Source organism: Streptomyces xylophagus (assembly GCF_000716435.1).
Classification (GTDB): domain Bacteria; phylum Actinomycetota; class Actinomycetes; order Streptomycetales; family Streptomycetaceae; genus Streptomyces; species Streptomyces xylophagus.
The window spans coordinates 112,624-167,016 of record NZ_JNWO01000023.1; the positions used below are offsets into that span (position 1 = coordinate 112,624).

At 68.5% G+C, this 54,393-nt stretch carries 58 protein-coding genes, 4 tRNA genes and 1 pseudogene (1 of these 63 only partly in view); 35 read left to right on the forward strand and 28 right to left on the reverse strand.

Features of this window, described 5'->3' with window-relative positions:
- From OO70_RS39170 to OO70_RS39205, 8 genes are all read left to right on the forward strand, one after another.
- Positions 1-531, forward strand: partial view of an NADH-quinone oxidoreductase subunit 5 family protein gene (locus OO70_RS39170; protein WP_043682702.1) — the 3' portion only. 1,464 nt of this gene lie to the left of the window's left edge; the window shows 531 of its 1,995 coding nt (coding positions 1,465-1,995); its start codon lies beyond the left edge, outside the window; its stop codon occupies positions 529-531.
- A 6-nt stretch (positions 532-537) separates the two neighbouring features.
- Positions 538-2,112: a complex I subunit 4 family protein gene (locus OO70_RS39175; protein WP_043682705.1), complete on the forward strand. Its 1,575-nt coding sequence runs from the start codon at positions 538-540 to the stop codon at positions 2,110-2,112.
- Complete coding sequence (locus OO70_RS39180; protein ID WP_043682707.1) at positions 2,109-3,632, forward strand: NADH-quinone oxidoreductase subunit N; 1,524 nt, start codon at positions 2,109-2,111, stop codon at positions 3,630-3,632. The genes OO70_RS39175 and OO70_RS39180 overlap by 4 nt, the downstream gene beginning before the upstream one ends.
- A gap of 189 nt (positions 3,633-3,821) precedes the next feature.
- A complete protein-coding gene (htpX, locus tag OO70_RS39185; protein ID WP_043682714.1) occupies positions 3,822-4,685 on the forward strand; it encodes a zinc metalloprotease HtpX in 864 nt (287 codons plus the stop codon).
- On the forward strand, positions 4,682-5,074 hold the full coding sequence (locus OO70_RS39190; protein WP_043682718.1) for a YccF domain-containing protein: 393 nt from the start codon (positions 4,682-4,684) through the stop codon (positions 5,072-5,074). The genes htpX and OO70_RS39190 overlap by 4 nt, the downstream gene beginning before the upstream one ends.
- Before the next feature lie 12 nt (positions 5,075-5,086).
- Positions 5,087-6,244 (forward strand): barstar family protein, encoded by a 1,158-nt coding sequence (locus OO70_RS39195; RefSeq protein ID WP_043682721.1) that lies wholly within the window; start codon positions 5,087-5,089, stop codon positions 6,242-6,244.
- A gap of 119 nt (positions 6,245-6,363) precedes the next feature.
- Positions 6,364-6,930, forward strand: coding sequence for an SMI1/KNR4 family protein (locus tag OO70_RS39200; protein WP_043682724.1), 567 nt, complete (start codon positions 6,364-6,366; stop codon positions 6,928-6,930).
- A gap of 202 nt (positions 6,931-7,132) precedes the next feature.
- Positions 7,133-7,399 (forward strand): GlsB/YeaQ/YmgE family stress response membrane protein, encoded by a 267-nt coding sequence (locus tag OO70_RS39205; RefSeq protein WP_043682727.1) that lies wholly within the window; start codon positions 7,133-7,135, stop codon positions 7,397-7,399.
- A gap of 128 nt (positions 7,400-7,527) precedes the next feature.
- On the opposite strand, the gene OO70_RS39210 is transcribed toward OO70_RS39205, so the two are convergent.
- Complete coding sequence (locus OO70_RS39210) at positions 7,528-8,016, reverse strand: YajQ family cyclic di-GMP-binding protein (RefSeq protein ID WP_043682730.1); 489 nt, start codon at positions 8,014-8,016, stop codon at positions 7,528-7,530.
- A gap of 234 nt (positions 8,017-8,250) precedes the next feature.
- Between OO70_RS39210 and OO70_RS39215 the strand changes: the two genes are divergently transcribed.
- The 3 genes from OO70_RS39215 to OO70_RS39225 all read left to right on the forward strand — a co-directional run bounded on the left by OO70_RS39215 (position 8,251) and on the right by OO70_RS39225 (position 9,665).
- Positions 8,251-8,332: transfer RNA gene (locus tag OO70_RS39215), tRNA-Tyr, on the forward strand.
- 251 nt (positions 8,333-8,583) lie between these two features.
- Complete coding sequence (locus OO70_RS39220; RefSeq protein WP_051742026.1) at positions 8,584-9,405, forward strand: polysaccharide lyase family 7 protein; 822 nt, start codon at positions 8,584-8,586, stop codon at positions 9,403-9,405.
- A 47-nt stretch (positions 9,406-9,452) separates the two neighbouring features.
- Positions 9,453-9,665 carry a hypothetical protein gene (locus OO70_RS39225; protein ID WP_043682733.1) on the forward strand — a complete coding sequence of 71 codons (213 nt, stop codon included), beginning with the start codon at positions 9,453-9,455 and terminating at the stop codon, positions 9,663-9,665.
- 70 nt (positions 9,666-9,735) lie between these two features.
- On the opposite strand, the gene OO70_RS39230 is transcribed toward OO70_RS39225, so the two are convergent.
- Positions 9,736-10,392 (reverse strand): NAD(P)H-binding protein, encoded by a 657-nt coding sequence (locus OO70_RS39230; protein WP_043682880.1) that lies wholly within the window; start codon positions 10,390-10,392, stop codon positions 9,736-9,738.
- A 143-nt stretch (positions 10,393-10,535) separates the two neighbouring features.
- Positions 10,536-11,813, reverse strand: coding sequence for an amidohydrolase family protein (locus OO70_RS39235; RefSeq protein WP_043682736.1), 1,278 nt, complete (start codon positions 11,811-11,813; stop codon positions 10,536-10,538).
- 268 nt (positions 11,814-12,081) lie between these two features.
- Between OO70_RS39235 and OO70_RS39240 the strand changes: the two genes are divergently transcribed.
- From OO70_RS39240 to OO70_RS39275, 8 genes are all read left to right on the forward strand, one after another.
- Positions 12,082-12,154 (forward strand) — tRNA-Thr (locus tag OO70_RS39240).
- Between the two features lie 46 nt (positions 12,155-12,200).
- A tRNA-Met gene (locus OO70_RS39245) sits at positions 12,201-12,273 on the forward strand.
- 88 nt (positions 12,274-12,361) lie between these two features.
- Positions 12,362-12,526 carry a 50S ribosomal protein L33 gene (rpmG, locus tag OO70_RS39250; RefSeq protein WP_003948671.1) on the forward strand — a complete coding sequence of 55 codons (165 nt, stop codon included), beginning with the start codon at positions 12,362-12,364 and terminating at the stop codon, positions 12,524-12,526.
- A gap of 91 nt (positions 12,527-12,617) precedes the next feature.
- Positions 12,618-13,070 carry a MaoC family dehydratase N-terminal domain-containing protein gene (locus OO70_RS39255; RefSeq protein WP_043682739.1) on the forward strand — a complete coding sequence of 151 codons (453 nt, stop codon included), beginning with the start codon at positions 12,618-12,620 and terminating at the stop codon, positions 13,068-13,070.
- 1 nt (position 13,071) lies between these two features.
- Positions 13,072-13,500, forward strand: coding sequence for a MaoC family dehydratase (locus OO70_RS39260; RefSeq protein WP_043682742.1), 429 nt, complete (start codon positions 13,072-13,074; stop codon positions 13,498-13,500).
- A gap of 204 nt (positions 13,501-13,704) precedes the next feature.
- On the forward strand, positions 13,705-14,277 hold the full coding sequence (locus tag OO70_RS39265; protein ID WP_043682744.1) for a TetR/AcrR family transcriptional regulator: 573 nt from the start codon (positions 13,705-13,707) through the stop codon (positions 14,275-14,277).
- Positions 14,278-14,371: 94 nt separating this feature from the next.
- On the forward strand, positions 14,372-15,844 hold the full coding sequence (locus tag OO70_RS39270) for a DHA2 family efflux MFS transporter permease subunit (protein ID WP_043682746.1): 1,473 nt from the start codon (positions 14,372-14,374) through the stop codon (positions 15,842-15,844).
- A gap of 364 nt (positions 15,845-16,208) precedes the next feature.
- Positions 16,209-17,264: a UDP-N-acetylmuramate dehydrogenase gene (locus OO70_RS39275; protein ID WP_043682748.1), complete on the forward strand. Its 1,056-nt coding sequence runs from the start codon at positions 16,209-16,211 to the stop codon at positions 17,262-17,264.
- Between the two features lie 19 nt (positions 17,265-17,283).
- On the opposite strand, the gene OO70_RS39280 is transcribed toward OO70_RS39275, so the two are convergent.
- Entirely contained in the window at positions 17,284-17,916 is a 633-nt protein-coding gene (locus OO70_RS39280; RefSeq protein ID WP_043682750.1) for an NAD(P)-dependent oxidoreductase, read from the reverse strand.
- A 124-nt stretch (positions 17,917-18,040) separates the two neighbouring features.
- On the opposite strand from OO70_RS39280, the gene OO70_RS39285 reads away from it, so the two are divergent.
- Positions 18,041-18,679 (forward strand): TetR/AcrR family transcriptional regulator, encoded by a 639-nt coding sequence (locus OO70_RS39285; protein WP_051742028.1) that lies wholly within the window; start codon positions 18,041-18,043, stop codon positions 18,677-18,679.
- Between the two features lie 30 nt (positions 18,680-18,709).
- Complete coding sequence (locus OO70_RS39290; RefSeq protein WP_043682753.1) at positions 18,710-19,375, forward strand: hypothetical protein; 666 nt, start codon at positions 18,710-18,712, stop codon at positions 19,373-19,375.
- On the opposite strand, the gene OO70_RS39295 is transcribed toward OO70_RS39290, so the two are convergent.
- Together OO70_RS39295 and OO70_RS39300 are read right to left on the reverse strand one after the other, a co-directional pair.
- Positions 19,356-20,396, reverse strand: coding sequence for an adenosine deaminase (locus tag OO70_RS39295; RefSeq protein WP_043682759.1), 1,041 nt, complete (start codon positions 20,394-20,396; stop codon positions 19,356-19,358). The two genes, OO70_RS39290 and OO70_RS39295, sit on opposite strands and share 20 nt — an antisense overlap.
- Before the next feature lie 130 nt (positions 20,397-20,526).
- A complete protein-coding gene (locus tag OO70_RS39300) occupies positions 20,527-21,753 on the reverse strand; it encodes a pyridoxal phosphate-dependent aminotransferase (RefSeq protein ID WP_043682761.1) in 1,227 nt (408 codons plus the stop codon).
- Positions 21,754-22,013: 260 nt separating this feature from the next.
- Here OO70_RS39300 and OO70_RS39305 point away from each other — a divergent pair.
- From OO70_RS39305 to OO70_RS39350, 10 genes are all read left to right on the forward strand, one after another.
- A tRNA-Trp gene (locus tag OO70_RS39305) sits at positions 22,014-22,086 on the forward strand.
- Positions 22,087-22,199: 113 nt separating this feature from the next.
- Positions 22,200-22,487, forward strand: coding sequence for a preprotein translocase subunit SecE (gene secE / locus OO70_RS39310; protein WP_043682763.1), 288 nt, complete (start codon positions 22,200-22,202; stop codon positions 22,485-22,487).
- Between the two features lie 78 nt (positions 22,488-22,565).
- Complete coding sequence (nusG, locus tag OO70_RS39315) at positions 22,566-23,414, forward strand: transcription termination/antitermination protein NusG (RefSeq protein WP_043682766.1); 849 nt, start codon at positions 22,566-22,568, stop codon at positions 23,412-23,414.
- A 203-nt stretch (positions 23,415-23,617) separates the two neighbouring features.
- Entirely contained in the window at positions 23,618-24,052 is a 435-nt protein-coding gene (gene rplK, locus OO70_RS39320; RefSeq protein ID WP_019072313.1) for a 50S ribosomal protein L11, read from the forward strand.
- A gap of 77 nt (positions 24,053-24,129) precedes the next feature.
- Entirely contained in the window at positions 24,130-24,855 is a 726-nt protein-coding gene (gene rplA / locus OO70_RS39325) for a 50S ribosomal protein L1 (protein ID WP_043682768.1), read from the forward strand.
- 158 nt (positions 24,856-25,013) lie between these two features.
- A complete protein-coding gene (locus OO70_RS39330; protein WP_043682771.1) occupies positions 25,014-25,955 on the forward strand; it encodes a hypothetical protein in 942 nt (313 codons plus the stop codon).
- A gap of 281 nt (positions 25,956-26,236) precedes the next feature.
- Positions 26,237-26,767 carry a 50S ribosomal protein L10 gene (gene rplJ / locus OO70_RS39335; RefSeq protein ID WP_043682774.1) on the forward strand — a complete coding sequence of 177 codons (531 nt, stop codon included), beginning with the start codon at positions 26,237-26,239 and terminating at the stop codon, positions 26,765-26,767.
- A gap of 123 nt (positions 26,768-26,890) precedes the next feature.
- The gene (rplL, locus tag OO70_RS39340) at positions 26,891-27,274 is read left to right on the forward strand and encodes a 50S ribosomal protein L7/L12 (RefSeq protein ID WP_106971837.1); all 384 of its coding nucleotides are present in this window, start codon (positions 26,891-26,893) and stop codon (positions 27,272-27,274) included.
- A 570-nt stretch (positions 27,275-27,844) separates the two neighbouring features.
- Positions 27,845-31,330, forward strand: a complete 3,486-nt coding sequence (gene rpoB / locus OO70_RS39345) for a DNA-directed RNA polymerase subunit beta (protein ID WP_043682780.1) — start codon at positions 27,845-27,847, stop codon at positions 31,328-31,330.
- A 94-nt stretch (positions 31,331-31,424) separates the two neighbouring features.
- Entirely contained in the window at positions 31,425-35,324 is a 3,900-nt protein-coding gene (locus OO70_RS39350) for a DNA-directed RNA polymerase subunit beta' (RefSeq protein WP_043682785.1), read from the forward strand.
- A gap of 66 nt (positions 35,325-35,390) precedes the next feature.
- Here OO70_RS39350 and OO70_RS39355 read toward each other — a convergent pair whose 3' ends face one another.
- The 14 genes from OO70_RS39355 to OO70_RS39420 form a co-directional block, all read right to left on the reverse strand.
- On the reverse strand, positions 35,391-35,654 hold the full coding sequence (locus tag OO70_RS39355; protein ID WP_043682787.1) for a hypothetical protein: 264 nt from the start codon (positions 35,652-35,654) through the stop codon (positions 35,391-35,393).
- The gene (locus OO70_RS39360; protein WP_043682790.1) at positions 35,641-35,868 is read right to left on the reverse strand and encodes a hypothetical protein; all 228 of its coding nucleotides are present in this window, start codon (positions 35,866-35,868) and stop codon (positions 35,641-35,643) included. Before OO70_RS39360 ends, OO70_RS39355 begins: the two co-directional genes overlap by 14 nt.
- A gap of 24 nt (positions 35,869-35,892) precedes the next feature.
- On the reverse strand, positions 35,893-36,768 hold the full coding sequence (locus OO70_RS39365; protein WP_043682793.1) for a peptidoglycan-binding protein: 876 nt from the start codon (positions 36,766-36,768) through the stop codon (positions 35,893-35,895).
- A gap of 116 nt (positions 36,769-36,884) precedes the next feature.
- A complete protein-coding gene (locus OO70_RS39370) occupies positions 36,885-37,319 on the reverse strand; it encodes a hypothetical protein (protein ID WP_051742030.1) in 435 nt (144 codons plus the stop codon).
- A gap of 15 nt (positions 37,320-37,334) precedes the next feature.
- Entirely contained in the window at positions 37,335-38,030 is a 696-nt protein-coding gene (locus OO70_RS39375) for a hypothetical protein (RefSeq protein WP_043682796.1), read from the reverse strand.
- Positions 38,030-39,163: a hypothetical protein gene (locus OO70_RS39380; protein WP_043682799.1), complete on the reverse strand. Its 1,134-nt coding sequence runs from the start codon at positions 39,161-39,163 to the stop codon at positions 38,030-38,032. Before OO70_RS39380 ends, OO70_RS39375 begins: the two co-directional genes overlap by 1 nt.
- On the reverse strand, positions 39,160-40,269 hold the full coding sequence (locus OO70_RS51440; RefSeq protein ID WP_051742032.1) for a hypothetical protein: 1,110 nt from the start codon (positions 40,267-40,269) through the stop codon (positions 39,160-39,162). Before OO70_RS51440 ends, OO70_RS39380 begins: the two co-directional genes overlap by 4 nt.
- A 23-nt stretch (positions 40,270-40,292) precedes the next feature.
- Positions 40,293-41,483, reverse strand: coding sequence for a hypothetical protein (locus tag OO70_RS39390; protein ID WP_043682803.1), 1,191 nt, complete (start codon positions 41,481-41,483; stop codon positions 40,293-40,295).
- A gap of 16 nt (positions 41,484-41,499) precedes the next feature.
- Positions 41,500-42,720, reverse strand: a complete 1,221-nt coding sequence (locus OO70_RS39395) for a hypothetical protein (protein WP_043682806.1) — start codon at positions 42,718-42,720, stop codon at positions 41,500-41,502.
- A gap of 55 nt (positions 42,721-42,775) precedes the next feature.
- A complete protein-coding gene (locus tag OO70_RS39400) occupies positions 42,776-43,696 on the reverse strand; it encodes a phage distal tail protein (RefSeq protein ID WP_043682809.1) in 921 nt (306 codons plus the stop codon).
- A gap of 151 nt (positions 43,697-43,847) precedes the next feature.
- Entirely contained in the window at positions 43,848-45,122 is a 1,275-nt protein-coding gene (locus tag OO70_RS39405) for a hypothetical protein (RefSeq protein WP_043682812.1), read from the reverse strand.
- A complete protein-coding gene (locus OO70_RS39410) occupies positions 45,119-46,315 on the reverse strand; it encodes a phage tail protein (RefSeq protein ID WP_043682816.1) in 1,197 nt (398 codons plus the stop codon). Before OO70_RS39410 ends, OO70_RS39405 begins: the two co-directional genes overlap by 4 nt.
- Positions 46,316-46,551: 236 nt before the next feature.
- The gene (locus OO70_RS39415; protein WP_043682819.1) at positions 46,552-47,331 is read right to left on the reverse strand and encodes a coiled-coil domain-containing protein; all 780 of its coding nucleotides are present in this window, start codon (positions 47,329-47,331) and stop codon (positions 46,552-46,554) included.
- Between the two features lie 95 nt (positions 47,332-47,426).
- Entirely contained in the window at positions 47,427-47,858 is a 432-nt protein-coding gene (locus OO70_RS39420) for a DUF3592 domain-containing protein (RefSeq protein WP_043682821.1), read from the reverse strand.
- 49 nt (positions 47,859-47,907) lie between these two features.
- On the opposite strand from OO70_RS39420, the pseudogene OO70_RS54085 reads away from it, so the two are divergent.
- Positions 47,908-47,985, forward strand: a pseudogene (locus tag OO70_RS54085) (IS5/IS1182 family transposase); the annotation flags it as partial.
- 12 nt (positions 47,986-47,997) lie between these two features.
- Positions 47,998-48,357: a hypothetical protein gene (locus tag OO70_RS55555; protein ID WP_199827498.1), complete on the forward strand. Its 360-nt coding sequence runs from the start codon at positions 47,998-48,000 to the stop codon at positions 48,355-48,357.
- 24 nt (positions 48,358-48,381) lie between these two features.
- On the opposite strand, the gene OO70_RS39430 is transcribed toward OO70_RS55555, so the two are convergent.
- Genes OO70_RS39430 through OO70_RS39440 form a run of 3 tightly spaced genes read right to left on the reverse strand, consistent with a single transcriptional unit; the run spans position 48,382 to position 50,148 of the window.
- Positions 48,382-49,074, reverse strand: coding sequence for a hypothetical protein (locus OO70_RS39430; protein ID WP_234337040.1), 693 nt, complete (start codon positions 49,072-49,074; stop codon positions 48,382-48,384).
- 10 nt (positions 49,075-49,084) lie between these two features.
- On the reverse strand, positions 49,085-49,285 hold the full coding sequence (locus OO70_RS39435) for a DUF397 domain-containing protein (RefSeq protein ID WP_043682828.1): 201 nt from the start codon (positions 49,283-49,285) through the stop codon (positions 49,085-49,087).
- A gap of 11 nt (positions 49,286-49,296) precedes the next feature.
- A complete protein-coding gene (locus OO70_RS39440; protein WP_043682831.1) occupies positions 49,297-50,148 on the reverse strand; it encodes a helix-turn-helix domain-containing protein in 852 nt (283 codons plus the stop codon).
- Between the two features lie 160 nt (positions 50,149-50,308).
- Between OO70_RS39440 and OO70_RS39445 the strand changes: the two genes are divergently transcribed.
- Positions 50,309-50,740 (forward strand): ATP-binding protein, encoded by a 432-nt coding sequence (locus OO70_RS39445; protein WP_051742035.1) that lies wholly within the window; start codon positions 50,309-50,311, stop codon positions 50,738-50,740.
- A 21-nt stretch (positions 50,741-50,761) separates the two neighbouring features.
- On the opposite strand, the gene OO70_RS39450 is transcribed toward OO70_RS39445, so the two are convergent.
- On the reverse strand, positions 50,762-50,968 hold the full coding sequence (locus OO70_RS39450) for a hypothetical protein (RefSeq protein ID WP_043682832.1): 207 nt from the start codon (positions 50,966-50,968) through the stop codon (positions 50,762-50,764).
- Between the two features lie 351 nt (positions 50,969-51,319).
- Between OO70_RS39450 and OO70_RS39455 the strand changes: the two genes are divergently transcribed.
- On the forward strand, positions 51,320-52,138 hold the full coding sequence (locus OO70_RS39455) for a hypothetical protein (RefSeq protein WP_043682834.1): 819 nt from the start codon (positions 51,320-51,322) through the stop codon (positions 52,136-52,138).
- Between the two features lie 116 nt (positions 52,139-52,254).
- Here OO70_RS39455 and OO70_RS39460 read toward each other — a convergent pair whose 3' ends face one another.
- The 4 genes from OO70_RS39460 to OO70_RS39475 form a co-directional block, all read right to left on the reverse strand.
- Complete coding sequence (locus OO70_RS39460) at positions 52,255-52,611, reverse strand: hypothetical protein (protein WP_043682893.1); 357 nt, start codon at positions 52,609-52,611, stop codon at positions 52,255-52,257.
- Positions 52,612-52,676: 65 nt separating this feature from the next.
- Positions 52,677-52,967, reverse strand: coding sequence for a hypothetical protein (locus tag OO70_RS39465; protein ID WP_043682835.1), 291 nt, complete (start codon positions 52,965-52,967; stop codon positions 52,677-52,679).
- A gap of 88 nt (positions 52,968-53,055) precedes the next feature.
- Positions 53,056-53,655: a phage tail tube protein gene (locus OO70_RS39470; protein ID WP_043682836.1), complete on the reverse strand. Its 600-nt coding sequence runs from the start codon at positions 53,653-53,655 to the stop codon at positions 53,056-53,058.
- A gap of 157 nt (positions 53,656-53,812) precedes the next feature.
- Entirely contained in the window at positions 53,813-54,226 is a 414-nt protein-coding gene (locus OO70_RS39475) for a hypothetical protein (protein ID WP_043682841.1), read from the reverse strand.
- Between the last annotated feature and the right edge of the window lie 167 nt (positions 54,227-54,393).

The window sequence follows — 54,393 nt, forward strand, 5'->3', positions numbered from 1 at the left end:
GACGGCCGCGACCTGACCCCGACGCTCACCACATCGGTGCTGGGCACGGGCGTCGCTCTGGTCGGCGGCATCCTCACCTACGGCGCTTGGCGGCACACCACCGCGCTCGCGGCCCGCGCACCGATGGGTGCGGTCGCGGCCCACCCGGAGGGCGACGCCGGACTCGTCGAGGCCGAGGCCATCGCGAGCCACACCGCCGCCTACGGAGACGTGGCCTCGGCACCCGACCCGGCGGACCCGGGCCGCCTCCTGCTCGGCCCGCTGCACCGCCACGCGGCCTCCGGCTTCCACCTCGACGCCGTGTACGCGGTGCTGTTCGTCCGCCCGGTGATGGCGGCGGCGAGTCTCGTCCGGTTCCTCGACCGCGAGGTCGTCGACACCTACGTAAGCGGCGCGGGCACCCTGCCCCGCCTGCTCGGAGCCGCCGTACGGCGCGCCCAGACCGGCAATATGCAGACCTATGTGAGCGCGCTGCTCGCCGGCACCGTCGTCCTGACGGTCGCCGTCCTCCTCGTCGCCACGGGAGCGTGAGCAGGCGTGATCGATATCAACGAGTCCGTGATGCAGGTCCTTCTGGCATTCGTCGTCGTCGGCCCGCTCCTCGGCGCCGTCGCCGCCCTGCTGCCCGCCCCGCCCGGGCTGAAGGGGAAGTCGCCCGAGCAGGCCGTACTAAGGCACGGCGTCACCGTGACCGGCGTGATCCTCATCGCCGCGATCGTCCTCGCGCTCGGCTTCGACCACGACCATCCGTCGAAGATGCAGGCCACGACCGACATCAGCTGGATCCCCGCACTCGACGTGCGCATCCACCTCGGCATCGACGGCATCTCCCTCCCCCTCCTGGTCCTGACCGCGCTGCTGACCTTCCTCTGCGCGCTCTACTCCTACTTCAAGATGCCTACGGGCCCGTCCCCGAAGGCATTCGTCGCCCTGATCCTCGTCCTGGAGTCCGGCACCCTCGCCACCTTCGCCGTCCTCGACCTGATCCTCTTCTTCCTCGCCTTCGAGACCGTCCTCATCCCGATGTACTTCCTCATCGCCCGCTGGGGCGGCGCCCAACGGACCCGGGCCGCCTGGAAGTTCATCCTCTTCGCACTGCTCGGTTCCGTCGTCATGCTGCTCGGCCTGCTCCTGATCGGAATCAAGGCGGGCACATTCGACATGGTGGCACTCGCCACTGACAACGGCCGGTCGCTGACCACATCCGTGCAGGTCATCGCCGTTCTGGCGATCGGGATCGGGCTCGCGGTGAAGACGCCGATGTGGCCGCTGCACAGCTGGCTGCCCGACGCCCACACCGCCGCCCCGACCGTCGGCTCGGTCCTGCTGGCCGGCGTCCTGCTGAAGATGGGCACGTACGGGTTCGTCCGCATCCTGCTGCCGATCGCCCCCGACGGCATGCACACCTTCGCGCCCTACCTTGCCGCCTTCGCCGTCGTCGGGATCATCTACGGCTCCCTGGCCTGCCTCGCCCTCGCCAGACAGGGCGCGAAGGGCGATCTCAAGCGCCTCATCGCCTACTCCTCCGTCGGCCACATGGGCTTCGTCCTGCTCGGCATCTCGACGATGACCCCGACCGGCGTGAACGGCGCGCTGTTCGCCAACATCGCCCACGGCCTCATCACCGGCCTCCTCTTCTTCCTCGTCGGCGCCCTCAAGGACCGCACGGGCACCACCGACCTGGACACCCTCGCCGAAGGGACCGGCGCAGCCCTCTACGGCAAGGCCCCGCGCCTCGGCGGCCTGCTCGCCTTCGCCGCCGTCGCCTCGCTCGGACTGCCCGGACTCGCCGGATTCTGGGGCGAGATGCTGGCCCTGTTCGGCGCGTTCAAGCCCGCCGCCGACCTCAGCCGCCCCGCGTTCCTCACCTTCATGGCGATCGCGGCCTTCGGCACCCTGCTGACCGCCGCGTACATGCTCGCCGTGGTCCGCCGCGTCTGCATGGGCGCCGTGGCGCAGGAGACGCCGAAGCTCGCCGACGTCCAGACGTACGAGTTCGCGGCCTGGACCCCGCTCGTCGCCCTCACCGTCGCCGCCGGCCTGTGGCCGAAGGCACTCCTCGGCCTGACCGACCCGGCCGTGCAGCAGCTCCTCGCAGGAGGCACCCGATGAGCGCCCTGGCCCAGCCTCTCGCGGAGTCGATGGTCCAGTCCGTCGACTGGCTCGCGATCGCACCGCCCACGATCACGGCGGTCGTCGGCCTGGTGGTCCTCGTCGCCGACCTGTTCCTCCAGGAGGCCCGAAAAGCCCTCCTCGGCTGGGTGTCGGTCGCGGGCCTGGCCGCCTCAGCGCTCATGCTGCTGCCCCTCCTGGACGGCGACCGGGCCACCTTCTGCCTCACCGGCGACGCGACCGCCTGCAGCTATACGGCGGACCACTTCACCCTGGTCATCCAGTTCCTGGTCCTCGGCGGCGCCCTCGTGGCTGCCCTTCTGTCGATCACCACCCTGAAGGACGCCGACAAGGGACTCCCCGAAGGGGAGTACTGGTTCCTGCTGCTGTCCTCCGCCGCGGGCGCCGCCCTCCTGCCCGCCTCCCGCGACCTCGCGACCCTGATCGTCGCCCTGGAGGTCGCCTCCCTGCCCGCCTTCGCCCTCGTAGGCATCCGGCACGGCGACAAGAAGTCCGCCGAAGCGGCCCTCAAGTTCTTCCTGTCCTCGGTCACCGCGACCGCGGTCAGCCTGATGGGCGTCAGCTTCGTGTACGCCACCACGGGCACCCTGTACCTCACGCAGATCGCCGACCGCATCCAGCACGTGGACGGTCAGTTCCACACCCTCGCCCAGACCGGCGTCGTCCTCACCCTCATCGGCTTCGCCTTCAAGACGGCAGCCGTCCCCTTCCACTTCTGGGTACCGGACACCTACGTAGGAGCACCCCTCCCGATCGCCGCCTACTTGTCGGTCGTCGGCAAGGCGGTCGGCTTCTCCGGCCTGATCCTCGTCACCGTCGTCGCCTTCCCGTCGTACGCCGACGTATGGGGCCCGGCACTCGCCGCACTGGCCGCCCTCACCATGACGGTCGGCAACCTGGGCGCCCTGCGCCAACAGGCCACGCGCGCGTACAGCGCGGTACGACTGCTCGCCTGGTCCTCCGTCGGCCAGGCCGGCTACCTCCTCGTACCGATCGCCGCCGCCGCGTACTCCAAGGACGCCCAGAAGTCGATCGGCTCCACCGTCGCCTACGCCCTCATGTACGCGGCCGTGAACCTCGGCGCCTTCGCGGTGGCCGCCCTGGTGGGCCGTAGCAGAGCCCTCAACCGCATCAGCGACTATCGCGGCCTGTACGCGTCGAACCCCCTGGCCGCTCTGCTCCTGGCCTTCTTCCTGCTGTGCCTCGCCGGGCTGCCGCCGGGTGTCATCGGGCTCTTCGCGAAGGTCACCGTGTTCTCGGCGGCCGTCGACGCGGGTCTGGGCTGGCTGGCTGTCGTCATGGCCGTCAACGTGGTGATCGCGCTCTTCTACTACCTCCAGTGGACGGCCCTGCTGTTCCGCGTCCCCGAGGGCGAACACGACAAGCACCGCGTCCCCGCCCCCCTCACCGCAGCGCTCGCCCTGACCGGCGCCCTCGGAATCGCCCTCTCCGGAGCACCCCAACTGGTCCTGCGCTTCGCCGACACCGGACTCTTCTGAGCCACCGGCACATACCGCTGTCCTCACCCGGACGGCCCACCCCCGGCGCCGTACGCACAAGGGAACTAGAGCCCCCCGCCTGGCGTTGACCAGTACGGGAGGGTCCACTGGACGTGGCACCACGACACCAGTGGCATCAGAGATCAGCAAGCAAAGGGTTCCCCTGCTGCACGATTTGGAGGGCGTACCGTGCACCGCCGGCACAACGGGCTCAGGACCGCAGTTCTCCTCGGGGGACTGTCCGCACTCATCATCGTCATCGGCAGCTTCTTCGGCCGCACGGGCCTCGTCGTAGCCGTCGTGATCGCGTTGGGCACGAACGCGTACGCGTACTGGAACAGCGACAAACTGGCGCTACGCGCGATGCGCGCCCGCCCGGTGAGCGAGTTCGAGGCCCCGGCCCTGTACCGGATGGTCCGCGACCTCTCCACCCAGGCCCGCCAGCCCATGCCGCGCCTGTACATCTCGCCCACGGAGGCCCCCAACGCGTTCGCGACGGGCCGCAACCCGCGCAACGCCGCCGTGTGCTGCACGGAAGGCATCCTGCGCATCCTGGACGAGCGCGAGTTGCGCGGAGTCATCGGCCACGAACTCAGCCACGTCTACAACCGCGACATCCTGATCTCGTCGGTCGCCGGCGCCCTCGCCTCGGTGATCATGTTCCTGGTCAACTTCGCCTGGCTGATCCCGATCGGCCGCTCGAACGACGACGACGGCCCCGGCATCCTGGGCATGCTGATGATCATGATCCTGGGGCCCCTCGCGGCCAGCCTCATCCAGTTGGCCATCAGCCGCTCCAGGGAGTACGAGGCCGACGCGTCCGGTGCCCAGCTCACCGGAGACCCCCTCGCCCTCGCGAGCGCGCTGCGCAAGCTCGACGCCGGCACCAAGCAGCTTCCGCTGCCCCCGGAGCCCCGCATCGAGACCGCGAGCCACATGATGATCGCGAACCCCTTCCGCCCGGGCCAGGGACTCTCCAAGATGTTCTCGACACACCCGCCGATGGCGGAGCGCATCGCCCGGCTCGAGAAGATGGCAGGTCGCCCTCAGTGAAAACCATCCTGAACGTCATTTGGCTCGTCCTGAGCGGCTTCTGGCTGTTCCTCGGGTACCTCTTCGCGGGCGCGCTGCTGTGCATCACCATCATCGGCATCCCGTTCGGCATCGCCGCGTTCCGTATCGGTGTCTACGCCCTGTGGCCCTTCGGGTACACGACGGTCGAGCGCCGTGACGCGGGCGCGCCCTCCTGCGTCGGCAACGTCCTGTGGCTGATCCTCGCGGGCTGGTGGCTGGCCCTCGCGCACATCGTCACCGGCATCGCCATGTGCATCACGATCATCGGCATCCCGTTCGGCATCGCCAACTTCAAGCTGATCCCGGTCTCGCTGTTCCCCCTGGGCCGCGAAATCGTGCCCACGGACCAGCCGTTCGCCACCCGCTGACGGCGGGCAGTGGTGGGGGCGCCGAAGTACGTCCTGCTGTCGTACGACGAAGGGGCCGAGTCCACCGGCGAGCACGGCTACGAGCAGACCTGGGCCCTGTGCGAGGACGCCGATGACCTCTTCGCCGACCCGCCCCCACCCGTGCGGGAGACGTACGAACTGCTCGGCTGCGCACCCGAGGGCGAACTCCGCACGGCCCTCGCACGCGCGCGTGCCGACGGTTCGGCGCCGCTGGGCCGCCTCACCCTGGAGCCGCTCGGCAAGGCCGGCGGGGGAGAGGGCGAGTGGTGGCTGGAGGAGGTACGCGTCGTCGCCGACCGCCCTTGCGCGCGTGACCTGTCGTTGAGGGACGTCACCGTCGAGGGCGTACCGTCGGACGACAACCTCTACGACTACCCGCAGTGCCCGCCACTCTCCCCGGGCTACCGGTTGCTGGGCCCGGACGGCGAACCATGGGGCGGCTGCCGGGACTTGGCCCACGTCCAGGAGGACCGCCCCGATCCGCTGGAGCCTCCCCTGCGCCTGTTGGGCTGCTCCCCGCGCGGTGCGCTACGTGCGGCGCTGGACGGCGGGGAAGAGGATCTCGGCCACGCCAAGGTGGTCCGTATCGATTCGTCCGGTCGGCCCGTGCAGCCCGCCGTCGAGGGCGAGTTACGGGCCTGGATCCCGTCCGCGCGCGGCCCGGGCCTGGTCGACCTCACCCTCGACCCATGGTCGGAACGACCGCCTCTCGCGGCCCGCCAGGTATGGGACCTGTGGGGTGAGGGCCGCCCCGCCGAGCCCGGCCGCTGGGCATGTTGCGCCGCCGACGGCCGACGGTTCTGGTTGGACACGGCCCTGGAGAACCACGCCCACACCACCCCGGACCGGCCGCCGGCCACCACCTACCACCTCGACGGCAGACACATCACCGACCCGCCCGGCTTCTTCTGCGCCCTCGGCGAGGCGGTCAACGGCCCCGCCGGATACTTCGGTTGGGGCCTGGATGCCCTGAACGACTGCCTGCGCGGCCGCTGGGGAGCCACCGCGCCCTTCACTCTCGTCTGGCACGACGCCGCCGTCGCCCGCACCAGCCTCGGCGTCACCCCGCACACCGGCCGGCGCCCACCGACGTTCGAGGAACTGCTCGCCTTCCTCGCCGAAAGGCATGTCGACGTCCGCCTGGCCTGACTGCTCGTCACCGCACCCCGCCCGCCACCCCACCAGGCCTACTGCCTGCAGTTTTTCCACAACCGCCGGGTTGTCCACAGGCCGGCCCGATTGTCAGTGGCGCGCGGCACCATGAAGCCATGACCGAGAACGAGCAGCGACTGCTGGCACGAGTGGCGACCGAAGCCCGCAACACCCGCCCATGGGGCTGGACTTCACTCCCCGCCCCCGTGGACGAGTCCACAGTGACCCGAGCCGAGGCCGCCCTCGGCTTCAGCCTGCCTCCGCTGCTCGCAGCGCTCTACTCACGCATCGGGGACGGCGGATTCGGCCCTGAGTACGGCCTGTTGCCCCTGCTCGACAACCCACCCGCCGGCGAGCCCGCCGCCGTTACGCAGTATCTCGCCAACCGCGCGAGCGGACGCGAGGACCCCGACTGGCCCTGGCCCGAGGGCGTCCTGCCGATATCCCACTGGGGCTGCGCGATGTACGCGTGCGTGGACTGTCGAACCCCGCAGGCCACGGTGCTGCTCTACGAGCCGAACGCCGACGAGGCGGACAACGCCTGGTACGTGGACGCGCCCAGCCTCGCCGAGTGGCTCCAGGGCTGGCTCGGCGGCACAGGTTGGTACGCGGACTGTGAAGGCGGCGCCGAGCCGAAGCCGTGGACCGACTTCCGTATACGCACGACGGCACAGGCGTCCTGAGCGCTCCCCGGCGCGAACGGCCTCCCCGGCGCCGGCTCGCGGATGCCTGCAACCACCACACGCATCCGCGGCGTCCTGTTCATCGACACGGCGGAACATGCAGCGACAGGCCGTGCGCAAGGACCTACGAACACAGCCTGTCCGGGCGGAATTCACAGCTCCGGTTCAGTGCAAGCACAGCGTGAAAGGGCAGGTTCGCGGCATGGGCATCATCAGCTGGATCATCCTGGGACTGTTGGCCGGAGCCATCGCCAAATTCCTGCTGCCGGGCCGCGACCCGGGCGGCTTCATCGGTACGACCATCATCGGCATCGCGGGGGCGTTCATCGGCGGCTGGATATCGGCCCGTTGGCTGGACCACCCCGTCGCCAAGAACTTCTACGACGGCGCCACCTGGGCCTCCGCGATAGGCGGCGCGCTCGTTCTCCTGATCGTCATCCGCATCCTGTTCGGCAACTCGCGCAACTAGCCAGGACCTCTCGGGCCGGACAGGTCCTGGCGCGCCCCCGTGCCGCAGCCAGCAGGCGAGAAGGGTGGGCACCGACGGGTGCCCACCCTTCCTCGTATCCGCGCGCGGCGGACGCGCGGAGCGCCGTTCTACCGGTAGTTCACGAACTGCAGGGCGAAGTCGAAGTCCTTGCCCTTGAGCAGGGCCTGCACGGCCTGCAGGTCGTCGCGGCTCTTCGAGCTGACCCGCAGCTCGTCGCCCTGCACCTGGGCCTTCACGCCCTTGGGACCCTCGTCACGAATGATCTTCGCCACCTTCTTCGCGTTGTCCTGGGAGATGCCCTCCTCGATCGACGCGAAGATCTTGTACTCCTTGCCGGAGAGCTGAGGCTCACCGGCGTCCAGCGCCTTCAGCGAGATGCCGCGCTTGATCAGCTTGGACTGGAAGACGTCGAGGATCGCCTTGACCCGCTCCTCGGAGTTCGCCTCCATGAGGATCTTCTCGGCGGACCACGAGATCGAGGCACCCACGCCCTTGAAGTCGTAGCGCTGCGAGATCTCCTTGGCGGCCTGGTTGAGGGCGTTGTCGACCTCCTGCCGCTCGACCTTCGAGACGATGTCGAAACTGGAGTCGGCCATGTCCTGTGGCTCCTTGTATCCGGGTGCGTATCGATGCGTGTCACTGCGTATCGGCGTGCGTGGGGACAGCCGCCGAGCCCGGTGTAGGCCCCGGGCCGCATCCGCATAAGCCTAGCCACCCCCTCCCCTCCGAGCGCCGATCTATCGGGTGGCGAAGCACCCCTGTGCATCGGGTATCGTTTACGTCGTTGCCACGGAGCGCCGCCGAAAAGCGGTTCGAGAGGCAGCGTCCCCGGCGGTGTGCCCGAGTGGCCAAAGGGAGCAGACTGTAAATCTGCCGGCTTAGCCTACCCAGGTTCGAACCCTGGCGCCGCCACGTGATCGAAAGGGTCTGCGATCAGCAGTAATGCTGATCGCAGACCCTTTCGCCGTTTCCGGGCACTCCCGAGGCATCCCACGGCCCATCCCAAGGCCCCCGCCCGCCCTGCCGCCAACCTTGACGTGCCCGTGCCACAGCCCTACTGTCGCGACATCGCGTTCATGTTGAAACACAAAGTTCATCTACGTGAACACATGTGAACGCTCATCGCCAACCGAGTCCAACGAGCAGACAGGAAGGCACCCCCCATGCGCATGCGTACGCTGCTCACCTCCCTGGCCACCGTCACCGCCGTCACCGGTGGGCTGGCCCTCGCCGCTCCGGCCGCGTCGGGCAGTACCAACGGCAGCAACACCACCCACGTCGTCGCCTCGCCCCTGGCGGATCCGACCGTCGCGCCCGGCGGGAACTTCGACCTGGGCGTGTGGCAGCTCCAGGAGCCGGTGGGTTCCCCCGGCTCGCCCACGACGATCTCGTCGGCCCGGCTCCAGGGGGCCAACGGGTTCCAGGACTCGTACTTCTACACGGACACCCGCGACGGCGCGATGACCTTCTGGGCGCCGGAGAAGGGCGTCACCACCCCGAACTCGAACTACGCCCGCTCCGAACTGCGGGAGATGAACCGCAGCGGTAGCGCCGCCGACTGGTCGCTCAGCGGAACGCACACGATGAAGGCGACGCTACGGGTCGTGTCCGTCACCTCGAACGTCTGCGTCGGCCAGATCCACCTCGGCACCGGAGGCACGTCCACCAAGCCGCTGCTGGAGCTGTACTACCGGTCGAGCGGCGACATCGTCCTCGGCACGGAGAACTCGCCCTCCGGAGGCCAGACCCTGCACACCGTCGGCAACGTGGCGGTCGGCAAGACGTGGAGCTACACCATCGGCGTCTCGGGCGGAAACACCATCAATCTGACGGTCAACGGGAGCACCACGCACTACGCCATACCGTCGTCGTTCAACGCCTACAAGCAGTACTTCAAGGCCGGTTCGTACAACCAGTCGTCCTCCGACAGCACCACCAAGGGCGCCCGGGTCGCCTTCTACGGGCTCACCGTCTCCCACAGCTGAGCGAGCCTCGACAGCCGACGCGGCCTGCGGCGGGGCAGACTGATCCCATGTCGTCACGCCGCAGAAACTGCCCCGAGTGCCGTCGCGAAATCGCCGTCGTGGCCGGACGGTTCGCGCGACACGACCCGCCCGGCGCGCGGGAGAGCGGGGAACTCGTGTCGTGCCCCGGGTCCCGTCGCCAGGCGGAACTCGGGGCGGCGCAGCCCGCGTTGGACGGATACGCGGTGCCGGAGTTCCCCGGCCAGATGCCCCTGTTCTAGGCGGTGGCAGCAGGCAGTGGCAGTAGGACGTTCCAGGCAGTGGCAGTAGGTCAACGCCCGGCGCGGAACCTCAGTTCCCCGCCACCGACTTCACCGCCACCGACACCGGCGCGGGCCCGCCGATCAGTTCGAGTGTCAGGCCGGCCGTCGCCGGCGTCTCCACCAACTCCGCGAGTACGGCGGCCACATCGTCGCGCGGGATCGCGCCACGGCCGGTGTGGGCCTCCAGCCGGACGAGACCGGTGCCGGCGTCGTTCGTGAGCGAACCGGGGCGCAGGATCGTCCAGTCCAGGGCGCCGAGACCGCGTACATACGCGTCCGCCTCGCCCTTGGCCCGCAGATACACGTCGAACACACCGTCCCCGGAGTGCGCCGGGTCCGCGCCCATCGAGGACACGACGACATGGCGCCGTACGCCCGCCAGGACCGCCGCGTCGGCGAACAGCACCGCCGAACCCCGGTCCACCGTGTCCTTGCGGGCCGTGCCGCTGTTCGGGCCCGCGCCCGCCGCGAAGACCGCCGCGTCCGCGCCCCGCAGCAGAGCCGCGACCTCCTCTACCGAGGCCGACTCCAGGTCGAGCACGAGCGGTTCGGCACCGGCCGCCCGTAGATCCTCGCTCTGTTCGGCGTTGCGGATGATGCCCGCGACCTCGTCACCGCGCGCGGCGAGCAGACGCTCCAGCCGCAGCGCGATCTGACCATGACCTCCAGCGATGACAATGCGCATGCCTTCGACCGTACGCCCGGACGGCCGCACGCGCCGCATGACTTCAGCCGCGTCCCAGCAGCACGCACCCACGGCGCACGCGCCGGGCGCGCGGACACGAGCCCCAGCGCCTCAGGCGTACGCCCCGGCGCAGGAACGGCGGCTCACGACAACTCGCCCCGTCCCTGCCGCGGCAGCCCCAACTCCGAGCCCGCCGCCGTGTTGCAGTACTCCCGTACCGCGCTCGTCCGTGCCACCACGCGCCCCCGGTGCACCACGATCCGGCTGTACGCCAGCGAGAGCGCACCCGCGAGCCGGTCGCCGCGCACCGCGAGCAGTTCGGCCGGAAATCCCGCCTCGACCCGTACCTCGGGCAGGCCGAGCGCCGCGCGTGCCGACGAACTCACCGTGTCGTACGCGTCCTCGGGCCGCATCCCGTGACGCGAGGCCAGCAGGTAGGCCGCCTCCAAGGGGTCCCCGCGGCCCACGGGGTTGGACACATCGCGGAGGGCGCCGCTGCCCGACGCCACCTGGACACCGGCGGAGCGCAGCAGTCGTACGGGAGCCGTGCCCCGGCGGTCGACGCCGCCGCAGCCGCCCTGCGGCAGGCACACCACCGTCACGCCGGCCGCCGCGAGTTGGTCCGCGATCCGCGTGACCGTGTCCGCAGGCAGCCGTCCCAGGCCGCCGCACGGGCCGAGCGTCACCCCGGGGCGCATCCCGCCCGCGACCGCCGCCAGCCGGGCGAGGCGGGTCGGGTCGGCTGCGTCCGTGTGCAGGTCCACCGGGCAGCCGTGCTCGGACGCGACCTCCAGGACCGCCTCCACGTACCCCGTCGGATCGGGGTCCAAATCTGGACAACCACCCACTACGGAGGCACCCATTTTCAGCGCGTCCCGAAGCATCGCGAGCCCGTCCGCCCCCGCCACCCCGGTCAGCAGCCGAGGCATCGCCACCGCCGACAACTCCGCCAGCCCCCGCAGCGCCCGCCGCGCCTGCAGTACGGCGGCCAACGCGCCCAGACCCTGAACGTCCCCCACGCGCACGTGTGCCCGCTGCGCGGTTGCCCCGTGCCCGAGTTGCAGAAGCGCGGCCTCCGTGGCGCGGCGCTGGACGTCGTCGGGGTCGTAGGAGACCGGTCCGCCCTTCTCGGCCGAGAGGGCGGTGTCACTGTGCGTGTGCGGCTCCGCCGGGGCCGGGAGGAGGAGGTAGCCGCTGAGGTCCACACGCGACCCGCACGCGCGCGTGGCGTCCGCCGCCAGGCTGCCGGCCGTGCCCACCGCCTCGATGCGCCCGCCGCCCAGCCGTACGTCCACGGTCCTGCCGTCGGTGAGCCGGGCTCCGCACAACAGGAGCGCGGCCGGGTCGACCGGTCCCGACGAGCCTGAGGAACCCGACGGACCAGACGACGAGTGGGACGGCTGGGGCTGGCTGTCGGGCATCGCGCTCCAGGGTCTCAGGGCTTCGCGGGCTCGGGGCTTCGGGGCTCAGTACTGGGGCTGCGCAAAGGGGCGCAAGATCACGCAGAGTGAGTCGAGCCTAGGGCGGTGATCCGCTCGCGGCGGGGAGGAGCGCAATAGTCGTACCGGTGTGGTCCGCCGTGCGGGAGGGGCTGGAGAGGCCTCTGGGAGGGCCGCGGAAGCGGCTGCGGCGGTGCCACGAAACGGATTTGGGTGAACGGCGGCGGAGCGTGTAATGTCTTCATCGCTCGCCCCAATAGCTCAGTCGGTAGAGCGTCTCCATGGTAAGGAGAAGGTCTACGGTTCGATTCCGTATTGGGGCTCTGGTGTGAGAGGTTCCTACCGCAAGGTGGGAACCGATCCCATCACAGCGGTGTAGCTCAGTCGGTAGAGCAAGCGGCTCATAATCGCTGTGTCACCGGTTCAAGTCCGGTCACCGCTACTGACAGTAGCCGATTGTGGGGTCGGTCCTTCGATCGGCTACTCTGTTATGCGTTCATAGTCCCATCCGTTCGTCAAGGAGCACTCCTGTGGCTGCCACCGACGTCCGCCCGAAGATCACGCTGGCCTGCGTGGAGTGCAAGGAGCGGAACTACATCACCAAGAAGAACCGGCGTAACAACCCGGACCGACTGGAGATGAAGAAGCACTGCCCGCGTTGCAATGCGCACACCGCGCATCGCGAAACGCGATAAGTATCAGGCTCGTACACGAGGCCGTCCCCGCACGTTGGGGGCGGCCTCGTGTCGTTTATCAGAAGAAGTAAGCATCAGGAGGTGCCGAGGCATGGCGCTCGACCAGTCCTTCGTGGGGCGGTCCTACCCGCCCACCGACCCCTATGAGGTGGGCCGGGAGAAGATCCGTGAGTTCGCGGAAGCGGTGGGGGACGCCAACCCGGCATACACGGACCCGGAGGCGGCCAAGGCGCTCGGCCACCCCGATGTGATCGCCCCGCCGACCTTCGTCTTCTCCATCACCTTCAAGGCCGCGGGACAGGTCGTCCAGGACCCGCAACTCGGCCTCGACTACAGCCGGGTCGTCCACGGCGACCAGAAGTTCGTCTACGTCCGCCCTGTGCGCGCCGGTGACCGCCTCACCGTCACCTCCACGATCGAGGCGATCAAGTCCATGGCGGGCAACGACATCCTGGACATCCGCGGCGAGGTCCACGACGAGGCGGGCGAGCACGTCGTGACCGCCCTGACCAAGCTCGTGGCCCGCGCGGCGGAGGAGAGCTGACATGACGGCGAAGATCGCCTACGACGACATCGAGGTCGGCACCGAGCTGCCGGCCCAGACCTTCCCCGTGACGCGGGCCGCCCTCGTCCAGTACGCGGGTGCCTCCGGGGACTTCAACCCGATCCACTGGAACGAGAAGTTCGCCAAGGACGTCGGCCTCCCGGACGTCATCGCGCACGGCATGTTCACCATGGCCGAGGCGATCCGCGTCGTCACCGACTGGGCCGGCGACCCGGGCGCGGTCGTCGAGTACGGCGTCCGCTTCACCAAGCCCGTCGTCGTCCCGAACGACGACCAGGGCGCGACCGTCGAGGTCAGCGCCAAGGTCGCGGCCAAGCTCGACGACAACACGGTCCGCGTCGACCTCGTGGCGACCAGCTCCGGGCAGAAGGTGCTGGGGATGTCACGAGCGGTCGTACGACTCGCGTGAACTGACGTAAGGGGTGTCCGCCATTGCGGGCGCCCCTTACGCGTAGGTCGGTCGCGCCGATTCGGTCACCGGCAGTGACGCCGTCCGGTATCGGAGCTGTCCCGCCTGTGCGTCGCATCACACGCGAAACGCCGCGCTACTCGCTGGAAGCCCGCCGCGCGCTTCCCCTTGACCTAGTTAGTGATTGAGTACTAACTTTCTCGCATGGTCAGGATGAGCGCAGAGGAGAGGCGCGAGAGCGTCATCCGCGCGGCGATCACCGAGTTCGCGCAGCGGGGGTACTACGGCACCTCCACCGAGGCGATCGCCAAGCGGGTCGGTGTCTCGCAGCCGTATCTCTTCCGGCTTTTCCCGGGCAAGAAGGCGATCTTCGCGGCGGCCTCGCTCAGGTGTGTCGAGGACGTGCGCCGGGTCGTGGAGGAGTCGTCCAAGGGGCTGGAGGGCGAAGAGGCCGTGCATGCCATGGCCGACGCCTACGTGCGGCTCATCACGGAGCATCCCGAGAAGCTTCTGATGCAGATGCAGACGTACATCACGGTGGCCGCCGCCGAGGCGGAGGGTGACCACGAGTTCGGCGAGGCCGTGCGCAAGGGCTGGATGAGGCTCTGGGACATCGTGCATGTGTCCATGGGGGCGGATGTGAACGAGACCGCGACCTTCATGGCACACGGAATGCTGATCAACACCCTTGTGGCCATGGGTTTCCCGCCCGAGCACAGGGTCTGGGAGGGGATGTACCCCGAGGCCCGTGTCACCGGTCGGCTGGAGAAGTCGTAGTGGTTGGCAAGGGGCGGATTCTGTGCCTCTTCATGAGCGTCAAAGTTAGTCATCGATAACTAATCATTGATAGCGATCACCCACTGGGGGAGCGATGTCAGAACAGACCGCACCGCGCGGGGGCATGGTCTGGGCCCTCGTCATCACCAGCGTCGCCGGATTCATGGCGGCCCTCGACAACCTCGTCGTCACCACCGCCCTGCCGTCCATCCGCAAGGACCTCGGGGGAGCGCTGGGCGACCTGGAATGGACCGTGAGCGCCTACACGCTCACCTTCGCCGTCCTGCTGATGTTCGGCGCGGCGCTCGGCGACCGGTTCGGCCGCCGCCGGCTCTTCCTCGTCGGCATCACCATATTCACCGGCGCCTCGGCCGCCGCGGCCATGGCGCCCGGAATCGATTCCCTGATCGCCGCCCGCGCGGTCCAGGGTGTCGGAGCGGCGATCATGATGCCGCTGACACTGACCCTGCTGACGGCGGCCGTACCCGCCGCCAAGCGCGGGATGGCGTTCGGCATCTGGGGCGCCGTGAACGGACTCGCCGTCGCCTCCGGACCGCTGATCGGCGGCAGCCTCACCGAGCACATCTCCTGGCACTGGATCTTCTGGCTGAACGTCCCGCTCGGCCTGGCCCTGCTGCCGCTCGCCCGCCTCCGCCTGTCCGAGTCGCACGGCACCGGCGCCCCGCTCGACATCCCCGGCACCCTGCTCGCCAGCGGCGGCCTCTTCGGCATCGTCTACGGCCTGGTCCGCGGGCCCGCCGACGGGTGGACCAGCTCGCTCGTCCTCACCGGGCTGTTCGCGGGGAGCGCGCTGTTCGCAGGCTTCATCCTCTACAGCGTCAACGCCAAGAACCCCATGCTCCCGATGCGCCTGTTCCGCTCCCGCGCCTTCTCCGGGATCAACGCGGCGAGCCTGCTGATGTTCCTCGGGATGTTCGGTTCGATCTTCCTGCTCAGCCAGTACATGCAGGGCGTCCTCGGCTACTCGCCCACCGAGGCGGGCCTGCGGATGCTCCCCTGGACCGGCATGCCGATGCTCGTCGCCCCCATCGCCGGCATCCTCTCCGACCGCATCGGCGGCCGCCCGGTCGTCGCCGCCGGCCTCTTCCTGCAGGCGGCAGGCCTCGGCTACATGTCCTACGTCGTCACCACCGATGTCTCCTACGCCGCTCAGCTGCCCGGCCTGATCCTCAGCGGCATCGGCATGGCCCTGTTCTTCGCGCCGGCCTCCAACCTGGTCATGTCCAGCGTCCGCCCGCAGGAACAGGGCATCGCCTCCGGCGCCAACAACGCGCTCCGTGAGGTCGGCGGCGCCCTCGGTATCGCCATCATGGCGTCCATCTTCTCGGCCCAGGGCGGCTACCAGACCGCCCAGACCTTCGTCGACGGCCTCAAGCCCGCACTGGTCACCGGCGCGGCGGTGGTCGCCCTCGCCGGGGTCGCGACGCTCCTGATCCCGACGAGGCGCCGGGCGGCGGAGCTCGCGGCGGTGGCCGAGTCGACGGGGGATGCGGAGTCCTCCGGAGGTTCCGAGTCGGACTCGGTGCTGGAGGCTGCGAGCCGCTGAGCCGAACATGCGGCGCGCACGCGTGGGGTCCCGCCATCGTTGGTGGGGCCCCACGCGCGTGTGCGGCTTCGTCAGTGGTGGACGTCCGCTCGGGGTGGACGTCGATCGAGCGGGGCGGGCGGGGTGGTGCGGCGCGAGATGGGCCATGGCGGGCGTTCGATGTCGAGAGCACGGGCGGCGCCCACCGAGTGTGCGTTGTGGGGTACGCGTCCGGCACGGAGCACGCGTCCGGCGCAGGGCGCCGCCTACCGCGCGTGGGGTACGGATACGCGCGGCGCCGGTTACCGCGCCCCGCGCCGTAAGACCACCGCACCGCACCCCGCCCCGCCCGGCGTTGTCAGTCCCGTCTCGTAGTCTTGGCCCCGTGCAGGAACTCCACGACGCTCCCCTCGCCCCGCTCACCACCTTCCGGTTGGGTGGGCCCGCCGCCCGGCTGATCACCGCGAGCACCGATGCCGAGGTGATCGAGGCTGTGCGGGAGGCCGATGACGCCGGGACGGCGTTGTTGGTGATCGGGGGCGGGTCGAACCTGGTCATCGGGGACAAGGGGTTCGAGGGCACCGCCCTGCGGATCGCCACGCGCGGCTGCGAACTCGACGGCACGCGGCTGGAGTTGGCGGCCGGTGAGGTGTGGACCGATGCCGTCGCCCGGACCGTGGAGGCCGGGCTCGCCGGGATCGAGTGCCTCGCCGGGATTCCCGGATCGGCGGGCGCGACGCCGATCCAGAACGTGGGGGCGTACGGCCAGGAGGTCTCCACCACCATCACCGAGGTGCTCGCCTACGACCGCACGACCCGCGAGACGGTCACCCTCACCAACGAGGAGTGCGCCTTCTCGTACCGGCACAGCCGCTTCAAGGCCGACCCCGAGCGCTATGTCGTGCTGCGTGTCCGGTTCGAGCTGGAGGACGCGGACGGGCTGTCGGCGCCGGTCAAGTACGCCGAGACGGCCCGTGTCCTCGGTGTCGAGCCCGGTGACCGGGTGCCGCTGGCGAAGGCCCGTGAGACCGTGCTCGCGCTGCGTGCCGGCAAGGGCATGGTCCTGGACCCCGAGGACCACGACACCTGGTCGGCCGGTTCCTTCTTCACCAACCCGATCCTCACCGACGAGCAGTTCACCGCCTTCCACGCGCGCGTGCGGGAGCGTCTCGGCGAGGGCACGGAGCCGCCCGCGTACCCGGCGGGGGAGGGCCACACCAAGACCTCCGCCGCCTGGCTGATCGACAAGGCGGGCTTCACCAAGGGGTACGGCAGCGGGCCCGCCCGCATCTCCACCAAGCACACCCTCGCCCTCACCAACCGCGGCGAGGCGACCACCGAGGACCTGCTCACCCTGGCGCGCGAAGTCGTCGCCGGCGTCCACGACACCTTCGGGGTCACCCTGGTCAACGAGCCGGTGACGGTCGGCGTCAGCCTCTGACGGCGCACTCCGGAGGGGCTCAATAGGCCACCCCCACCCCCTGCTTCACCGTCCGGGGATCGTCGGTCATCGCCAGCATCGCGTGGGCGACATCGGCCCGCGCGATGAACCGGCCCTTCTCGGGGAAGCCGCCCACGACCGTGCGGTACGTGCCGGTCACCGGGTTGTTCTGCAGGCGTGGCGGGCGGACCGATGTCCAGTCGGTCGCGCTGCGCGCCAGTTCCGCCTCCATCTCCCGCAGGTCGGCGTACACGTCCTTCAGGAGCGCCGAGATCAGCCCGCGCGCGGTGCGGTCGAGGAGCCCGGCGCCCTCCGCGTCCGGGCCGACCGGACCGGCGCTCACCACCAGCACCCGGCGCACCCCCTCCGCCTCCATGGCGGCCAGAACCGTCCGCGTGAGCCGGGTCGCGACCCCCGCGTCCTTGCGGCTGCGGGCACCGAGCCCGGAAAGGACCGCGTCCCGGCCCGCGACCGCGGGACGCAACGCCTCCGGGTCGGTGAGGTCCGCGCGGAACACCTCCAGACCCTCGCCCCGCACGGTCAGCCGCGCCGGATCGCGTACGACCGCTGTGACCTGATGGCCCGAGGCCAGCGCCTGGCGGACGATCTCCTGGCCGATGCCTCCTGTGGCACCGAAGACAGTGAGTTCCATGGCCTACTCCTACGCCTCTCGCGGGGTGGGTGAGCGTTTACTCACCCCTTCCTCCCTCTAGAGTGAGTAAGTACTCACCCACCCGTCAAGCCCGAACGGACCGCTCATGGAATCCTTGGGCCCCATGCAGCAGAAACAGGCCGCGGAGCCCGCCGCGCAGAAACCCGCCCGGGTCCGCATCCTCGACGCCGCCCACGAGTTGATGCTCACCGTCGGCCTGTCCAGGGCGACCACCAAGGAGATCGCCAAGGCGGCCGGCTGCTCCGAGGCCGCGCTCTACAAGTACTTCGCGAGCAAGGAGGAGCTGTTCATCCATGTCCTCGCGGAACGGCTGCCCCAGCTGACCCCGCTGCTGCGCAGCCTCGCCGCCGAGCCCGGCCGGCACTCGCTGGAGGACAACCTCACCGAGATCGCCCGCCAGGCGGCCCTCTTCTACGAGCAGAGCTTCCCGATCGCGGCCTCCCTGTATGCCGAGACCCAGCTCAAGCGACGCCACGACGAGGCGCTGCGGCAGCTCGGCTCCGGCCCCCACAAGCCGATCGAGGGCCTGGACGCCTATCTCCGCGCCGAACAGACCGCCGGCCGCGTTCGCCCCGACGTCGACACCTTCGCCGCCGCGTCCCTCCTCCTGGGCGCCTGCGCACAGCGCGTGTTCGCCTACGAGGCGACGGAGACCGGCGTACGCCCGCCCGTGGACGAGTTCGCGCCACGCATCGCCCGGACGCTGCTGGGCGGAATCTCCGTTGCCGAGGACCCCTCCTGACCGGGACCCTTGCCGTATGAGGCACCCCGAATGGAGCTGAGACTCCGGCAGTTCAGACCCAGGACCGGCCCCCACGAACACCGCGTCGTCCAGCCCGGGCAACCCCTGCGCCACACCTCACTGCGCGACCCGGCGTCGTACGGAATGCTCATGGGGGACCACGACGGGCTGAGCCGGCTGGCCGGGCTGTTCTCGTTCGCCGCGTACTCCCGGCACACCATCGTGCACATTCCGCTGCGCGAGAGCGTGCCGCCCGACGAGGGGTGCGGGGAACTGGTCGATCTGGTGCTGGCCCGTCCGGAGACGGGGCTGCGGCCCTCCAAGTGGCCCGAACTGAGGCGGGCGTTGGGGCGTGGCACACCGCTCACCGTCCGCACGGACGAGGCCCGTACCGAGCGGCACGCGCGCGCGTGGCGGGAGCGGCCGTACGACCGCGGGCTGTTGCGGCACACCACCCACGCGCGCACGTACTTCCTCATCGGCGGCCGTGATGTCCTCGCCAGTGCGGCGACGGCGTTCTCCTACGCGGCCGGCTGGGGGCCGCGGGAGAAGAGGGTCGTCAAGGGGCAGGCGGCGTGCGTGACCTGCCTGCACCACGAACTGGTGCCTCCCAGGGACGGCCTGCGCCACCCCGAGATCGCGATCTGTTTCAAGCCGTATCCGCCCTACGCGCACTTCAAGCGACCGGGGCGCTGAGCCAGTCGTCGATGCCGGACAGCAGCTTCGTCTTCATGTCCTCCGGGGCCGCCGAACCCCGTACCGACTGCCGGGCCAGTTCGGCCAGTTCGCGGTCCGAGAAGGCGTGGTAGCGGCGGGCGATCTCGTACTGGGCCGCCAGCCGGGAGCCGAAGAGGAGGGGGTCGTCGGCGCCGAGTGCCAGGGGGACGCCGGCCTCGAAGAGGGTCCGTAGGGGTACGTCCTCGGGCTTCTCGTAGACGCCCAGCGCCACGTTCGAGGCCGGGCACACCTCGCAGGTGATGCCACGGTCGGCGAGGCGCTTCAGCAGTCGCGGGTCCTCCGCCGCGCGCACCCCGTGGCCGATCCGGGTCGCGTGCAGGTCGTCCAGGCAGTCCCGCACCGAGGCCGGGCCCGCCAGCTCGCCGCCGTGCGGGGCCGACAGCAGGCCGCCCTCCTGGGCGATCGCGAAGGCCCGGTCGAAGTCCCGTGCCATACCCCGGCGTTCGTCGTTCGAGAGGCCGAAACCGACCACGCCCTTGTCCGCGTACCGCACGGCCAGCCGGGCCAGTGTGCGGGCGTCCAGCGGGTGCTTCATCCGGTTCGCGGCCACCAGCACCCGCATCCCGAGCCCGGTCTCGCGGGAGGTCGTCTCCACCGCGTCCAGGATGACCTCCAGCGCCGGGATCAGCCCGCCCAGAAGGGGCGCGTACGACGTCGGGTCCACCTGGATCTCCAGCCAGCCCGAGCCGTCCCTGACGTCCTCCTCGGCGGCCTCGCGCACCAGCCGCTGAATGTCCTCGGGTTCCCGCAGGCACGACCGCGCCGCGTCGTACAGCCGCTGGAAACGGAACCAGCCCCGCTCGTCCGTCGCCCGCAGCTTCGGCGGCTCCCCACTGGTCAGCGCCTCGGTCAGGGCGTCGGGCAACCGCACGCCGTACTTGTCGGCGAGCTCCAGCACGGTGGTGGGCCGCATCGACCCGGTGAAGTGCAGGTGCAGATGGGCTTTCGGCAGTTCAGAGACATCACGTACACGCTCCATCCGGGAATCCTGCCGTACGTTCCCGTCGTCCCGGTACCGCTTTCCCCGATCGTGGTCTTGCTCGCACGAAGAAGCGGGCCGCCTCCCCGGAGGGAAACGGCCCGCACGCACGCGTGGAGGTACGAAAACGTCAGTCCGTGGCCTCCGCCAGCAGCTTCTGGATCCGGCTGACGCCCTCGACGAGATCCTCGTCACCCAGGGCGTACGACAGCCGCAGATACCCCGGGGTGCCGAAGGCCTCGCCCGGGACAACCGCGACCTCGGCCTCCTCCAGGATCAGCGCGGCCAGCTCGACCGAGTCCTGCGGGCGCTTGCCGCGGATCTCCTTGCCGAGCAGCGCCTTCACCGACGGGTACACGTAGAACGCGCCCTCCGGCTCCGGGCACAGCACGCCGTCGATCTCGTTCAGCATGTGCACGATCGTCTTGCGGCGCCGGTCGAAGGCCTCGCCCATCTTCGCCACGGCGTCCAGGTTGCCCGAGACGGCGGCCAGCGCGGCGACCTGGGCCACGTTCGAGACGTTCGACGTGGCGTGGGACTGGAGGTTGGTCGCGGCCTTGACGACGTCCTTCGGGCCGATGATCCAGCCGACCCGCCAGCCGGTCATCGCATACGTCTTGGCGACGCCGTTGACGACGATGCACTTGTCGCGCAGCTCCGGCAGGATCGCGGGCAGCGAGGTGAACTTCGCGTCTCCGTAGACCAGGTGCTCGTAGATCTCGTCCGTCATGACCCACAGGCCGTGCTCGACGGCCCAGCGGCCGATCGCCTCGGCCTCGGCCTCGCTGTAGACGGCGCCGGTCGGGTTGGACGGCGAGACGAAGAGGACGACCTTGGTGTTCTCGGTGCGGGCCGCCTCCAACTGCTCGACGGAGACGCGGTAACCGGTCGTCTCGTCGGCGACGACGTCCACCGGGACACCGCCCGCGAGCCGGATCGACTCCGGGTACGTCGTCCAGTACGGCGCCGGGACGATGACCTCGTCGCCCGGGTCGAGGATCGCGGCGAAGGCCTCGTAGATGGCCTGCTTGCCGCCGTTGGTGACCAGGATCTGCGAGGCGTCCACCTCGTAGCCCGAGTCGCGCAGCGTCTTCGCGGCGATCGCGGCCTTCAGCTCCGGCAGACCGCCGGCCGGCGTGTAGCGGTGGTACTTGGGGTTCGAGCAGGCCTCGATCGCGGCCTGCACGATGTAGTCCGGGGTCGGGAAGTCCGGTTCACCCGCGCCGAAGCCGATCACCGGACGCCCGGCGGCCTTGAGGGCCTTGGCCTTGGCGTCCACGGCGAGGGTGGCGGACTCGGAGATCGCGCCGACTCGGGCGGAGACCCGGCGCTCGGTGGGAGGGGTTGAGGCGCTCATGGGCCCATCGTTTCAGACCGGAAACCCGCCCGGCACACCGGTTTCACAGACTGAACAGGATCGGGAAGGCACTGAACAACCGTCCGGTTTTCCGCCCAGGCCTGGGCGATCTTCCTCCGGCAATCCCCGTACAGGCACTTTCTGTTCGACGACCGGCCCCGGAGCACGTACACTCCTAGCTCGTTGGCCTTCAACAGCCGCGCCCTACTTGGTGCACACCGAGCACTCGGGCGGATGCGGTACGTTGGAGAACGTCACAAAGGGTCGTAGCTCAATTGGTAGAGCACCGGTCTCCAAAACCGGCGGTTGGGGGTTCAAGTCCCTCCGGCCCTGCTACACACACCTTCGCCAGGATGTGTGCGCAGCGCATGTTTACACAGCAATGCACCGCCGTGCGGCTCAGACCGGGCGCGGCACGGCCACGACCCGGGAACAGGTGAGGACGAATGGCGGACGCCGTGGGCTCCATCGACATGCCTGATGCCCAGGACGAGGTGTCGGAGTCCAAGAAGAAGGCCCGCAAGGGTGGCAAGCGCGCCAAGAAGGGCCCGCTGAAGCGCCTCGGTATCTTCTACCGCCAGATCGTCGCGGAGCTCCGCAAGGTCGTCTGGCCGACGCGCAACCAGCTCACGACGTACACGACGGTCGTGATCTTCTTCGTCCTCATCATGATCGGTCTGGTGACCGTGATTGACTATGGACTCAATCACGCCGCGAAGTACGTCTTCGGCTGAGGCCGGAAGCGAAGGGCGCCCTGACCGGCGCCCCTTTCGCGTGTTCCACCCCCATGTATCCAGGAAGAAGCAGCCACCGTGTCTGACCCGAACCTGAACGAGGCCGTCGAGCCGGACGAGTCCGTGGAAGACGAACTCGACATCGTCGAGGGCGCGGACGACGACCTGGACGAGGTCGAGGCTGCAGACGCAGACGCGGGCGAGCCCGCCGAGGAAGCCGCCGTACACGTCGACGACGAGGACGAGGACGCGACCGAGGATCTCGACGCGGAAGACGCGGTCGAGGACGACGAGGAAGAGGCCGAACCGGCCGACCCCGTTGTCGCCCTGCGCGAGGAGCTTCGCCTCCTGCCCGGCGAGTGGTACGTCATCCACACGTACGCCGGTTACGAGAACCGCGTGAAGACCAACCTGGAGCAGCGCGCCGTCTCGCTGAACGTCGAGGACTACATCTTCGCGGCCGAGGTGCCGCAGGAAGAGGTCGTCCAGATCAAGAACGGCGACCGCAAGACCATCAAGCAGAACAAGCTCCCGGGCTACGTCCTGGTCCGCATGGACCTGACGAACGAGTCCTGGGGTGTCGTCCGCAACACGCCTGGCGTCACCGGCTTCGTGGGCAACGCCTACGACCCGTATCCGCTGACCCTGGACGAGATCGTCAAGATGCTCGCTCCGGAGGCCGAGGAGAAGGCCGCGCGTGAGGCGGCCGAGGCCGAGGGCAAGCCGATGCCGCAGCGCAAGGTCGAGGTTCAGGTGCTCGACTTCGAGGTCGGCGACTCGGTCACCGTCACCGACGGGCCGTTCGCGACGTTGCAGGCGACCATCAACGAGATCAACGCGGACTCGAAGAAGGTCAAGGGGCTCGTGGAGATCTTCGGTCGCGAGACGCCGGTCGAGCTGAGTTTCGACCAGATCCAGAAGAACTAGTACTTCGGCTGCAGGTGCGTGGGGGCTGGTCGCGCAGTTCCCCGCGCCCCTGGGGTGGTCGGGTCAGGCGGGTTCCAAGTGAGCCCTCCTGACCTTTCTCGTTTTTGGCCACGGCGCTATACCCGCTATCGTTGTGCGGTATGCCTGCGTCCGGGTGATTCCCGGAGGTGGGCAGGACCCGAATCGAAAGGACCCGGAGAGCAATGCCTCCCAAGAAGAAGAAGGTCACGGGGCTCATCAAGCTCCAGATCAACGCCGGTGCGGCGAACCCGGCTCCGCCGGTCGGCCCCGCGCTCGGTCAGCACGGCGTCAACATCATGGAGTTCTGCAAGGCCTACAACGCGGCCACCGAGTCGCAGCGTGGCTGGGTGATCCCGGTGGAGATCACGGTCTACGAGGACCGCTCCTTCACCTTCGTCACCAAGACTCCGCCGGCCGCGAAGATGATCCTCAAGGCCGCAGGTGTCGAGAAGGGCTCCGGCGAGCCGCACAAGACCAAGGTCGCCAAGATCACCCAGGCGCAGGTCCGTGAGATCGCCACGACCAAGCTTCCCGACCTGAACGCCAACGACCTGGACGCCGCGTCGAAGATCATCGCCGGCACCGCCCGTTCCATGGGCATCACGGTCGAGGGCTGACCTCCACCCCGTAGAAGTACCGTGGCGGGGCCTGCTCGGCCCGTACCACGACTCCTCAGACACACACAGGAGCAGTAGTGAGCAAGCGCAGCAAGTCTCTCCGCGCTGCGGACGCCAAGATCGACCGGGAGAAGCTCTACGCCCCGCTCGAGGCCGTCCGTCTCGCCAAGGAGACCTCCACGACCAAGTTCGACGGCACCGTCGAGGTCGCCTTCCGCCTGGGTGTCGACCCGCGCAAGGCCGACCAGATGGTCCGTGGCACCGTGAACCTCCCGCACGGCACCGGTAAGACCGCCCGGGTCCTGGTCTTCGCGACCGGTGACCGTGCCGAGGCCGCGACCGCCGCGGGCGCCGACATCGTCGGCTCCGACGAGCTGATCGACGAGGTGGCGAAGGGCCGTCTGGACTTCGACGCCGTCGTCGCCACCCCGGACCTCATGGGCAAGGTCGGCCGCCTCGGCCGCGTGCTCGGTCCCCGTGGTCTCATGCCGAACCCCAAGACCGGCACCGTGACCCCGGACGTCGTCAAGGCTGTCACCGAGATCAAGGGTGGCAAGATCGAGTTCCGCGTCGACAAGCACTCGAACCTGCACTTCATCATCGGCAAGTCGTCCTTCGACGACACCCAGCTGGTGGAGAACTACGGCGCCGCGCTGGACGAGATCCTCCGTCTGAAGCCGTCCGCCGCCAAGGGTCGCTACATCAAGAAGGCCGCGATCAGCACCACGATCGGCCCCGGCATTCCGGTCGACCCGAACCGCACCCGCAACCTCCTCGTCGAGGAGGACCCGGCCGCCGTCTGAGCCCCGCGCTCACTCCGGTAGCCGCGTCGCGTACGCGTCAGAATTGGGCGAGCCCCGCAACCTTCGAGGTGCGGGGCTCGTCCTCTTTCGTACGGGGTGTCAGTGCGCTGCGCTAGCGTCTTGGGGCAGGCACAGCAATCGCATAGGGGTGGGGACGAATGAAGAGCACGACCGTGCGCCGGGTGGGCCTCTCGATCGCGGTGGCGACCGCGCTGACCGGACTGGCCGCCTGCAGCTCCTCGGGCTCTTCGGGGGGCTCCGGCAAGGACGACAAGGCCGCCGGCAAGGGCACGACCCGGGTGAGCCCCATAGCGGCCCTGCGCACCGCCGAGCAGTCCACCGACAAGGCGGACTCCGCCAAGGTCGAGTCCTCCACCGTGATGGGCTCCCTGATGTCCATGGACGCCAAGGGCAACCTCGGCTGGGGCGACGGCATCAGCGGCACCCTCACGATGACGTACACCGGCGGCACGGTCGCCGACACGATGCGCGCGGCCGGCAGCACGTCGATGGAGGCCCGCTATCTGCCCGACGCCTACTACGCGAAGATGGGCGAGAAGTTCGCCGAGCAGGCGGGCGGCAAGCACTGGATCAAGTACGACTACGACGACCTGGCCAAGCTCGGCGGCAGCTCCGGCGCGTACCTCAAGGACCAGATGCAGAACTCCACCCCGAACCAGTCGGTGAAGCTCCTGCTCGCCTCCGGGGACGTCCAGAAGGTCGGTACGGAGTCGGTGCGCGGCCAGCAGACCACGCACTACTCGGGCACGGTGAACGTCGCCGACCTCGCCGCCAAGAACTCCAGCCTCACCGCGAGCCAGCTCGCCGGCCTGAAGAAGCAGCTCACCGCCGCCGGTGTCTCCACGGAGCAGGTCGACATCTGGATCAACGCCCAGGATCTGCTGGTGAAGAAGATCGAGAAGGGCGAGATGTCCTCGGGCCAGTACACCCAGACCGCCTACTACAGCGACTACGGCGTGAAGGTCGACGCCACCGTGCCCCCGGCGAGCGACACCGAGGACTTCACGGCACTGCTGAAGAAGCAGGGCGCCACCTCGGGCGGCAGCGGCACGGTGACCGGGTCCGGCACGAGTTCCTGAGCCGCCTTCAACTGGGCCGTACGGGCGGATTTGCTTGGGGGTGTGTGGGTCCCGTACTCTTCCGGAGAAGCCAAAGACCGCTGGTCGTTGCCGTGCCTGTCAAAGGGTGTGGTGACCGAAGGATCCGCTGAACAGTGGACGACCCGCGCAGGTGAACTGGATGTGCTCCCGGTGTGTTTCGTTGCCGGTCGAGCTACGCCCCGTGCGCCTGCGCCGGGGCGTTTTCTCTGTCCCAGCCCCTTCTGAGCGGTCCTCATCACCCGGAAGGAGGCCGACGCTCTATGGCAAGGCCCGACAAGGCTGCCGCGGTAGCCGAGCTCGCGGACCAGTTCCGCGACTCGAACGCCGCCGTGCTGACCGAGTACCGGGGTCTCACCGTGGCGCAGCTCAAGACGCTGCGTCGTTCGCTCGGTGAGAACGCCCAGTACGCCGTGGTGAAGAACACGCTGACCAAGATTGCGGCCAACGAGGCCGGGATCTCTACGCTCGACGACCTGTTCAACGGTCCGACGGCGGTCGCCTTCATCACCGGTGACCCGGTGGAGTCGGCGAAGGGTCTTCGTGACTTCGCCAAGGACAACCCGAACCTCGTCATCAAGGGCGGTGTCCTTGACGGCAAGGCGCTGTCCGCCGACGAGATCAAGAAGCTCGCGGACCTCGAGTCCCGCGAGGTTCTGCTCTCCAAGCTGGCGGGTGCCTTCAAGGGCAAGCAGACTCAGGCTGCGCAGCTCTTCCAGGCGCTTCCGTCGAAGCTCGTCCGCACTGTGGACGCCCTTCGCGCCAAGCACGAAGAGCAGGGCGGTGCCGAGTAATTCGGCTCGCAGCATGACCGCCGCCTGAGGCTCCGCGCCGCACGGCATCGGTCGTAGCGGGCCGAACGTACGCCCGCCAGACATGTACACACCGGCACCAGCCGAAATTAGTGGAAGGAAGCCATCGTGGCTCTCACCCAGGACGAACTGCTCGCCGAGTTCGAGACCATGACCCTCATCCAGCTTTCCGAGTTCGTGAAGGCGTTCGAGGAGAAGTTCGACGTCACCGCCGCCGCCGCGGTCGCCGTCGCCGGTCCGGCCGGTCCGGCCGCCGCCGTCGAGGCCGAGGCCGAGCAGGACGAGTTCGACGTCATCCTCACCGGCGCCGGCGAGAAGAAGATCCAGGTCATCAAGGTCGTGCGTGAGCTGACCTCGCTGGGTCTCAAGGAGGCCAAGGACCTCGTGGACGGCGCCCCGAAGCCCGTCGTCGAGAAGGTCGCCAAGGACGTCGCCGAGAAGGCCGCCGAGTCCCTCAAGGCCGCCGGCGCCTCCGTCGAGGTCAAGTAACACCTCGAGGTCGTGGACGAGGTCCCAAAGACCTTGTAACGCCTAAGCACCGAAGAGCGATCATCCATCTGGGTGGTCGCTCTTCGGCGTTCCTGGGTCGGGTGAGCGGCAGCCTTGCGATCAGGGGTTCGCGGAGTATGGTGATCTTCTTCGTGCCTCCGAGCATCCCTGGTGGCATGTGGTGTGGGCCATGGAGGCCTTGACGAACCGCACGCAGCGCGCAATTCTCAGGACGCGTCGTCACAACGATCCGAATCCGAGGCATGGATCGGCGGCGAAGAGGGCAGTATCAACGCGTTGAGGACGTGAGCTTGCCGAGGGTGTTGAGCACGACGAGGGTCTCAAAAAAGCGGGGCTGGACATCAGTGCGCCAAGTGGCTACACTGACCCTTTGCGCTGCCTGTTAGCTGCTCCCTGCCCGTCACCAGGGGCATGCCCTCACTTGAGCATCGATGACCGGACCAACTCTGACCTGGCCTTTCCGGGCCGTCTCAGGAAGTCCATGTCTCTTTGCCCCTGAGAGGGGCCGGTACGCGCGTAGTGAGTCCGAGCCCTCGGAAGGACCCCCTCTTGGCCGCCTCGCGCACTGCCTCGACCGCGAATATGAACAACGGCGCCAGCACCGCCCCGCTGCGCATCTCCTTTGCAAAGATCAAGGAGCCCCTCGAGGTTCCGAACCTTCTTGCGCTGCAGACCGAGAGCTTCGACTGGCTGCTCGGCAATGCCGCGTGGAAGGCTCGTGTCGAGGCGGCTCTGGATTCAGGTCAGGACGTCCCCACCAAGTCCGGTCTGGAGGAGATCTTCGAGGAGATCTCCCCGATCGAGGACTTCTCCGGGTCGATGTCGCTGACGTTCCGCGACCACCGTTTCGAGCCTCCGAAGAACAGCATCGACGAGTGCAAGGAGCGCGACTTCACGTACTCCGCGCCGCTCTTCGTCACCGCTGAGTTCACCAACAACGAGACCGGCGAGATCAAGTCCCAGACGGTCTTCATGGGCGACTTCCCGCTCATGACCAACAAGGGCACCTTCGTCATCAACGGCACCGAGCGTGTCGTGGTGTCGCAGCTGGTCCGTTCGCCGGGTGTCTACTTCGACTCCTCCATCGACAAGACGTCCGACAAGGACATCTTCTCCGCCAAGGTGATCCCGTCCCGGGGCGCCTGGCTGGAGATGGAGATCGACAAGCGCGACATGGTCGGTGTGCGCATCGACCGCAAGCGCAAGCAGTCCGTCACCGTCCTGCTCAAGGCTCTCGGTTGGACGACCGAGCAGATCCTGGAGGAGTTCGGCGAGTACGAGTCCATGCGCGCCACCCTGGAGAAGGACCACACCCAGGGCCAGGACGACGCGCTGCTCGACATCTACCGCAAGCTGCGTCCGGGCGAGCCCCCGACCCGCGAGGCCGCGCAGACGCTGCTCGAGAACCTCTACTTCAACCCCAAGCGCTACGACCTCGCCAAGGTCGGCCGCTACAAGGTCAACAAGAAGCTGGGCGGCGAAGCCCCGCTGGACGCCGGCGTCCTGACCGTCGAGGACATCATCTCGTCGATCAAGTACCTGGTGAAGCTGCACGCCGGCGAGACCGAGACCGTTGGCGACAACGGCACGACGATCGTCGTCGAGACCGACGACATCGACCACTTCGGCAACCGTCGTCTGCGCAACGTCGGCGAGCTCATCCAGAACCAGGTCCGTACGGGTCTGGCGCGTATGGAGCGAGTCGTCCGCGAGCGGATGACGACCCAGGACGTCGAGGCGATCACGCCGCAGACCCTGATCAACATCCGGCCGGTCGTCGCCTCCATCAAGGAGTTCTTCGGCACCAGCCAGCTGTCGCAGTTCATGGACCAGAACAACCCGCTGTCGGGTCTCACCCACAAGCGCCGTCTGTCGGCTCTTGGCCCGGGTGGTCTCTCCCGTGAGCGGGCCGGCTTCGAGGTCCGTGACGTGCACCCCTCGCACTACGGCCGCATGTGCCCGATCGAGACCCCCGAAGGCCCGAACATCGGCCTGATCGGCTCGCTCGCCTCCTACGGCCGGGTCAACGCGTTCGGTTTCGTCGAGACGCCGTACCGCCGGGTCACCGACGGTGTCGTCACCGACGAGGTCGACTACCTGACGGCCGACGAAGAGGACCGATTCGTCATCGCGCAGGCCAACGCGCCGCTGAGCGACGACTTCCGGTTCGAGGAGACCCGCGTCCTGGTCCGCCGTCGTGGCGGAGAGGTCGACTACGTCCCCGGTGACGACGTCGACTACATGGACGTCTCCCCGCGCCAGATGGTGTCCGTCGCGACCGCGATGATCCCCTTCCTGGAGCACGACGACGCCAACCGTGCCCTCATGGGCGCGAACATGATGCGTCAGGCTGTTCCGCTGATTAAGTCCGAGGCGCCGCTGGTCGGCACCGGCATGGAGTACCGCTGTGCGGTCGACGCCGGTGACGTCCTGAAGTCGGAGAAGGACGGTGTGGTCCAGGAGGTCTCCGCGGACTACATCACCACCGCCAACGACGACGGCACGTACACGACGTACCGCCTCGCGAAGTTCTCCCGCTCCAACCAGGGCACGTCCGTCAACCAGAAGGTTGTCGTGGACGAGGGTTCCCGGGTCGTCGCCAACCAGGTGCTGGCGGACGGTCCGGCGACCGAGAACGGCGAGATGGCGCTCGGCAAGAACCTGCTCGTGGCGTTCATGCCGTGGGAGGGTCACAACTACGAGGACGCGATCATCCTGTCGCAGCGCCTCGTACAGGACGACGTCCTCTCCTCGATCCACATCGAGGAGCACGAGGTCGACGCCCGTGACACCAAGCTCGGCCCCGAGGAGATCACCCGGGACATCCCGAACGTCTCCGAGGAGGTCCTCGCCGACCTCGACGAGCGCGGCATCATCCGTATCGGTGCCGAGGTCGTCGCCGGTGACATCCTCGTCGGCAAGGTCACGCCCAAGGGTGAGACCGAGCTGACCCCCGAGGAGCGCCTGCTCCGCGCGATCTTCGGTGAGAAGGCGCGCGAGGTGCGCGACACCTCGCTGAAGGTGCCGCACGGCGAGATCGGCAAGGTCATCGGCGTCCGCGTCTTCGACCGCGAGGAGGGCGACGAACTGCCGCCCGGCGTCAACCAGTTGGTCCGTGTGTATGTTGCGCAGAAGCGCAAGATCACCGACGGTGACAAGCTGGCCGGCCGCCACGGCAACAAGGGTGTTATTTCCAAGATCCTGCCCATCGAGGACATGCCGTTCCTCGAGGACGGGACTCCGGTCGACATCATCCTGAACCCGCTGGGTGTCCCGTCCCGAATGAACCCGGGACAGGTCCTGGAGATCCACCTCGGCTGGCTCGCCAGCCGCGGCTGGGACGTCTCCGGCTTCAGCGAGGACTGGGCCCGGCGTCTTCAGGTCATCGGCGCCGACCAGGTCGCTCCGGGTACCAACGTCGCGACCCCGGTCTTCGACGGTGCCCGCGAGGACGAGATCTCCGGTCTCTTCGAGGCCACGATCCCGAACCGCGACGGCGACCGCCTGGTCCAGGCGTCCGGCAAGGCCAACCTGTTCGACGGCCGCTCCGGCGAGCCGTTCCCGGAGCCGATCTCGATCGGCTACATGTACATCCTGAAGCTGCACCACCTGGTCGACGACAAGCTTCACGCCCGTTCGACCGGTCCGTACTCGATGATCACCCAGCAGCCGCTGGGTGGTAAGGCGCAGTTCGGTGGTCAGCGATTCGGCGAGATGGAGGTGTGGGCGCTGGAGGCATACGGCGCCGCGTACGCCCTCCAGGAACTGCTGACCATCAAGTCCGACGACGTCACCGGCCGCGTGAAGGTCTACGAGGCCATCGTCAAGGGCGAGAACATCCCCGAGCCCGGCATCCCCGAGTCCTTCAAGGTGCTCATCAAGGAGATGCAGTCGCTCTGCCTGAACGTGGAGGTGCTGTCCAGTGACGGTATGTCCATCGAGATGCGTGACACCGACGAGGATGTCTTCCGCGCAGCGGAGGAGCTCGGCATCGACCTGTCCCGGCGCGAGCCGAGCAGCGTCGAAGAGGTCTGACGGGAGTCCGGAGACCTGCCGCGCGCAGGTCTCCGGCCCCAGGACCCCCGTATCAGACCCCAAGACTTACAACCCTGAGAGGGATTGACGCATAGTGCTCGACGTCAACTTCTTCGATGAGCTCCGGATCGGTCTGGCCACCGCTGACGACATCCGTCAGTGGAGCCACGGCGAGGTCAAGAAGCCTGAGACCATCAACTACCGCACGCTCAAGCCCGAAAAGGACGGACTCTTCTGCGAGAAGATCTTCGGTCCGACCCGGGACTGGGAGTGCTACTGCGGCAAGTACAAGCGCGTTCGCTTCAAGGGCATCATCTGTGAGCGCTGCGGCGTCGAGGTGACCCGCGCCAAGGTGCGTCGTGAGCGGATGGGCCACATCGAACTGGCCGCTCCTGTCACGCACATCTGGTACTTCAAGGGTGTCCCGTCCCGACTGGGATACCTGCTCGACCTCGCCCCGAAGGACCTCGAGAAGGTCATCTACTTCGCGGCGTACATGATCACGTTCGTCGACGAAGAGCGCCGGACGCGTGACCTGCCCTCCCTGGAGGCGCATGTCTCCGTGGAGCGTCAGCAGGTCGAGAACCGGCGGGACTCCGACCTCGAAGCCCGCGCCAAGAAGCTCGAGGCCGACCTGGCCGAGCTGGAGGCCGAGGGTGCCAAGGCCGACGTGCGCCGCAAGGTGCGCGAAGGTGCCGAGCGCGAGATGAAGCAGCTGCGCGACCGTGCGCAGCGCGAGATCGACCGTTTGGACGAGGTGTGGACCCGGTTCAAGAACCTCAAGGTCCAGGACCTGGAGGGCGACGAGCTCCTCTACCGCGAGCTGCGTGACCGCTTCGGCACGTACTTCGACGGTTCGATGGGTGCCGCGGCGCTGCAGAAGCGCCTGGAGTCCTTCGACCTGGATGAAGAGGCCGAGCGGCTTCGCGAGATCATCCGTACCGGCAAGGGCCAGAAGAAGACCCGTGCGCTGAAGCGGCTGAAGGTCGTGTCTGCGTTCCTGCAGACCTCCAACAGCCCCAAGGGCATGGTTCTCGACTGCGTCCCGGTCATCCCGCCGGACCTTCGCCCGATGGTGCAGCTGGACGGTGGCCGCTTCGCGACCTCCGACCTGAACGACCTGTACCGCCGTGTGATCAACCGCAACAACCGCCTGAAGCGCCTTCTCGACCTCGGTGCGCCCGAGATCATCGTGAACAACGAGAAGCGCATGCTCCAGGAGGCCGTCGACGCGCTCTTCGACAACGGCCGTCGTGGTCGCCCGGTCACGGGCCCCGGCAACCGTCCGCTGAAGTCGCTGTCCGACATGCTCAAGGGCAAGCAGGGTCGCTTCCGTCAGAACCTGCTCGGCAAGCGTGTGGACTACTCCGCGCGTTCCGTGATCGTCGTCGGTCCGCAGCTGAAGCTGCACCAGTGCGGTCTGCCGAAGGCCATGGCGCTGGAGCTCTTCAAGCCGTTCGTGATGAAGCGCCTGGTGGACCTGAACCACGCGCAGAACATCAAGTCGGCGAAGCGGATGGTCGAGCGCGGCCGCACGGTCGTCTACGACGTCCTCGAAGAGGTCATCGCTGAGCACCCGGTTCTGCTGAACCGTGCGCCCACGCTGCACCGCCTCGGCATCCAGGCCTTCGAGCCGCAGCTGGTCGAGGGCAAGGCCATCCAGATCCACCCGCTCGTCTGCACCGCGTTCAACGCGGACTTCGACGGTGACCAGATGGCCGTACACCTGCCGCTCTCCGCGGAGGCGCAGGCCGAGGCCCGCATCCTGATGCTGTCCTCGAACAACATCCTGAAGCCGGCCGACGGTCGTCCTGTCACCATGCCGACCCAGGACATGGTGCTGGGTCTGTTCTTCCTCACCACCGACGGCGAGCTCCGTGACGTCAAGGGCGAGGGCCGCGCGTTCGGCTCCACGGCCGAGGCGACGATGGCGTTCGACGGCGGCGAGCTGGCGCTCCAGTCGGCCGTCGACATCCGCTTCCCGGTGGGCACCATCCCGCCGCGTGGCTGGGTGCCGCCGGTCCGCGAGGAGGGCGAGCCCGAGTGGCAGCAGGGTGACACCTTCCGCCTCCGTACGACCCTGGGCCGCGCGCTCTTCAACGAGCTGCTGCCCGAGGACTACCCGTTCGTCGACTACTCGGTGGGCAAGAAGCAGCTCTCCGAGATCGTCAACGACCTGGCCGAGCGCTACCCCAAGGTCATCGTGGCGGCGACGCTCGACAACCTGAAGGCGGCCGGCTTCTTCTGGGCGACCCGTTCCGGTGTCACCGTGGCCATCTCCGACGTCGTCGTTCCCGAGGCGAAGAAGGAGATCGTCAAGGGCTACGAGGCGCAGGACGAGAAGGTCCAGAAGCAGTACGAGCGCGGTCTGATCACCAAGGAAGAGCGCACTCAGGAGCTCATCGCGATCTGGACCAAGGCGACCAACGAGGTCGCCGAGGCGATGAACGAGAACTTCCCCAAGACGAACCCCATCTTCATGATGGTTGACTCGGGTGCCCGAGGAAACATGATGCAGATGCGTCAGATCGCCGGTATGCGTGGTCTGGTGTCGAACGCAAAGAACGAGACGATTCCCCGTCCCATCAAGGCGTCCTTCCGTGAAGGCCTGTCCGTGCTGGAGTACTTCATCTCCACCCACGGTGCCCGTAAGGGTCTGGCCGACACGGCCCTCCGTACCGCCGACTCGGGTTACCTCACCCGTCGTCTGGTCGACGTCTCCCAGGACGTCATCATCCGCGAGGAGGACTGCGGCACCGACCGCGGCCTCAAGCTGCACATCGCGGAGCGCGGCGCGGACGGTGTCCTGCGCAAGGCCGACAACGTCGAGACCAGCGTGTACGCCCGTGCGCTGGCCGAGGACATCACCGTCGACGGCAAGGTGCTGGCCCCGGCCAACACCGACCTCGGCGACGTCCTCATCGACGAGCTGGTCAAGCACGGCATCGAGACGGTCAAGACCCGCTCGGTCCTGACCTGCGAGTCCGCCGTCGGCACCTGCGCCATGTGCTACGGCCGCTCGCTGGCCACCGGCAAGCTGGTCGACATCGGTGAGGCGGTCGGCATCATCGCCGCCCAGTCCATCGGTGAGCCCGGCACGCAGCTGACGATGCGTACCTTCCACACCGGTGGTGTGGCCGGTGACGACATCACCCAGGGTCTGCCCCGTGTCGTCGAGCTCTTCGAGGCTCGTACGCCGAAGGGTGTCGCCCCGATCTCCGAGGCCCAGGGCCGCGTGCGGATCGAGGAGACCGAGAAGACCAAGAAGCTCGTCGTCACCCCGGACGACGGCAGCGACGAGACGGCGTTCCCGATCTCGAAGCGTGCCCGTCTCCTGGTCAGCGAGGGCGAGCACGTCGAGGTGGGCCAGAAGCTCACCGTGGGTGCCACCAACCCGCACGACGTGCTGCGCATCCTGGGTCAGCGTGCCGTCCAGGTCCACCTGGTCGGCGAGGTCCAGAAGGTCTACAACTCGCAGGGTGTGTCGATCCACGACAAGCACATCGAGATCATCATCCGGCAGATGCTCCGCCGCGTGACGATCATCGAGTCCGGCGACGCCGAGCTGCTGCCCGGCGAGCTGGTCGAGCGTTCGCGCTTCGAGCAGGAGAACCGTCGTGTGGTCCAGGAGGGCGGTCACCCGGCCTCCGGTCGTCCGCAGCTCATGGGTATCACCAAGGCCTCGCTGGCCACGGAGTCCTGGCTGTCGGCGGCGTCCTTCCAGGAGACGACCAGGGTGCTGACGGACGCGGCGATCAACGCCAAGTCCGACTCCCTGATCGGCCTCAAGGAGAACGTCATCATCGGTAAGCTCATCCCGGCCGGTACGGGTCTGTCCCGCTACCGCAACATCCGGGTCGAGCCGACCGAGGAAGCCAAGGCCGCGATGTACTCGGCCGTCGGCTACGACGACATCGACTACTCGCCGTTCGGCACGGGCTCCGGCCAGGCCGTCCCGCTGGAGGACTACGACTACGGTCCGTACAACCAGTAAGCGAGCAGCTTGAGTTGAAGGGCGGTCACTCCGTTTCGTACGGGGTGGCCGCCCTTCGGCGTTGGGTCAGCGTGCGGTGATCTCGAGCGCGGTGACCACGACAGTCGCTATGGCGGCCAGCGCGCCGATGCTCGCCAGCGGCCAGCGGGACCGCTCCAGGGCGTCCAACCGCCGCTCGTGATCGGCGAGTTGCTTGTCGGTCTGGTCACTGCGCTGGACCAGCAGCGCGAGAGAGCCGTCGACCCGGGCGAACCCGGCCTCCAACGAGCCGCGCAGGCGCTCCAGTTCGAGGGCGACAGTGGTCGCGTCGTTCGGATCAGTGTCGTTCATCGGCGTCTCCCGTCCGCAGCCAGGCGGGCAGCAGTGCCTGTACGGCGGGCAGCGCCATGACCCTGGTGACCCCGGCGGCGACGGCCAGCGCGCCGGCCACCCACGGGATCGTCTCGGGGACACCGGCGGCATCGACGATCGTGGGCAGCAGGACACACAGGCCGACAGCGGTCTGGACGACGGTGCGGAGGGTGCGCTTGGCGGCCTCTGACATGGGTGACCTTGCCTTTCGTGGAGTTCAGGAGCTGTACGGGACCTTCAGCGCGGCCCAGGACGTGGCCCCCGGCCAGCCGTCGGCGGCGGTGCCGGTGTAGCCGAGCCTGCGTTGCCACTTGGCGTAGGAGGCCTTGTCGGCGGTGGTCCACTGGGGGCCGGGGCCGGAGATGTATGCCGAGCAGCCGAGGGCGACCAGGCGCTTGCCCATCGCGGTGACGATCGCCGACTTGGGGTTCTTCTTGAACCAGTCGGCGCCGGGGAAGGGTTGGTAGGTGGGCGGCTTGGTCGGGCTTGTGGTGGTCTTCGTGCCCAGGCGCGTTGCCACCCGGGTGCGGAAGTCGGACATGGCGAAACCGCGCGGGTCGATCTTGGCGCTCGTCCATTCCTTGTGGCCGATGACCGAGTGCGCGTTCCAGCCGTGTGCGCGGCACAGGGCGGCCGAGGCTCGGACCATCGCGTCCAACTGGGCCTCGGGCCACGGATCCTTGCCGTCGCCGAGGTTGACGCACTCGAAGCCGTAGAAGTGGACGTTGCCGTCCGTGTTGTTCTGGTTCGGGGCGGGGAGGGTGGCGCTCTGGGCGATGACCGCGTTCAGTACGTCTCCGTCGCCGCTGCCCGCGTGGTTGGCTCGGCCGTTGCCGACGAGGTGGACCGTGCCGTCCTTGGCGATGACTCCGTGGCAGAGGGGGCCGGGGAGGTCGGAGCGGCCGTTGAAGCAGAGGCTTACCGATGTGGTGGTGCCGGTGGTCACGGTGTGGTGGATGACGACGCCGTTTACCGGGCCCCAACTGCCTTTGCTGTTGCGGTTGTTGGTGCGCCAGTTGGGGTGTTCTACGACGGTGACGCCCTCGGCGTGGAGGGCGGTGATCAGGGCGTCTGGGGTGAGGGGTGTGGCCATGGGGTGCCTTTTCGGTTGGGAGTTGGGCATGAAAAAACCCGGGCCGGGGGTGGGTGGCTCGGGTTGAGTGCGGAGTGCGGGTTCGGTGGGGGCTGGTCGCGCAGTTCCTCGCGCCCCTAGGGGGTTGCGCTTGCCGGGGATGTGTTGGAACCGGAACCGTCGTCCGAGCCTCCGTCGCCTGAACCGCCGTCCTCCGGCGTCCACTTGGCGCTCAACGCCGTATAAGCCGCCGTGTTGTCCACGAAGTTGGCCAGGGCCGCTGCGACCACGCTCTGGATTGCTGTCTGGTCGGGGACGACCATGGCTGTGCCGATGGGCATGATCGTGGTGCGGGCGCTGCCGCGGATGGCGGAGCCGTTGGCGCCGGTTTCGGTGAACTGGGCGGCTACCGTCACGGGGGCGTAGGTGCCGCTGACCGAGTCGGGGGCGATGATGCTGTTGTAGCTGGAGTCGGAGACGTTGATGTAGATCGTGTGGCCGGCCTCGGTGAGGGTGGCGCGGCCCGCGAAGTCGATGGCCAGGCCCCAGGGCTGGGTGGTGTCGATGTCCATGGTGGTGTCCTTTCTTCAGCTCTGGCGGCCGTACATGAGGATGGGGTTGGCGTAGACGGTGCCGGAGGCGCTGGTGACCTGGGCCTGGACCTCGACCTTGAGCTGGGTGCCGTAGACCGAGCCGAAGTCGGAGCTGACCAGGGCCTCGTAGATGAAGTCCGTGCCTGCGGCCACCGTGCTGCCCCACTGGGCGCCGTTGACGAGTACCTGGACGGAGCCGGTGGCGCCGGAGCTGGCGCGGGTGTTCATGACCAGGCGCATCTTCGGCTGCCAGACGACGTTGTAGGACATCGCGATCGTCGTCATCGTGGTCAGTGAGGTCTGCGGCCAGCGGGTCATGTTGGAGTCCTGCGGCGGCAGCATGTTCAGCCAGGGGCGGGCCAGGCCGCCGGTGCTGATGTCGTCGGAGACGATCTCGCGCTCCGCCTTGTCGTAGAGGCGCAGCGGTTGCAGTGAGTCGGCGGTGCCGTCGCCGTTGTACATGCTCAGCGCCAACTGGCCGGTCTGGCGGCGGAGTTCGACGCGGTACTCGTTGGTGCCGGGCCACTTGCCGACCTTGAAGACGGGAGAGCCGGTGGCGGGGCCGACCTCCAGCGTGCCGCCCGAGACCGTGTTGAGCGCGGGGCGGGTGTTGACGGCGGTGGAGAGCTGCTGGATGCGGCGTTCCATCTGGGTGAGCCGGTCGATGATGTCTTCGGGGAGCTGGGGCATCAGACCTCCTCCAGGTACAGCTCGGCGGTGTCCGGGCGGCCGCGCTGGGCGGGGCTGACCTTGACGCCGATGATCCGGTAGCGGGTGTCGAGGCCCTCGGCGTACCACTCGTCGGTGATCCGGATGCGGACGGTCCGGCCGATCAGCGCGGACGGCACCAGGTCGTCGAGCCGCACGCTGATCTCGGGGATCACCACCGCGCCGGTGGCCGCGGCCAGTTCGGTGCGGGCGAGCGCGGTGAGGGTGGCCGCGTCGGTGATGTCGTTGTGGTCCGAGGTGAGGTCGATGCGCGGGTAACCCGCTTGTTCGATCAGGTTGTTGGCCACCGCGACCGTGGAGCACAGGGGGCGGGACTCGCTTGCCTGGTCCGTGTTGGTCGAGGCGCCTCGGGCTCGGTCTGTGGTGCCGCCTCGGGTGGCGTCGCGTGGGAAGGAGTAGGAAAGGATCGTGCCCGGTCTGTCCATCACCAGGTCGGTGGCCCCGGTGAGGATCTTCGGGCTGCCGAGACGGAGGCGGCGCACGCGGGCGCCCGTGGTTGGGTCCGTGTACACCGAGATGTAGTGCTCGAAGCCGTCCTCCAGCGCCGCCAGCGCGTCCAGCGCGTCGAGGTAGACCGTCTCGTCGCCGTCGCGGTAACTCGCCGAGCGGGTCACCCCGGAGGTCTCGGTGCCGTAGCTGACGCCGATGTCGCCGCCGGGGAGTGAGGTCTGCAGGTCCGTCCACAGCGCCCTGGCTACGTCCAACTGGTCGCCGGTCAGGGCCAGTTGGTAGTTCGCGTTGTACTCGGGTGTCGTTGCCCGGATCAGGCGTCTTCCCGCGTACGACTCGAAGGTCGCCGCCTGGACGCCGAGGGTGAGCACGCCCTGGTCGTCGCTCTGCAGGGTGGAGGTCCAGACGATGCCGCCCCACCACAGGTCGGTGCCGCGCTGGAGGTAGACCGAGGTGCGGCCCTCCTCGATACGGCGGACCCGGGCGGCCATCGCCGCGTCCGGGACCGGGATGGTGCCGGAGAGCGAGCCGGCCTTGCCGATGTAGTCGTCGACGGTGACGTCGCGCAGCGGCAGGATGTCGATGGTGCTGTCGGTGCGCAGGTCGCAGAAGATCGCCCGGTAGGGCGTGTTGATGGTGGTCATGCGGCTGTCGCGGCTTCGTAGGTGGCGGTGCCGAAGATCGTGTGGGTGCTCGCCCAGGTCCACGGGGTGAGGGCGTCCACGCTGCCGGTGTTGGTGACGGCGACGGCGGTGGGCTGGCCGGAGGAGACGATCAGCTCGATGGCTCCGGTGGTGGGGAGGGAGACCCGAGCCGTGATGCGGTTGGTCGCGGTGTTGGCCGCCAGTTCGGCGAAGCCGACCGTCGAGCGGGTCGCGGCCGCGGTGACCGGCAGGGAGAAACGCCACTGGTCACTGGTGGTGGGGCTGGTGCCGTAGGTGGTGGTGCTGCCGAAGGTGATCGCGAAGTTCAGGTGCACGGTCGTACCGAACTGGACGTACCGGCAGGCCACCGTGGCGTTGCCGAAGGCCGGGGTCGCCGAGCCGGTGCTGGTGGTCCAGGTCGGTGTCCAGTTCTGCCAGGTCGGCAGGACCGGGTAGTTGGTCCAGGCGGTGCCGTTCCAGCGCTGGAGCTGGCCGTTCAGGTCCTGGTACTGGCCCGGGTAGGAGCCGGCGGCGGTGCTGGTGGTGACGGGCGGGATGCCGCCGACGGCGACCGTCGGCGTGCGCAGGTCGGTGAGGGCGCTGGACCAGATGATGCCGCCGTTGCCCGCGCTCGTGGCCTTGGCCACCGCGACCTTGTACAGCGGGAGGGCGAGGGAGGGGGTGGCCGGGACGGCGGGCGTGGCGGCCGGGGTGCCCTTGACGATCTCGACGGCGGCCTCGGTGCGGCCGGAGCTGTCGTACACGTCGTCGTAGACGCGCAGGACGACCAGGTCGATGCGGTCGTACTGGGCGTCGCCGTCGGCGAAGGTGAGGGGGATGGTGTCGGTCAGGGCCACCGGGTAGGCGCCCTGGGTGTCGGTGCCCTGGATGACGGCGCGGCCGGGGTAGACGGTGGCGGTCATGGTGCCCGTGACGGCGCTGTACAGCGTGAAGCCGGAGATGCGGTAGATGCCGGTGGGCGAGCCGGGCAGGACGCCGGAGCGGGTCGCGACGGGGGAGGTCGGGGTGAGGGCGCCGAGCGAGACGAGCCGGGTGTCCTCGCGGGTCTGGCCGTCGGGGGAGAGCCATCCGGAGTGAATGGGCATGGTTAACTCCTTTGTTGATCAGGTCAGTTGGCGGGTTCGGTGCGCAGGAAGATGTTGTCGAACCAGCAGGTCACCGCGGCGTCGCTGGTGCGGTGCATGGCGGTCGCCGTGTAGCTCGTGCCGGCGGTGAGCCCGCCCACCCGGCACACCGACGAGACCGACGAGTAGACGGTGCCGCCGTGCGAGGCGCCGTACTCGTCGTTCGCACTCAGCACGACGGTGCTGCCCTGGGTGACCTGCGGGGTCATGTACGCCGTGGCGGTGGTGCTGCTCTGGGTGAGCACGCGCGCGCCGAAGTGGAGGAGTACGGCGCCGGTGGTGGGAGCGGTGAAGGCGAGGGTGAGCGCGGTGACGGCGGTGTCCGTCAGCGCGGCCGTGTAGGTGGTCGACGTGGTGTAGCCGGCGTCCAGGGACTGGGCGAACGGCACCGGCGCGATCGCGGTCTGCCATGCCGAGCCGTTCCAGCGCTGCAGGACACCGGCGGAGGAATCGCGGTACTGGCCGGTGTACACGCCGGTGCTGACCACACCGGCCGGGGCGATGCCGCCGAGCGCCCTGGGGTACCTCTCCCACGCGGCGCCGCCCCAGCGCTCCAGGTAGCCCGAGTTGTCCTGGTACTGGCCGGGGTAACTGCCCGCCACCGTCGCGTTGTTGTAGTTCGGGAGGATGCCGCCGACCGCGACCAGCGTGGTGCGCAGATCGGTGATGTCGGTGGACCAGGTGATGCCGCCGGTGCCCGCGCTGGTTCCGGCCCGGACGGTGACCTGGGCCAGCGGCAGGGCGAGGGAAGGGGTGGCCGGGACGGCGGGGGTGGCCACGGGAGTGCCCTTGACGATCTCGACGGCGGCCTCGCTGCGGCCGGAGCTGTCGTAGGCGTCGTCGTAGACGCGCAGGACGACGAGGTCGATGCGGGCGTACTGGGCGTCGCCGTCGGCGAACGTGATCGTGGTGGTGGCGTCCATCGCGATCGGGTAGGCGCCCTGGGTGAGGGTGCCCTGGATCACGGCCCGGCCGGGCGAGACGGTCGCGGACATGCCGCCCGTGACACCGCCGACCCCGAAGCCGGCCACCCGGTACTGGGGGTCGTCATGGCCCGGCAGGATGCCGGACCGGGACCGGAAGGGGCCGGTCGGGGTGGTGGCGCCGAGGGAGGCGAGCCGCGTGTCCTGCCGGGTCTGGCCGTTCGGGGACAACCATGCGCTGTGTACGGTCATGAAGGGGCCTCCAGTGTCAGGATGCGGACTCGTACGTGCCGTGGATGGACAGAACGTCACCCGTACCCCAGGCGACGGGCCGCGACTTGTCCCAGATGTCGCTGTTGTTCGCGAGGGTGTCGCGCAGCGAGCGGACGTAGCCGACGCCGCTGGTCACCGCGAGGAGGCCGGTGCCCTGGTAGAGCAGCGAGCTCGACGCGTTGAAGTACTCCGCGCTCAGCACCCGCCCGTCCAGCTTCCACGCGGTGGAGACCGGCGCGACCGGCAGCCGGAAGGTCCAGTTGGCGTTGGCGTCCTGGGCGGTGAGGTTGGTCGTCGAGCCGGTCTTCAGATAGATCCGGACGTGCACGACCGTGCCGATCTTCGTGTACGACCCGGCCAGCGTCCCGTTGCCGATCACGGGCGCGGTGCCGTTCTCGGCGCCCCACACCGGCGTGTAGTCGGTCCAGGCCGGCACCGGCTGGTACGACACCCAGGCCGTGCCGTTCCAGCGCTGCAGCAGGCCGGTGGAGGTGTCCCGGTACTGGCCGGTGTAGCTCGCGGTGGTGACCGCGCCGGCCGGGGCGATACCGTCGAGCGCGCTCGGGTACGACACCCACGCCGAGCCGTCCCAGCGCTGCAGCGCGCCGCCGGAGTCGCGGAACTGGCCCGGGTAGGCGCCGTTGCCCGTCTCGCCGTACACCGGCAGGATGCCGCCGACCGCGACGGTGGGGGTGCGCAGGTCGGCGGTGTCGGTGCTCCAGCTGATGCCGCCCTTGCCGGCGCTGATCCCCGCGGGCACCTTGACCTGGTACAGCGCCAGACCGACACCGGGGATCACGGGGGCGACCGGAGTGGCGGCCGGGGTGCCCTTGACGATCTCCAGGGTGGCCTTCGTCTGACCGGAGTTGTCGTACAGCGAGTCGTAGATCCGCAGCACGACGAGGTCGATCCGGGGGTTGGTCGCGTCGCCGTCGGCGAAGGTCAGGGTGGCCGGTTCGGGGAGCGTGACCGGGTAGGCGCCCCGGGTGGCACCGGCCGCGACGACCGCGCGGCCCTCGTGGACGGTCGCCGTCATGGCGCCCGAGGCGCCCTCCAGCCAGAAGCCGGACATCCGGTAGAGCCCGTCGTAGGACCCGGGCAGGATGCCGGAGCGGACTTCGAGGGGATTGGCCGGGGTGGTCGCGCCGAGCTGGGTCAGCCGGGTGTCCTCCCGGGTCTGACCGGTCTCGGCCACCCATGAGCTGCGCAGGTTCATCTGCTGGTCTCCTGTGAGTTGTTACGGCGGGGGGACGTCTGCGGATGAACGGCCCTCACCACTCCGCCGAGCGCCAGCGAACCGACAGCTGGGCGCCGGTGTCGTAGGTGTCGGGGCGGAACGCGAGGTCGGCGCGGCCGGGTTCGAAGGCGAAGAGTTCCTCGGGGCTGCTGTCCGCGGCGGCGGTGTGGCGCCGGGAGGCGGTGGAGTTGAGGGTGACGGTGCCGGCCGCGGTGTCGACGACCAGCTCGTCGCCCGCCGCGAGGCCGATCTCGTAGCGCAGCCGGCGGCCCGAAGTCCGGTCGGTGAGGGTCGGGTTGGTGCAGGGGCCGGTGAAGGTGAGGATCGGATGGGTGGGCGCCGAGCCGGAGTTGTCGGCGCCGACGTCCCCGGTGGACGAGGCCTGGCCCCAGTACAGCGGCCAGGTCAGCGGCCAGGTGAGGCCGCTCTCCGGCTGCGGGGCACCGGTGACGGCCGTCTGCTCGTCGACGGCGTAGCGGCGCGGGTCGGTGGCGTACCACTGCACGGACGCCTTGGAGACGCCCTGCGTGGTGTACGTCCGGTCGGCGGCCAGCACCCGCTGGCTGACCCTCGCCCTGATGGCCAGCGTCTCGCCGTGCAACCGCACCGCCAGCCAGCGCTCCGAGTCGCCGAGCAGCAGGGCCTGGCGCAGGGCGCGCATCGCGGCGAGGGAGGAGGCGGTGTCGTCGCTCGTCGGTACGGTCCACACCGAGCCGCCGACCTTGCGGGGCTTGGCGTAGCGCGCGCCCGGCCAGGCGCCGTGCGCGGTCGGGTGGTCGGCGTCCGTCGTGTCGTAGTCCGGCAGATCCTCCCAGCCGGTCAGCCCGTCACTGCCGATCTCGTACGGCGTACCGGCGCCGAGCAGCAGTCCGGCCCACTGCATCTGCCCGTCGCGGGTGATGAGTGAGCCGGGGGGAACGTCGTCGGTGGTTGTGGTGGTCGTCAGATCGGCCATGGGGCCGTCACCTCGCTGTCAGGGGTGCGGGCGGGTGGGTGAGGCGGGTGGGTGGCTGCGGGCCGGTGGGGGCTGGGCGCGCCCACGCGGCGGTAGCCGCACATTCGATACAGCCCCGCGCCTCCAAAGGGGCGCTGCAGTGGCCGGTGTTTCATGCGCGGGCGTGCGCGGCGGCCAGGAAGAGCAGGTCGGTTGCCGTGCCGTGGGCGCCGGCGCCGCCGTTCTCGTGGAACTCCCTGATGCGGTGGGCGTGTTGGGCGTTCCGCGCCGCCCGGCTTCTCGCGGCCAGGGCGCGCTGCCGCTCCAGGGCGGTGAGGGACAGGACCCTGCCGGTCCGTGCGCCCGGCACCGCGACGCCGCCCTCCGCGAGCATCGGGATCTTGCTGAGATGCACGCCGAACTTCTTGCCGAAGAAGCTGAAGCTGAGCTTGTTCAGCCCGTCGATGACCCAGTTCGCGAAGGCTACGAGCCCTTGGATCGGCCCCTTCACGACCCCGGCGACGGTCTGCGCGCCGGTGGTGACGAACTGCCCCATCGCGCGCAGGGTGTTGGAGGTGGCGTTCTTGATCCGGGTGAACCCGGCGGGGATCTCCTTGGTGATCCAGTTCAGGACCGGCTTGACGGCGTTCTTGAACCCGCTCCAGATCGCGGACATCTTGCCGCTGAGGGCACGCGTGTCGCCGGTGGTCAGCGCCTTGAGGGCGGCGAAGCCGGTGCCGATGACCGTGCCGAGGACGGAGAGGGTGGTGGTGATCAGGGTGAGGTAGCCGGTGACGTAGGTGTTCACCGCGCTCGCGATGAGCTTGAGGATCGGGCCGAGGATGGTGAGGTAGCTCTCGACGTACTTCAGGATCAGCGTGGCCAGTTGGTCCATCAGCCGTTGGCCCGTCTCCGAGTTCAGCGCGATGTCCAGCAGCCAGCCGGCCAGTGGGAGCAGGATGCCGGCGACAAAGCCGAGGGGATTCGCGCGGGTGACGGCGTTGATGATGATCATCACGCCGGAGCCGATGGTCATGGCGGTGCCGAAGGTGTCGAGGAGACCGCCGAGGACCCCGGAGGCGGAGATCAGCGCGCCGACGATGGCGAAGACGCCGCCGAGGCCGGTGGTGAGCTTGCCGAGGGACTTGCCGGCGGACTTGACCTTGGTACCGGCCGACTTGATGCCGGCGGCGGCGCCGGTGGCGGTCTGGCCGGTCCTGGTGACGGAACGGGCCGCGGTGTCGGCGTTCGTCTTGATCTGCTGGACGGCGCCGGCGCTCTGGGCGGCGGGGGTGCTGACGCGGTCGAGGTCGGCGGCGGCGCCCGTGATGCGCTCGGTGAGAGACCGCAGGCCGGACTGGGTCTGCTGCACCCTGGCCTGGAAGGAGCGCAGAGCGGGGGAGGCACCGGCGAGCGGATTGCGCAGGGTGGCGACCGCGGTGCTCATCCGCGCGCCTTCGCCAGGAACATCAGGGCGTCGGCGGTGCGCTGCGGACTGCTCGTCTCGGCCGCGTAGTAGTGCTCGATGTGCAGCGCGCTGCCGTCGGCACCGGAGACCCCGGCGTACGCCCGCCCCTGCGAGGCCGCCCGCTTCAGCAGCCGGTCCAGCTTGCTCAGCGGCAGCACGGCCTCCGCCTCACCGGCCTCGGCCAGGAGGGCGGGGACACCGCCGGAGCGGGGCATGACGACACCGCCGGTGGCCAGCGCGGGGATCCTCGGCAGACTGACGCCGAAGGTCTTGCCGCCGACCATCGGGACCCAGCCGGGGATGGAGACGTGGATGCCGTTGAGGGCACCGATCGCGCGGTTGATGAGACCGATGACGGCGTTGATCGGGCCGCGGACCGCGCCTTGGATGCCGTTGAAGGCCTGGCCGGCGATGCCCTTCAGGCCGCCCCAGATGCTGGACAACCGGTCTTTTACGGCCCGGAAGGCGTCCGGGATCGCGGACTTGACCCAGCTGACGACCGGCGAGATGACGGCCTTGATGCCCTTCCAGACGTTGGAGACGACCGTGCTGATCGCCTTCAGGACGCCGGTGATGATGGACTTCCACACGTTGACGTAGGTCTTGATGACCGTGGCGACGGCCTTGACGATGTTCGTGATCGCCGTCTTGATGCCGCTCCAGACCGACTTGATCAGTTTGCCGGCGTTCTTCATGATCGGCTCGATGGCCTTCATGACGCTGCTGATCACGGACTTGATGACCTCGAAGGCCTGCTTGAGGACCTTCTGCATGGTCTTGGAGTTGGTCACCATGTCGATGACCTTGTCGATGAGCGGCTGCAGCAACTGCATGAGCAGGCCGAAGAAGTTCCCCTTCATCGACTTGTTCATCTTGTCCTGGCCCTTGGCCGCCTTGCCGGCCCCGGTCTCGTACTTGCCGAGGTTGGTACCGGCGCTGGAACCGGTCTTGCCGGCCTTGCTGAGGGACTTCTCGGCCTGGTCCGACGCTGTCCTGAGGTCCTTCAACTCCTTCCCGGAACCGTCGGCGGCGGTCTTGAGGGACTTGAGCTGAGCGGTACCTTTCTGCGCGGAGCTGCCGATTTCCTTCGAGGCGACCGACGCGCCCGAGGCCTTCTCCTTGAAGTCCTGTAGGGACGTGGTCGCCTTCTTCATCGAGGCAACAAGTGACACGGTGAATCTCCTTGGATACGCCTATGGGGACGGTGGAACCAGCCGATCGTCGATATCCGTGAGGCATGGGGAGGACATGAGAGTCCGGCCGTAGCCGATCCGATCGAATGCGGAAACCGCGTGTCGGCCGCGTCTCGGGGATGCGCGCGCGGAGGACGCAGCGATGAGGTGAGGCAGGGATGTTCGTCAAAGGATCGGCCGGTGTGTCCACGGCCGCTACGACATGACTCCTGCCGTCAGATGCCGGCCAAGGAGGCCACAAGCTCGTCTACGGCGTTTCGGAGGTTCTTCACGTCCTTCGCCACCGGGCCGATCCTCGGCTCCTGGGCGTCTACGCCCTTGTGGCGTGAGGAGAGTCCGGTCCGATCGTCCCGGGCAGCTTGTGCCTTGTCGCGAGCGGTGCTGAGGGCTTCCTTGATCTTCTTGATTGATTCTTCGGTCTTGTCGACTCGGGCGGGCAGGCCTTTGATCGTCTCCTGTAGTTTGTCTTCGGCCTCTTTGGCTTGCCGCTTTACTTCTTCCTCCGCCTCTTTGGCCTTCCGTTCCACTTCCTCCTGCTCGCGCCGTTGCCGGGCGCGATCCTTTTGGATGGAGTCCCGAATCTTCCTGACAGAGTCCTTCAACTTGCCGACGAGCTCCTGGTACTTCGCGTTCTTCTCGTCGACTTTCTTCCACAAGGTGAAGTCGAGCTTGAGGAGTTGAACGTCGATCTTGATCGCGGTCAGACCGATGGACGCCGCTGTTGCCGCGAAGGCAGCCCCCAGCACTATCCAGCGGTACTCCTTCACCTTCTCCGAGAGTTTGGCGGCCTTCACATCGAGGGTGTCGATCCGGCCCCGGAGCGCGGAGATCTGACCGGGCAGCTGTTCAAGGGAGGTCAGCCGTGAGGCCACGTCCGAGCTCTTCGGTAGTGAGCCCAGGCTTCTCTGAATGTCGGCGAGCTTGGTCTTGACACCAGGGAATTCGTTTTCGAGTTTGCTGAGATCCTTGTCCAGTTGATCAACACTTCTGGTCATTCTTCCTCACAGTCGTCTCGTCGGGGTGAAGTTCGGGTTGCGCCCGGATAGTCAGGACGGCAACCACTACTACGGCCCCAGCGGACAGGCTGTGCTCAGCCGGTGAACGCCTGGGCCAGGGTCAAAGCAGCGAAAAGGACCGCTGTCGCGGCGCCGATGGCATAAGCCACGGCATCTGAGGTCCGGACGCGGTGCTCCTCGAAGCGGGTGACATAGATCCGCGTCGGCTTCGCGGGGTCGTAGACGATGTCCATCGCGTCGCCCCGGACGAAGTTGTTCGATCCATCGGGATTGGACGACAGCGACTGCGCCTCGACCTCCGTGCCGTCGGGCAGGCAGAAGATCACCAGGACGTGGTGACGTGGGTCGGAGTCGGCATCCTTCGTCGAGCGGAAGCCTGACACCTGAGCGGTGGTGCGGACGCCGTGGCGTCGCAGGCGGTAGATCTCCCAGGCCGATGCCCCGCATACGACGGAGACTCCGAAGAGGATCAGCGAGACGGGAACCCAAACCCATATAGCCACCATGGGGGCAGTGTAGGGGCTGAAGTGAACAGGCTGGGTCTATGCGGGCGTTGAGGTCCGGGCACTGGTCGGACAGGCCATCGCCACCCTCAACCCCTGGCGGCTCATTCGTAGGCTCCGTTGTTCTACGCGTACCGCGCTGGTGTTCCTCGGGCTGGGGATGTTCGGGCTGCGTGACGTGCGAACTCTCAGACGAAGAGGCAGGCGAACCGAAGGTCGACGCGGCGGTACGAGCTGGAATGCGAACATTCCCTCGGTCGACGTCATCCATCGCGACGAAGGCGGGGAAAGGCACTACGTCACGATGGCGGCCGAGGATCTCGGACTCGCGGGTGACGAATCCATCGTCGGAGTCGTTTACGACCCTCTCAAGCCCGACAGGGCGACGACGGAGAAGGTTCTGAAGAAGCCGATATGGAAGACCCAGGACGGCTACATGGTGATCGTCGGCTTGGATATCGCCGCAGTGGTGACCACATTGACAGCGGTGGCCGCCTCTTGATGAGTACGGGCTTTCGGGCTCTGGTCAGTCAGCGGCGTGCAGAGGCCGCACGCTGATCGACCATGGTCCGTCGGAGCGGGTGTAGACGAGGCAGGGACCAGGGAGTGGTGCCTCGCTCTGCCGGCGGCCGACGTGGTTGGCCAGTTCGTCCAGGAACCCGTGGCCGTCCGGTGCGAAGGTGTCGACGAGGAAGTAGCCGCCGTCGGGAGAGCGCGGGTAGCCCTCGTGGGAGAGGGTGGCGATCGCCGGGCCGCCCTCGTAGCGCAGCACGTCCGAGGCGGGGCGTCGTGCGTGGCCGTCGCCGTCCAGGGGCCTGGCGCTCCCCGGGGATGCCGTCTCGATCGTCCACGGGCCGTCCGCTTCGACGCGGAGCGCGTGTACGGGGCGGTCGTCGGCGTTGATCAGGGAACGGCAGGCGAAGGGGCCGTCGGTGTAAGCCAGTTGGGTGCCGGGGTGTTGTAGTGCCTCATCCAGGGTGTCCACGACGAAGTGGCCTGGACCGTGGTGGGTGATGGTGAGGATGACCGGGTCCGTACCGGTGGTCAGCTGTGCGACCTGGTGGCGGCACCGGTGATCCGTTGCAATACGGGGCCGTTCGGGGCGAGTGGCGGCGTAGACGGAGGCGGCCGGGGCGGGCCACTGGTCTTGAAGACTCCGGTGATCGGTGCGGCAGCCGTCGGGACCGATTGCGGTGCCGTGTCCGTGCGCTTTAACCACTTCATGGCTGCTACTGCGGTACCCCGCCCAGCCGACCCGCCCGCAGGGCGCCCGTGAACTCCGTCCACGCCCCTCGCCCCACCGTTGCCCACGGCAGTTCCGGGTGCTTGGAGTCGCGGAGGGCGATGAGGGGGCCCGCCTCGGCCATCTCGACGCAGGCGTTGGCGGATGCCTCGGAGTAAGAGGACTTGTGCCACTTCGGCTCAGACACGGGGGCACCTCTTATAGGTCGTCGGTGATCGAGAGGATGAGGTCTCTGGACTTGTTCGGATTCAACGCGACCTGTTCGACCAAGTCCAGCCGTCGTCGGAAGTTGGCCAGTTGCGTCGGTGAGTCGAAGAACACCGCGCCGATGGGGGAGTCCACCTCCACCGTGTCCAGGTGGGCGCTGGCGGCGGAGACGTACATCAACGTGTCGCCGGCCATGGGGAAGCCCGGGGCGGTGAACGGAATCACGAGCAGCCGGACGTTGGGGCGCTCGCTCTCCTCCAGCAGTCGGCCGAGTTGGGCCTTGGCGACCCGGTCGCCTCCGGTGCGCATGCGCAGCGCCGCTTCATGGACCAGGCCAACGTACGGAACGCCCGGGGCGTCCGCGATCACGGCGTGACGCGCCAGGCGCTGGGCGATCCTCAACTCGACCTCCAGGCGCGGCAGTGCCGGGATGAAGAGGTCGAACAGTGCCCGTGCGTGCTCCTCTGTCTGGAAGTGGCCGGGGATGTGAGCGGTCTGCAGCGTGCGCAGGCCGGTGGCGTGATGTTCGAGTTCCGCCAGGTCCACGAAGTCCGGCGGGATCTTGCCCCGGTACTCGTCCCACCAGCCCTTCGACCGTCCGCCGGTCATCGAGGCGAGGGCGTCGATCAGTTCGGTGTCGTCGCACTCGTAGATGCTCGCGAGGCGGCGGAGGCGCTCCTCGCTGATGCCGAATCGGCCGGCCTCGATGTTGGAGATCATCGTCCGGTCGGCGCCGAGCCGTTCGCCCGCGACCGGGGCGGACATGCCGATGCCCTCACGCAGTCTGCGCAGTTCGGCCCCGAAGCGCCGTTGGCGAATGGTGGGGGTCTGTCGGGGTGCCATGGATCAACTCCTCGCTCGCGCGCACAGTTTGCCGACCGGCGAGCCGAGCGTCCACCTGGTTTGAGATTGCCACTCGTTTTAGTGAACTAGGTAGCACGCGTTTTAGATTGCCCGGTAGCTTGTGAGGCAAGCCACTCATCGACTCCCCGCGAGGTGAACGATGGACTTCCCTCCCTTCAACACCACCCCCACCCGCGTTGGTTGGGACACCTCCGCCCTCGACCCCCTCCGCCCCGTCGCCGAAGCCCGGCACCGCACCCGCGTCTGGCTTCAAGACCACTGGAAGCTGGGCGAGTTGGCGGACTCCGTCGAGCTCGCCGTGGGGGAGCTGTGCACCAACGCCGTACGGCACGGTGGCGGGCTCGCGGGGCTGGAGCTGACACTCGGGGCCGGGCGGCAGTTCGTTCCGCCGTTGCTGCGGGTGATGGTGACCGACCACGCTCCCGGGCGGGCACCCGAACTCCCCGCAGGCGCCGACCTGTTGAGCGAGGGCGGCCGTGGGCTGCGGCTCGTCGAGGCGTTGGCGCGGCGGTGGGGGTGGCATTGCACGGGGTTCGACGAGAAGCAGGTGTGGTGCACGTTCGTCGTGTGAGTGGCGAGCTGTGAGCGGTGCCTACGGCCGCCCGCCCCGCCCCCGCCCCGCCTCGGTCAGCGCGTCCGTCCACCCCGCCGCATACGCCCGCGACTCCCGGGTGAGCAGCTCCTCGTACAGGCGGTCGAGCAGTGCCGTGCGGTCGGGAGCCGGGGAGTGCAGGAGGTGGGCGAGGCGGGTGTAGGTGTCGATCGGCTGCTGTGAGGAGTGACTCGTGCCAGTCGCCATGTCGTCGTCCTGCTTTCCTGTCTGTCCGCTCGGCTGGTGGTTCAGGTGGCGCTCCTGAGGCGTTCGAAGCGTCGGTTCGAACTAGTGTACGAGTAATCTTCTCGTGCTGTTCCGTGTTTGCCGAAGACGAACCCCCGCCCTGCGGTCCGGACCTGCGGTGATGCGGGGTGCGGTGGAGGTTGTGCCAGGTTCGTGAAGTAGGATCCGGCCGTTCTCCCGTCGGTGAATGAAAAGTGAATGACAAGGCCAGGTGAGGAGCTTGACGGCCTGTCATACGACGGTGGGCGGCGATGGGGCGGCCGTCCTCGCGCGGGGGCGCGGTGGGGCAGGGACGAGAGCAGGGCCTACGGGGTGGATGGGGACGCGAGCAACGCGCGGCAGGCGCATGTGATCGACTGGCTCGAACAGGCACCCGATCTACCGCATCTCATCGCCCGCCTGTCGGAACTGGTCCTACGACTCGGCTACGCGCCCGACGACCTGGTGATCCTGCCGCGCGCCGAACTGGACCGGCGTGAACTGGCCGCCTACAGCGCGGGCTGGGCCGACGTGGTCGACGAACAACTCCCCGCCGTCCGGCGGGCGTACGAGCAACGGATCACCGCCGCCTACCTCCAGGGCCAGGAGGACGCCCGCACCGGGCGCCGGCCGCGCCGGACGCGCGAGTACGAAGGTGGTGGCGGTGAGGTCATCCAGCTGCCGTACGTCCAACTGCTGCGCCCGCCCTCCGAGTTGACCCGGGTGGAGGAGCGGGGGGAACGGGAGCGGTCCGTGGCGGACGGGACACCCTTGCCCGAATCGGATGCGGATGCGGATTCGGATGTGGATACGGATACGGACGTACCGGACGCGGACGCGGAAGCCGACGACATCCTTGTCACCGCCCGTGACGTGCGGGAGAAGCGTGCCGCACCGGCCGAACGGCGTTCGGTGGTACGGCGCAACGGGCGCCCCAGCGTGCCCCCGCTGAACACCGGCACCGGACGCGACAAGGGACGTAGAACGGAGTCGGCCGAATCCTCGCCGCAGTCCGCTCAACCCGGCGCCCCGAGTGGGAAACGCCCTCGACTCTCCGCCAAGGCCCGTGCCCTCGCCGACGAGTTGGAGGGACGGGCCCCCGGTCGGCGCCGGGAGGAAGGGACCGGACCGGCGGAGGATCCGGCCGGCTGAACAGTGCCGGCAAGCACCGGCACCCACCGGCACCCACCGGCACCCACCGGCAAGCATCGGCAAGCACCGGCAAGCACCGGCACCCACCGGGCCTGGGTTGAGTCCACCCGCCCCAATCAGCCGAAGAACCGCGCCAGTTGGACCGTCGACGGTGCCGCATCCGCGGCCGCCGTTTGCTCGGTCTCCCCGCCCGGTGTCTCCTCGTCCCCGGTGTCCGCGTCGTCGTACGAAGGACGCGGTACCGGTGCCGGAGGCTCCGGCTGGTCGCCCTCCTCGGAGTTGACGGAGGCGAACATCCAGTTCGCGGCGGCGAGATGGTCCACGGCTGCGGCCAGCAGATGGTCGGTCACCGACCAGTCGGCGGCTTCGCCGTGCAGCTCCCGGTTGAGGGCGCTGTCGTGCGGCAACTGCCTGATGAGCACGGTGAGTCGGCGCGCGGAGAGCCGGTCACGGTGCCAGTCGAGCAGATCGATGCCGTAGTAGCGGAGCAGATCCGCTTCGAGGGCCTCGGCGTGTTCGTCGACGAACCCGACGAGGCTCAGCCTTCCCCCAGGCCGAGCCCGGTCTCCTTGCCGTAGGCCTCCAGGATGGCGGCGATGTCCTGCATCGTGACCTCGTGCTGCTCGAAGCGGGCGAACTGCTTCTCGCCCAGCAGGAGTCGGAGCAGCCCGTCCACGTCGTTGTCGTCGAGCTTGCGCAGCGACTTGGCGGTGGCGCGGGTCAGCTCGGTGGGCAGGGTGTAGCTCTCGGAGTCGAGTTCGAACGACCAGGTGCGGCCGAGGGCTTCGAGCCGCTGGGCGCGGGCTGCGTTGACGTCGAAACGGGCCATGGCGATGAGTGCTCCTCAACAGGCGCAGAAGGAAAGGGAGTTGGGCCCGGGGTGGGACAGACACGCGCGCCTGTCCCACCCCGGTGGGTCAGGACGCGGCGTACGCGGCGTCCTTCATCACGAAGCTGGCCAGCGGCGAACCGTCGGCCGCGGACATCGCCGTGTAGGTGATGCCGAGCTGGGCCGCGGACTTGCGGGCCAGCTTGATGTCGTCGGCCGCGGTGACCTGGCCGCGCGGGATGCCGAAGCGGTAGGTCACGGTGGAACCGTCGCTCGCCCGGACGTCCGTGAACTCCAGGCCGAGAGCGCGCACATCGGCGAACGGCCGGTCGGCGATGTCGTACTTGTAGACGCCCGTCGAGCCCGTCACCGCGGCGACCGAACCGCCGCCCATGAAGAACGGCAGCGTGTCCTCGTTGAACTGCATCAGCGAGAACTTCAGGGTCAGGTCGCGGTCCGAGTACACGAAGTGCACCGGGCTGACGGCCTGCCACACGTCGACCGGCTCCAGCTTGTCCTTCTTGCTGAAGGTGACGCCGTCACCGGAGGTGAAGCCGAGGTTCTTCCAGCTCGCCCAGTCGGTGGCGGTGTCGGAGGAGAAGGTGGACGGTACGGCGGTGTCGGCGGCGGCGACGTAGAGGCGGCCGACGCCGGCGATGCGGATCTCGGAGGAGTTGGTTCCTGCCATGGGTGAATCTCCTTGTTCTTATGGGGTGTTGTCGTACTCGGGAGCTCCGGGTACGAAGAAGGCCCCGCCGGGGGGTGGCGGGGCCTTCGGTCTGTGGGGCGTGGAGCGTCCGTGCGGATCGGGGGATCGGGGGATCGGGGAGCAGCAGATCCGGGGATCAGTAGACGTCCACGTACACCTTCATCACCGTGACGTAGCGGTTGGCCGCGGAGTAGAGGTAGTCGGGCAGCCAGCGCGGGCCGTCCTGCTCCTCGACCTCGGTGACGAGGTTCGTGCCGTACTTGTTGTTCGCCATCGCCAGTACGGCCTGACGGGCGTCGTTGGCCAGGACGTGCGCGGCCTGCTTGGTCGGGCCGTACACCTCCAGCTCGATCAGCGGCTGGTCGACGTGGCGCTCGCCGACCCAGGCGCCGCCGCGCCGGTTGACGAACACGGCGGCGGCCGTGCCGTCGAAACCGGTCGGCGCCTGTACGGCGACGATCGCGCCGGAGAGCCGGGAGTCGTCCTCCAGGATGTCGACGATCATCGCCTCGACGTCGGGGAAGGCGCTCGGTGGAGTGGGTGTGGTCATGCCGGGTCACCTCGGGGCAGCTTCGGAGGGCGTGCGGGACGCGACGAGGCGCTGAGCGGCCGACCTGCGGGCGCAGCTCCGCCGCTGCACCAACTGTGACAGACGAGCGTGCGCGCACGCAACTAAAAACCGAGGGGGAGTGGGGGAAGGTACGGCGGGGCGGGGGT

Coding starts and splice junctions, on each gene's coding strand:
- OO70_RS39415 (WP_043682819.1), bottom strand. CDS start 47,331: ATGACCAGAAGTGTTGATCAACTGGACAAGGATCTCAGCAAACTCGAA.
- OO70_RS39470 (WP_043682836.1), bottom strand. CDS start 53,655: ATGGCAGGAACCAACTCCTCCGAGATCCGCATCGCCGGCGTCGGCCGC.
- OO70_RS39475 (WP_043682841.1), bottom strand. CDS start 54,226: ATGACCACACCCACTCCACCGAGCGCCTTCCCCGACGTCGAGGCGATG.
- OO70_RS39380 (WP_043682799.1), bottom strand. CDS start 39,163: ATGACCACCATCAACACGCCCTACCGGGCGATCTTCTGCGACCTGCGC.
- OO70_RS39395 (WP_043682806.1), bottom strand. CDS start 42,720: ATGAACCTGCGCAGCTCATGGGTGGCCGAGACCGGTCAGACCCGGGAG.
- OO70_RS39450 (WP_043682832.1), bottom strand. CDS start 50,968: ATGGCGACTGGCACGAGTCACTCCTCACAGCAGCCGATCGACACCTAC.
- OO70_RS39225 (WP_043682733.1), top strand. CDS start 9,453: ATGTCGTCACGCCGCAGAAACTGCCCCGAGTGCCGTCGCGAAATCGCC.
- OO70_RS39365 (WP_043682793.1), bottom strand. CDS start 36,768: ATGGCCACACCCCTCACCCCAGACGCCCTGATCACCGCCCTCCACGCC.
- OO70_RS39200 (WP_043682724.1), top strand. CDS start 6,364: ATGACCGAGAACGAGCAGCGACTGCTGGCACGAGTGGCGACCGAAGCC.
- rplJ (WP_043682774.1), top strand. CDS start 26,237: ATGGCAAGGCCCGACAAGGCTGCCGCGGTAGCCGAGCTCGCGGACCAG.
- OO70_RS39375 (WP_043682796.1), bottom strand. CDS start 38,030: ATGCCCCAGCTCCCCGAAGACATCATCGACCGGCTCACCCAGATGGAA.
- OO70_RS39465 (WP_043682835.1), bottom strand. CDS start 52,967: ATGGCCCGTTTCGACGTCAACGCAGCCCGCGCCCAGCGGCTCGAAGCC.
- OO70_RS39300 (WP_043682761.1), bottom strand. CDS start 21,753: ATGAGCGCCTCAACCCCTCCCACCGAGCGCCGGGTCTCCGCCCGAGTC.
- OO70_RS39420 (WP_043682821.1), bottom strand. CDS start 47,858: ATGGTGGCTATATGGGTTTGGGTTCCCGTCTCGCTGATCCTCTTCGGA.
- OO70_RS39255 (WP_043682739.1), top strand. CDS start 12,618: ATGGCGCTCGACCAGTCCTTCGTGGGGCGGTCCTACCCGCCCACCGAC.
- OO70_RS39210 (WP_043682730.1), bottom strand. CDS start 8,016: ATGGCCGACTCCAGTTTCGACATCGTCTCGAAGGTCGAGCGGCAGGAG.
- OO70_RS39405 (WP_043682812.1), bottom strand. CDS start 45,122: ATGAGCACCGCGGTCGCCACCCTGCGCAATCCGCTCGCCGGTGCCTCC.
- OO70_RS39180 (WP_043682707.1), top strand. CDS start 2,109: ATGAGCGCCCTGGCCCAGCCTCTCGCGGAGTCGATGGTCCAGTCCGTC.
- OO70_RS39280 (WP_043682750.1), bottom strand. CDS start 17,916: ATGGAACTCACTGTCTTCGGTGCCACAGGAGGCATCGGCCAGGAGATC.
- OO70_RS39285 (WP_051742028.1), top strand. CDS start 18,041: ATGCAGCAGAAACAGGCCGCGGAGCCCGCCGCGCAGAAACCCGCCCGG.
- OO70_RS39400 (WP_043682809.1), bottom strand. CDS start 43,696: ATGGCCGATCTGACGACCACCACAACCACCGACGACGTTCCCCCCGGC.
- OO70_RS39440 (WP_043682831.1), bottom strand. CDS start 50,148: ATGGCACCCCGACAGACCCCCACCATTCGCCAACGGCGCTTCGGGGCC.
- OO70_RS39230 (WP_043682880.1), bottom strand. CDS start 10,392: ATGCGCATTGTCATCGCTGGAGGTCATGGTCAGATCGCGCTGCGGCTG.
- OO70_RS39205 (WP_043682727.1), top strand. CDS start 7,133: ATGGGCATCATCAGCTGGATCATCCTGGGACTGTTGGCCGGAGCCATC.
- OO70_RS39355 (WP_043682787.1), bottom strand. CDS start 35,654: ATGAACGACACTGATCCGAACGACGCGACCACTGTCGCCCTCGAACTG.
- OO70_RS39260 (WP_043682742.1), top strand. CDS start 13,072: ATGACGGCGAAGATCGCCTACGACGACATCGAGGTCGGCACCGAGCTG.
- OO70_RS51440 (WP_051742032.1), bottom strand. CDS start 40,269: ATGCCCATTCACTCCGGATGGCTCTCCCCCGACGGCCAGACCCGCGAG.
- rplK (WP_019072313.1), top strand. CDS start 23,618: ATGCCTCCCAAGAAGAAGAAGGTCACGGGGCTCATCAAGCTCCAGATC.
- OO70_RS39265 (WP_043682744.1), top strand. CDS start 13,705: ATGGTCAGGATGAGCGCAGAGGAGAGGCGCGAGAGCGTCATCCGCGCG.
- OO70_RS39270 (WP_043682746.1), top strand. CDS start 14,372: ATGTCAGAACAGACCGCACCGCGCGGGGGCATGGTCTGGGCCCTCGTC.
- OO70_RS39445 (WP_051742035.1), top strand. CDS start 50,309: ATGGACTTCCCTCCCTTCAACACCACCCCCACCCGCGTTGGTTGGGAC.
- secE (WP_043682763.1), top strand. CDS start 22,200: ATGGCGGACGCCGTGGGCTCCATCGACATGCCTGATGCCCAGGACGAG.
- OO70_RS39370 (WP_051742030.1), bottom strand. CDS start 37,319: ATGGACATCGACACCACCCAGCCCTGGGGCCTGGCCATCGACTTCGCG.
- OO70_RS39290 (WP_043682753.1), top strand. CDS start 18,710: ATGGAGCTGAGACTCCGGCAGTTCAGACCCAGGACCGGCCCCCACGAA.
- OO70_RS39360 (WP_043682790.1), bottom strand. CDS start 35,868: ATGTCAGAGGCCGCCAAGCGCACCCTCCGCACCGTCGTCCAGACCGCT.
- OO70_RS39390 (WP_043682803.1), bottom strand. CDS start 41,483: ATGACCGTACACAGCGCATGGTTGTCCCCGAACGGCCAGACCCGGCAG.
- OO70_RS39330 (WP_043682771.1), top strand. CDS start 25,014: ATGAAGAGCACGACCGTGCGCCGGGTGGGCCTCTCGATCGCGGTGGCG.
- OO70_RS39235 (WP_043682736.1), bottom strand. CDS start 11,813: ATGCCCGACAGCCAGCCCCAGCCGTCCCACTCGTCGTCTGGTCCGTCG.
- OO70_RS39295 (WP_043682759.1), bottom strand. CDS start 20,396: ATGGAGCGTGTACGTGATGTCTCTGAACTGCCGAAAGCCCATCTGCAC.
- OO70_RS39220 (WP_051742026.1), top strand. CDS start 8,584: ATGCGCATGCGTACGCTGCTCACCTCCCTGGCCACCGTCACCGCCGTC.